This is a genomic window from Pseudomonas sp. Leaf59 (assembly GCF_920984685.1).
Lineage (GTDB): Bacteria > Pseudomonadota > Gammaproteobacteria > Pseudomonadales > Pseudomonadaceae > Aquipseudomonas.
Genome location: NZ_CAKLBR010000009.1, coordinates 165,351 through 208,542 on the forward strand (window position 1 = coordinate 165,351; position 43,192 = coordinate 208,542).

The window sequence follows — 43,192 nt, forward strand, 5'->3', positions numbered from 1 at the left end:
ATGACGCTCGTGCAAGCAGCACCCCGCTGATCGAAAAACGTTCGATCGACTACATCCCGGAAGCGGAAAGACACGGTCGTCTCTTGAGCCAGTTCACCCTGTGGCTCGGCGCCAACCTGCAGATCACCGCCATCGTCACCGGGGCCCTGGCCGTGGTGCTGGGCGGTGATGTGTTCTGGTCGTTGATCGGTCTGTTGATCGGCCAACTGATCGGCGGCGGCGTCATGGCCCTGCATGCGGCGCAAGGGCCCAAGCTCGGCCTGCCGCAGATGATCTCCAGCCGTGTGCAGTTCGGGGTGTACGGCGCGGCCATCCCGATTGTGCTGGTGTGCCTGATGTACCTGGGCTTCACCGCCACCGGCACCGTGCTGTCCGGCCAGGCGCTGGGCCAGCTGTTCGGCGTCAGTGACAGCACCGGTATCCTGATGTTCGCCAGTGTCATCGTGCTGGTCACGGTGCTTGGCTATCGGGTGATCCATTTCATCGGCCGCGTCGCCAGCGTCATTGGGATGGTGGCGTTTGTCTATCTGTTCAGCCGCCTGATGAGCCAGGCCGACGTTGGCGCGCTCCTGCAAATCCGTCACTTCAGCTGGAGCAGTTTCCTGCTGGCAGTGTCGCTCGCGGCCTCCTGGCAGATCGCGTTCGGCCCGTATGTGGCGGACTACTCACGCTACCTGCCGAGCCGTACGTCCTCACTGAAAACCTTCCTCGCCGCCGGTGCCGGTTCGGTGATCGGCGCGCAGGTGGCGATGATCCTCGGTGTGTTCGCCGCCGCGTTGTCCAACGGGCAATTCGCCGGTCACGAAGTGGCCTACATCGTCGGCCTGGGCGGCACGGGGGCTACCGCTGCGTTGCTGTATTTCAGCATCGCGTTCGGCAAGGTCACGATTTCCACCCTGAACTCCTACGGCAGCTTCATGTGCATCGCGACCATCATCAGCGGCTTTCGCGGTCGCCTCGAAGTCACGCGCTGGCAGCGTCTGGGGTTCGTGCTGGTCATCGTCGGCGCGGCAACCCTGATCGCGTTGCTCGGCCAGCACTCGTTCCTCGGTGCGTTCAAGTCGTTCATCCTGTTTCTGCTGGCGTTCTTCACGCCGTGGAGCGCGATCAACCTGGTCGACTATTACTGCATCACCCGCGAGCGCTATGACGTGCCGGCCCTGGCCGATCCGAACGGACGCTACGGACGTTGGAACCTGCTGGGCATCAGCGTCTATGTGTTTGGCGTGCTGGTGCAGTTGCCGTTCATTTCCACCCAGTTCTACACCGGCCCGCTGGTGGCCGCCCTCGGTGACGTGGATATCTCCTGGATCATCGGCCTGGTGCTGCCCGCCGGCCTGTATTACCTGTGCGCAAAAAAATGGCACAGCGCGGTACCTGACCACCTGATCCTGCCGCCAGAGCAGGGCGCTGCGCCAATAAAAACCAGGCCGGTTGCACAGGCCTGATGGGACGTGGACAGGGCAGGACGCCTACTGACTGCCGTAATCCATTTCAAGATTGGGAGCGTCACCACAATGAAAATACATAAGACCCTGCTGGCCACTCTGTTTCTGGCAAGCGCCGGCGCCCAGGCGGCCGGTTGGTGCGAATCCGGCAAGCCGGTGAAGTTCGCAGGCCTCAACTGGGAAAGCGGCATGCTGCTGACCGATATCCTGCAAACCGTGTTGGAAAAAGGCTACGACTGCAAAACCGACAGCCTGCCGGGCAACTCCATCACCATGGAAAACGCCCTGGGCAGTAACGACATTCAGGTGTTCGCCGAAGAGTGGGTGGGCCGCAGCGAAGTCTGGAACAAGGCCGAGAAGGCCGGCAAGGTCGTGGGCGTCGGCGCGCCTATCGTCGGTGCGATCGAGGGCTGGTACGTGCCGCGTTACGTGATTGAAGGCGACGCCAAGCGCAAGCTTGCCGCCAAGGCGCCGGACCTGAAGAACATCGCAGATCTGGCCAAGTACGCCCAGGTGTTCAAGGACCCGGAAGAACCGTCCAAGGGCCGCTTCTACAACTGCCCGGCCGGCTGGACCTGTGAGCTGGACAACAGCGAAATGCTGAAAAGCTACGGCCTGGAGAACACCTACACCAACTTCCGCCCGGGCACCGGCCCGGCGCTGGATGCGGCGGTGCTGTCGAGCTACAAGCGTGGCGAGCCGATCCTGTTCTACTACTGGTCGCCGACGCCGCTGATGGGTCAGGTCGACCTGGTCAAGCTGCAGGAAAAACCCGGCGTGGATAAAAGCGTGAGCATCAAGGTCGGCCTGTCCAAGGCATTCCATGAACAGGCGCCGGAACTGGTGGCCGTGCTGGAAAAGGTCAACCTGCCCATCGACCTGCTCAACCAGAACCTGGGCCGTATGGCCAAGGAGCGCATCGAATCGCCGAAACTGGCGAAAATACTCCTCAAGGAACATCCTGAGGTCTGGCACGCCTGGGTCAGCGACGAGGCCGCCAAAAAAATCGACGCGGCCTTGTAGGTCAAGCGCGTCCGGCTACCCTGAAGGGCTGGCCGGGCGCCTGGCCACACCCCATTGGATCGAGAGCACGCTATGTTTCCTGAGAGTTTTACGTTTTCCATCGCCGACTGGGTCAACGAGTGGGTGGACGCATTGGTCACCAACTACGGCGATGTGTTCCGGCACATCTCCGACACCCTGCTGTGGGCCATCGTCAACCTGGAAGGCCTGCTGCGCGCCGCGCCCTGGTGGCTGATGCTGGCGATTGTCGGCGCCATTGCCTGGCACGCCACGCGCAAGGTGGTGACCACCGCCGTGATCGTCGGTTTGCTGTTTCTGGTGGGCGCCGTGGGCCTGTGGGACAAGCTGATGCAAACCCTGGCGCTGATGATGGTCGCCACGGTGATCTCGGTGCTGATCGGCATTCCGCTGGGCATCCTGTCGGCGCGCAGCAATCGCCTGCGGTCGGTGCTGATGCCGCTGCTCGACATCATGCAGACCATGCCCAGCTTCGTGTACCTGATCCCGGTGCTGATGCTGTTCGGCCTGGGCAAGGTGCCGGCGATCTTCGCCACGGTGATCTACGCCGCGCCACCGCTGATTCGCCTCACTGACCTGGGTATTCGCCAGGTTGACGGCGAAGTCATGGAAGCCATCAACGCCTTCGGCGCCAACCGCTGGCAGCAACTGTTCGGCGTGCAATTGCCGCTGGCCCTGCCGAGCATCATGGCCGGCATCAACCAGACCACCATGATGGCGCTGTCGATGGTGGTGATCGCCTCGATGATCGGCGCCCGTGGCCTGGGTGAAGACGTACTGGTCGGCATCCAGACCCTCAACGTTGGCCGTGGCCTTGAAGCCGGCCTTGCGATTGTGATTCTCGCGGTGGTCATCGACCGCATTACCCAGGCCTATGGTCGTCCACGGCATGAGGCGAGCAAATGACGAGCGTCAGCAAAATCGAAGTGCGCAACGTATTCAAGATTTTCGGCAACCGCTCCAGGGAGGCCCTGGCGCTGATCGGCCAGGGCAAGACCAAGGACCAGGTGCTGGCCGAGACCGGCTGCGTGGTCGGGGTCAATGACCTGTCCCTGAGCATCGCCACTGGCGAGATCTTCGTGATCATGGGCCTGTCGGGTTCCGGTAAATCGACCCTGGTGCGCCATTTCAACCGTCTGATCGACCCCACCAGCGGCGCGATCCTGGTGGACGGCGAAGACATTCTGCAGCTGGACATGGAAGCGCTGCGCCAATTGCGTCGCCACAAGATCAGCATGGTGTTCCAGAGCTTCGGCCTGCTGCCGCACAAGAGTGTGCTCGACAACGTCGCCTATGGCCTCAAGGTGCGCGGCGAAAGCAAGCAGGTGTGCGCCGAACGTGCAGCGCACTGGGTCGACACCGTAGGCCTCAAGGGCTACGAAAACAAATACCCGCACCAGCTTTCCGGCGGCATGCGCCAGCGCGTCGGCCTGGCCCGCGCGTTGGCGGCCGACACCGACATCATCCTGATGGACGAAGCCTTCAGCGCCCTCGACCCGCTGATCCGCGCCGAGATGCAGGACCAGTTGCTCGAGCTGCAAAAGACCCTGCACAAGACCATCGTGTTCATCACCCACGATCTGGATGAGGCCGTGCGCATCGGCAACCGCATTGCGATCCTCAAGGACGGCAAGCTGATCCAGGTCGGCACGCCGCGCGAGATTCTGCACTCGCCGGCCGATGAGTATGTGGACCGGTTTGTTCAGCGGCGGGCGGCGGTGGTCTGATCAGGGTTTTGTGGTGAGCCGGCCGGCCCCATCGGGAGCAAGCCCCCTCTCACATTTGAAATGCGCTTCCCTGTGGGAGGGGGCTTGCTCCCGATAGGGCCGGCAACGCTGCACAAACATTGAAGAAGGTACAAAGATGCCCCAGCCAGCAACAATTCTGATCGCCGACGCTCCCCTGCGCTGGCAGGACGTGGTCGCCGTCGCCCGCCACGGCGCCGTGCTCGAACTGTCGGGCCAGGCCTGGGCGCGCATCGACAATGCCCAGGCCATCGTGCAGCGCATCGTCACCAGCGGCGAGCGCGCCTATGGCGTCAACACCGGGCTGGGGGCGCTGTGCAATGTCTCGCTTGAGGGCGAACAGCTCAGCCAGCTGTCGCGCAACACCCTGCTGAGCCACGCCTGCGGCGTCGGCCCGGCGCTGAGTGACGAGCAGACCCGCGCGATCATCTGCGCCGCCATCATCAACTACAGCCACGGCCATTCCGGCCTGCATCGGCAGGTGGTGCAAGCGCTGCTGGCGTTGCTCAACCACGGCATCACCCCGCAAGTGCCGTCCCAGGGATCGGTGGGTTACCTGACCCATATGGCCCATGTCGGCGTGGCCTTGCTGGGAATTGGCGACGTCAGCTATCGCGGCCGGATCGTCCCGGCGCAGGACGCACTGAAAGCAGAAGATTTGCAGCCCGTGATGCTCGGCGCCAAGGATGGTTTGTGCCTGGTCAACGGCACGCCGTGCATGACCGGCCTGAGCTGCCTGGCCCTGGCCGACGCGCATCACCTGCTGCAATGGGCCGACGTGATCGGCGCCATGAGCTTCGAAGCCCAGCGCGGCCAGCTCGATGCGTTTGACGAAGAGATCCTCGCCCTCAAGCGCCACCCCGGTATGCAGCGCGTCGGCAGCAACCTGCGCGCGCTGCTCGCCGGCAGTGAAGTGATCGCCGGCAGCAGGGCCATCCGCACCCAGGACGCCCTGAGCCTGCGCTCGATCCCGCAGATCCACGGCGCCTCGCGCGATCAGGTGGAGCACGCGACCCGCCAGATCGAAACCGAGCTCAACGGCGCCACCGACAACCCGCTGCTGCTTGGCACGCCGGACCATTACCGCGTGGTGTCCCAGGCCAACCCCCACGGTCAGTCCGTGGCCATGGCCGCCGACCTGCTCGCCATCGCCATGGCCGAAATCGGCGCGGTGGCCGAGCGTCGCCTGGACCGCCTGATCAACCCGCACGTCAGCGGCCTGCCGGCCTTTCTGGTGAGCAACCCCGGGGTGAACTCCGGGATGATGATCGTGCAATACGTCGCCGCGTCGCTGTGCGGCCAGAACCGCCAGCTGGCGCAACCGGCGGTGCTCGACAACTTCGTCACCTCGGGCCTGCAGGAAGACCACCTGAGCATGGGCACCAACGCCGCGCTCAAGCTGCACCAGCTGCTGGCCAACGTGACGCGGATTCTGGCCATCGAATACCTGCTGGCCGCCCAGGCGTTCGAGTTTCTCAAGGACCAGCGCTTCGGCGCAGGTACCGATCGCGCCTGGCGTCTGCTGCGCGAGGTGGTCCCCGCGTATGAGCAGGACCGCTGGCTGGCGCCGGACATTGAAGCCGCCGCCAGGGTGCTCACCGACACTGCATTACCGAATTTGCATTGAAATCAAAAAATAATTCACAAGGAGCATGAACGTGACTGCACTCAACCTGATTCCAGGCCAACTGAGCCTTGCCCAACTGCGCACCGTCTACCAGCAGTCGGTCACCCTCAGCCTGGATGACAGTGCATCGAACCAGATCGAAGCCAGCGTCGCCTGCGTGGAACAGATTCTCGCCGAGAACCGCACCGCCTACGGCATCAACACCGGGTTCGGCCTGCTGGCCTCGACCCGCATCGCCAGCGAAGACCTGGAAAACCTGCAGCGCTCGCTGGTGCTGTCCCACGCCGCCGGCGTCGGCGAACCCATCAGCGACGCGCTGGTGCGGCTGGTCATGGTGCTCAAGGTCAACAGCCTGAGCCGCGGGTTTTCCGGGATCCGTCGCCAGGTGATCGACGCGCTGATCGCGCTGATCAACGCCGAGGTCTACCCGCACATTCCGCTCAAGGGTTCGGTGGGTGCCTCCGGCGACCTCGCGCCCCTGGCGCACATGTCCCTGGTGCTGCTGGGCGAGGGCAAGGCGCGCTACAAAGGCGAATGGCTGACGGCCGTGGACGCGCTGAAAATCGCCGGCCTCACGCCGCTGACCCTCGCCGCCAAGGAAGGCCTGGCGCTGCTCAACGGCACCCAGGTGTCCACCGCCTACGCCTTGCGCGGGCTGTTCGAAGGCGAAGACCTGTTTGCCGGCGCGCTTGTCTGCGGCAGCCTCACGGTTGAAGCGGTACTGGGCTCGCGCTCACCGTTCGACGCGCGAATCCACGCCGCGCGCGGCCAGCGTGGGCAGATCGATGCGGCGGCGGCTTACCGAACGCTGCTCGGTGACAGCAGCCAGGTGTCGCAGTCGCACCAGAACTGCGACAAGGTGCAGGACCCTTATTCCCTGCGCTGCCAGCCGCAAGTGATGGGCGCCTGCCTGACCCAGTTGCGCCAGGCGGCCGAGGTGCTGGCGGTCGAAGCCAACGCGGTGTCGGACAACCCGCTGGTGTTCGCCGCCGAAGGTGATGTGATCTCCGGCGGCAACTTCCACGCCGAGCCGGTGGCGATGGCCGCCGACAACATGGCGCTGGCGCTGGCTGAGATCGGCGCGCTGAGCGAGCGGCGCATCTCGCTGATGATGGACAAGCACATGTCGCAATTGCCGCCGTTTCTGGTGGGCAATGGCGGGGTCAACTCAGGCTTTATGATCGCTCAGGTCACAGCCGCCGCGCTGGCCAGCGAGAACAAAGCCCTCGCTCATCCCCACAGTGTCGACAGCCTGCCCACCTCCGCCAACCAGGAAGATCACGTATCGATGGCCCCGGCCGCCGGCAAGCGTCTGTGGGAAATGGCCGAGAACACCCGAGGCATCCTCGCCGTGGAATGGCTGGCAGCCTGCCAGGGCCTGGACCTGCGCGAAGGCCTCAACACCTCGCCGGTACTTGAACAGGCCCGAGGCTTGCTGCGCGATAAAGTGGCGTTCTACGACAAGGACCGCTTCTTCGCCCCGGACATCATCGCCGCCAGCGAACTGCTTGCCGGTCGCTGCCTGAACGAGCTGGTGCCGGCGCGGTTGCTGCCGAGCCTGTAACGAGGAGGTTGGATGAAAACCCTTTGGCAACACTGTCACGTCGCAACCATGGCTGACGGCACCTACTCGATCATCGAGGATGCCGCCCTGGTCACCGCCGATTCGCTGATCGAATGGATCGGCCCGCGCAGCCAGTTGCCGGCGGCGGACTACGCTCAGGTGCATGACCTGCGAGGCGCCTGGGTCACCCCCGGGCTGATCGACTGCCATACCCACACCGTGTTCGGCGGCAACCGCAGCGGCGAATTCGAGCAGCGCCTTCAGGGCGTGAGCTATGCCGAGATCGCCGCCCAGGGCGGCGGCATTGCCAGCACCGTGCGCGCCACGCGTGCCGCCAGCGAAGACGAGTTGTTCGCCAGCGCCCACAAGCGCCTGCGCAGCCTGTTGAGAGACGGCGTGACCACGGTGGAGATCAAGTCCGGCTACGGCCTGGACCTGGCCAACGAACGCAAGATGCTGCGCGTGGCCCGTCGCCTCGGTGACGCGCTGCCGGTGAGCGTGCGCGCCACGTGCCTGGCCGCACACGCACTGCCGCCGGAGTACAAGGACCGTGCCGACGATTACATCGAGCACATCTGCAACGAGATGCTGCCGGCCCTGGCGGCAGAGGGGCTGGTGGATGCGGTCGACGCGTTCTGCGAGTACCTGGCGTTTTCCACCGAGCAGGTGGAGCGCGTGTTCAAGGTTGCCCGGCAGCTTGGCTTACCGGTGAAGCTGCACGCCGAGCAATTGTCGTCGCTGCACGGCTCCAGCCTGGCGGCACGCTACCACGCGCTGTCGGCCGATCATCTGGAGTTCATGACCGAGGAAGACGCCCTCGCCATGGCCGCCTCTGGCACTGTCGCGGTATTGCTGCCGGGCGCGTTCTACTTCCTGCGCGAAACCCAGCTGCCGCCGATGGACGCCCTGCGCAAACACGGCGTGAAAATCGCCATCGCCAGCGACCTCAACCCCGGGACCTCGCCGGCACTGTCGGTGCGCCTGATGCTGAATATGGCGTGCACCCTGTTCCGCATGACGCCCGAAGAAGCCCTGGCCGGCGCCACCCGGCATGCGGCCACCGCGCTGGGCATGGGCGACACCCATGGTTCACTGGAAGTGGGCAAGGTCGCCGATTTTGTCGCCTGGCAGATTGATCGCCCCGCCGACCTGGCCTACTGGCTGGGCGGCGACCTGGACAAACGCGTGGTGCGCCACGGCGTCGACGTCACTGTGTAAGGAGCATTTGCTGTGGATAAGGTTCTGAACTTCAAACAAGGCTGCACGCCGCTGCTGATCAGCATGCCCCACGCCGGCCTGCGTCTCACGCCCGCCGTCGAGGCGGGGCTGATTCCCGAGGCACAAAGCCTGCCGGACACCGACTGGCACATCCCCACGCTGTACGACTTTGCCGAGGCGTTGGGAGCCAGCACCCTCTCGGCGGAGTACTCGCGGTTTGTCATCGATCTGAACCGGCCGTCGGACGACAAGCCGCTCTATGCCGGCGCTACCACCGGCCTGTATCCGGCAACATTGTTCGATGGCGTGCCATTGTTCCGTGAAGGCCTGGAGCCGAGCGAGGCAGAGCGCGCCAGCTACCTGCAAAAGATCTGGGGGCCGTATCACCGCGCGCTGCAAGAGGAACTGGTACGACTCAAGGCCGAGTTCGGCTACGCGCTGCTGTTCGATGCGCACTCGATCCGCTCGGTGATCACGCACCTGTTCGACGGCAAACTCCCGGACTTCAACCTCGGCACCTTCAACGGCGCCGCCTGCGACCCCGAACTGGCCAGCCAGCTGGAAGCCATCTGCGCCAGGCATCCGCAGTACACCCATGTGCTCAACGGACGCTTCAAGGGTGGCCATATCACTCGGCATTACGGTAACCCGGCGCAGGATATCCACGCGGTGCAACTGGAGCTGTGCCAGAGCACCTACATGGAAGAGGTTGAACCGTTCCGCTATCGCCCTGACCTGGCGGAACCGACGCGGGTGGTGCTCAGGCAGTTGCTTGAGCAGATGCTGGCCTGGGGTCAGGCGCGCTATGCATAGACACAACACAGAACGCCTGTGGAAGGGAGAAAGCCCGCTAACGTTGACTTTCAGGTAACCACATCCCTGTGGCGAGCGGGCTTGTCCCGCGTTGGGCTGCGCAGCAGCCCTGAAACCATGCTCTGCGAAGGGTCAGGTACACCGCGTTTTCCTTGATAGGGGGCGCTTCGCACCCCAACGCGGGGCAAGCCCGCTCGCCACAGAGGCTCCAGTTTGCGCCGTGGCAGCGCTAAGTGCCCCAGATTGCAGGGTATTCACAGCGTTGCCTGCTCAAGGACATGCTCATTGCACAATTCGGGTTTATAGTGCCAGACGGCAAAATAAAAGACGTCCCCCCAGGGATGAACCCGACCCCCTACGGAGCGCGCAATGCAGACTTGGTACCCGCAGATCAAACCCTACGCCCGGCACGATCTGGCCGTCGATGACACCCATACCTTGTATGTCGATGAAAGTGGCTCCCCCGAAGGCTTGCCTGTGGTGTTCATTCACGGCGGCCCGGGCTCCGGTTGCGATGCGCAGAGCCGCTGCTATTTCGATCCGAACCTGTACCGCATCGTCACCTTCGACCAGCGCGGCTGCGGGCGCTCCACCCCCCGCGCGAGCCTGGAAAACAACACCACCTGGGACCTGGTCGCCGACCTTGAGCGCATCCGCGAGCACCTGGGCATCGACAAATGGGTGCTGTTCGGCGGTTCCTGGGGCTCGACGTTGTCGCTGGCCTACGCCCAGACCCACCCCGAGCGCGTGCATGGGCTGATCGTTCGCGGCATTTTCCTGGCGCGCCCGCAGGACATTCACTGGTTTTACCAGGAAGGCGCCAGCCGCCTGTTCCCCGACTACTGGCAGGACTACCTCGCGCCGATCCCGGCGGACGAGCGCCACGACATGATTGCGGCCTACCACAAGCGCCTTACCGGCAACGACCAGATCGCCCAGATGCACGCGGCCAAGGCCTGGTCCGGCTGGGAAGGGCGCATGCTCGGCCTGTGCCCGAGCCCACAACATGTGGAGCGGTTCTCCGAGCCGCAGCGGGCGCTGTCCATCGCGCGTATCGAATGTCACTATTTCACCAACAATTCCTTCCTGGAACCCAACCAGCTGATTCGCGACATGCACAAGATCGCCCATCTGCCTGGCGTCATCATTCACGGTCGCTACGACATGATCTGCCCGCTGGATAACGCCTGGGAGCTGCATCAGGCCTGGCCCAACAGCGAGCTGCAAGTGATCCGCGAAGCCGGGCATGCGGCCTCCGAGCCCGGCATCACCGATGCTCTGGTGCGCGCGACCGGCGAGATGGCACGGCGCCTGCTTGATCTGCCGCCAGAAGAAGCATGAAAGGGCTGCTGCAACGGGTGCGTGGCGCCCGGGTCGAAGTGGCCGGTGAAGTCGTAGGGGCCATTGACCAGGGTTTGCTGGTGCTGGTGGCGGTCGAGCCTTCAGATACGCCGCAAAGCGCCGACAAATTGCTGCACAAGCTGCTTAACTACAGGGTGTTCAGCGACGACGAGGGCAAGATGAACCTGTCGTTGAAGGACGTTGACGGCGGCTTGCTGCTGGTGTCGCAGTTCACCCTGGCGGCGGATACCAAAAGCGGGTTGCGGCCAAGCTTCACCACGGCGGCACCGCCTGCCCTGGGCGCGGCGCTTTTTGATCACTTGTTGTTACAAGCGCAACAATTGCATGGCAGGGTGGCTTCAGGGCGTTTCGGCGCCGATATGCAGGTGCATCTGGTCAATGATGGCCCTGTGACCTTCCTGTTACAGACGTGAATGTACTAAAAACGACTTCAAGGCCAAAAATCGTGGGGTTTCGCTATAAATACTTTGTTGTCCCTGATGCGTTGTCTCGCGGGCTACTAGATAATCGCGCGCTACGGGGATCAGCGTGGTTTGGTCCAATTTTGACTTAGGTAGAGACTTGTCTGACCACCAGCGGGGAATCATTTTGCCCCATGGGAGTCGGAACAATGCTCGCCAACCTGGCATTTAGATAGCTGGCCGTTGGTTTTTTGATCTGTTTTCGGCGAGGGTTGCTCGTGATTGTTAGTCCCTGTAATGCACCAAAATTGTCTGCCAAACGGTTACGAAACGCACTGGTAACGGGCTCTGCCCTGTTTTGCCTGTTCGGCGCGGGTCAACTGTGGGCATTCAGTCTGGACGATGTGTCGGCCAAGGCTAAAGAGCTGGCTGGGCAGAAATACGAAGCTCCGCGCAGCAATCTGCCGAACGAATTCCGTGAAATGAAATTTGCGGACTACCAGAAAATTCGTTTCCGCAACGAGAAAGCCGAATGGGCCGATCAGAACACCCCGTTCAAGCTGTCCTTCTATCACCAGGGTATGCACTTCGATACACCGGTGAAGATCAACGAAGTGACCGCCGACAGCGTTCAGGAAATCAAATACGACCCGACGCGCTTCGATTTCGGCGACGTCAAGTTTGATCCCAAGGCCACCGAACAACTGGGTTACGCCGGTTTCCGTGTGCTGTACCCGATCAACCAGAACGACAAGCAAGACGAAATCATGACCATGCTCGGCGCGAGCTATTTCCGCGTCGTCGGCAAGGGCCAGACCTACGGCCTGTCCGCGCGTGGCATGGCGATCGATACTGCCCTGCCGTCCGGCGAAGAGTTCCCGCGCTTCACCGAATTCTGGGTCGAACGCCCCAAGCCCGGTGAAAAACAACTGGTCATCTATGCGCTGCTCGACTCGCCACGCGCCACCGGCGCTTACCGCCTGACTCTGCGCCCTGGCAGCGACACCATTGTCGACGTCAAATCGCAGATGTTCCTGCGTGACAAGGTCAGCAAGCTCGGCGTTGCGCCGTTGACCAGCATGTTCCTGTTCGGCGCCAATCAGCCGTCCAAGGTGCTCAACTACCGCCGCGAGCTGCATGATTCCAGCGGCCTGTCGATCCATGCCGGCAACGGCGAGTGGATCTGGCGCCCGCTGAACAATCCAAAACACTTGTCGGTCAGCAACTTCGGCGTCGAGAACCCGCGTGGTTTCGGCCTGCTGCAACGTGGCCGCGACTTCAGCCACTATGAAGACCTCGACGACAACTATGACAAGCGCCCAAGCGCCTGGATCGAGCCTGAAGGCGACTGGGGCAAAGGCACCGTCGACCTGGTAGAGATCCCGACCGCTGACGAGACCAACGACAACATCGTTGCGTTCTGGAGCCCGGCCGAACTGCCGAAAGTCGGCGAGCCGCTGGACGTTTCCTATCGCCTGCACTGGACCATGGACGAAAAAGCCCTGCACCCGACCGACAGCGCCTGGGTCAAGCAGACCTTGCGTTCGACCGGCGACGTCAAGCAGTCCAACCTGATCCGTCAGCCGGATGGCACCGTGGCCTACCTGGTGGACTTCGAGGGTCCGTCCCTGAAGAACCTGCCGCCCGATGCTCCGGTGCGCAGCCAGGTGAGCGTTGGCGACAACGCCGAACTGGTTGAAAACAGCGTGCGCTACAACGAGCACACCAAAGGCTGGCGTTTGACCCTGCGCATGAAGATCAAGGACGCAGGCAAGCCGACCGAAATGCGTGCCGCACTGGTGCAGGATGTTGCCCCGCCTGCCCCCGAGCAGGACACCAGTCACGTGCTCAAGGCTGACAAAGTGCTGGCCAAGCAACACGAAAAACAGGCTAAAAAGGACGCCAAGGAAGCGAAAGACAAGGAAGCCAAGCAGCCGGACGCCGCCCCAGTCACACCAGAGCCGATCAAGACCGAACAAGTCCTGAGCGAGACCTGGAGCTACCAGTTGCCAGCCGATGAGTAATTCTCAAGCCAAGCCAGAGACGTTGTCCGAGTACCTGGCGCATCTGCCGATGACCGCTGAGCAACGGGCCGAACTGGCCGGTTGCTCATCCTTCAGCGAGCTGCACGAACGCCTGTCGTCCGCCACCTTCGACGCACCAGTCGACGCCGCCCAGGCGTCGGTTGGCCGGCGCCTGACGCTCAACAGCGCCGAAGAGCTGCAGGACGCGGAAATGCTCGCGCTCGATGCCAGCGGTCGCGTGTGCCTCAAGGCCACGCCGCCGATCCGGCGCACCAAGGTCGTGCCGGAGCCATGGCGCACCAATATCCTGGTGCGCGGCTGGCGCCGTATCACCGGGCGCTCCAACCCGCCCGCGCCACCCAAGGACGAGCGCGTATTGCCGGCCGCGCGCTGGCGTACCGTGGGTTCGATCCGCCGCTATATCCTGCTGGTGCTGATGCTCGGCCAGACCATCGTGGCCGGCTGGTACATGAAAGGCATCATGCCGTACCAGGGCTGGTCGCTGGTCGACTTCGACGAGATCCGCAACCAGACCCTGCTGCAAACCGCCACCCAGGTCCTGCCTTACGCCCTGCAAACCAGCATCCTGATCATGTTCGGGATTCTGTTCTGCTGGGTGTCGGCGGGTTTCTGGACCGCGTTGATGGGCTTCCTCGAATTGCTGACCGGCCACGACAAATACCGGATCTCCGGTAAAAGCGCCGGCGACGAGCCCATTCCGAAAGACGCGCGCACTGCGCTGGTGATGCCGATCTGCAACGAAGACGTGCCGCGCGTATTCGCGGGTTTGCGCGCCACGTTCGAATCGGTGGCCGCCACCGGTGACCTGGATCGCTTCGACTTCTTCGTGCTCAGCGACAGTAACGAAGCCGACATCTGCATCGCCGAACAGCAAGCCTGGCTCGACGTGTGCCGCGAAGCCGGCGGTTTCGGCAAGATTTTCTATCGCCGTCGTCGTCGTCGCGTCAAGCGCAAGAGCGGCAACCTCGACGACTTCTGCCGTCGCTGGGGCGGTGAATACAAGTACATGGTGGTGCTCGACGCCGACAGCGTGATGAGCGGCGAATGCCTGACCAGCCTGGTGCGCCTGATGGAAGCCACGCCGGATGCCGGGATTATCCAGACCGCGCCGCGTGCGTCGGGCATGGACACCCTGTATGCGCGCATGCAGCAGTTCGCTACCCGTGTTTATGGCCCGCTGTTCACCGCCGGCCTGCACTTCTGGCAGTTGGGTGAATCCCACTACTGGGGTCACAACGCGATCATCCGCATGAAGCCGTTTATCGAGCATTGCGCCCTGGCGCCATTGCCGGGCAAAGGCGCGTTCGCCGGTTCCATTCTGTCTCACGACTTCGTTGAAGCCGCGCTGATGCGCCGTGCCGGCTGGGGCGTGTGGATTGCCTACGACCTGCCGGGCAGCTACGAAGAACTGCCGCCGAACCTGCTCGACGAACTCAAGCGTGACCGTCGCTGGTGCCACGGCAACCTGATGAACTTCCGCCTGTTTCTGGTCAAGGGCATGCACCCGGTGCACCGTGCGGTATTCCTCACCGGCGTGATGTCTTACCTGTCGGCGCCGCTGTGGTTCCTGTTCCTGGTGCTGTCCACCGCGTTGCTGGCGGTAAACACGCTGATGGAGCCGCAATACTTCATGGCGCCGCGCCAGTTGTATCCGCTGTGGCCGCAATGGCATCCGGACAAGGCGGTGGCGCTGTTCTCCACCACCATCGTGCTGCTGTTCCTGCCTAAACTGCTGAGCATCATCCTGATCTGGGCCAAGGGCGCGAAAGAGTTCGGTGGCAAGTTCAAGGTGACCCTGTCGATGCTGCTGGAGATGCTGTTCTCCATGCTGCTGGCGCCGGTGCGCATGATCTTCCACACCCGCTTCGTGCTCGCCGCGTTCCTCGGCTGGGCTGCGACCTGGAATTCGCCGCAGCGTGACGACGACTCCACACCCTGGAGCGAAGCGGTCAAGCGCCACGGTCCGCAAACCGTGCTGGGCTTCCTGTGGGCACTGCTGGTGGTGTGGTTGAACCCAAGCTTCCTGTGGTGGCTGGTGCCGATTGTCGGGTCGCTGATGCTGTCGATTCCGGTGTCGGTGATCTCCAGCCGGGTCAACCTGGGTCTCAAATCCCGCGACGAGAGCCTGTTCCTCATCCCAGAGGAATACAACCCTCCGCAGGCGCTGCTGTCGACCGAGAAGTACACCCACGAAAACCGCTGGCACGCCCTCAATGACGGGTTCGTGCGTTCGGTGGTCGACCCGCAGCAGAACGCCCTGGCCTGTGCCCTGGCGACCTCGCGGCACCGTGAAGCGGAGCCGATCGAGTACCTGCGCGTCGAGCGTGTGCGCCATGCGTTGAAAGTCGGCCCTGCCGGCCTGACCAACGCCGAGCGTGTGGCCTTGCTCAGCGACCCGGTCGCCCTGGCTCGCCTGCATGAACAGGTATGGAGCGAAGGGCATGCCGAGTGGCTTGACGCCTGGCGTGCCTCGATCAAGGCTGATCCGCACGCGCCTTTGCTGCCACTGCAGCCACAAGTGTCGCGGGCCCAACCGGCCTGATTCAGACGCCCCCGAGGGTTCTCCTCGGGGGCGTTTCCAGCGCGGATCCTACAGCGTTTCCCGCTTCTTCCTTTAAGCGTTAACCCCTTGTTATTTCGAAACAAAAGACCTTTGTTCGAGACGTATTGCGGCGCCTGTGGCTGGGGTAGCATCGCCCCCCACATTCAATGCGCCACGGGGCACTCATGATCAAAAGGTTTTGTTCGGCACTGCTGATCGGCGCTGTCGCATTGACGCACGCCGGCGTGTCGGCGGCCGGTGCGCTGGACGACGCGGTGCGCCGTGGCGTGCTCAAAGTAGGCACCACGCCCACTTACACCCCTTTCGAAATGAAGGACAGGCAGGGACGCATTGTCGGTTTCGAGATCGACCTGCTGCGCACCATGAGCCGTGCCCTCGGTGTCGAGCTGGAGTTGGTCGTGGTGCCGTATACAGAGTTGGTGCCGGGGCTGATGGCGAAGAAATTCGACCTCATCGGCAGCGGCATGACCGTCACCCAGGAGCGCAACCTCACGCTCAACTTCAGCGACTCCTTTATCGTGGTGGGCCAGACCGTGCTGCTGCATCCGCGGCTGGCCGGTAAGGTGTCCAGCATCGAAGACCTCGACGAGGCGGGCTATCACATCGCTGTCAGTCAGGGCACCACCGGCGAGGCTGCCGCGCGACGTTTTCTGCGCACGCCCCGGTTCAGCAGTTTCGTCACCCCCGAGGAAGGTGTGCGGCAGGTGGTGGAGGGCAAGGCCGATGCGTTCATTCACGATGCGCCCTACAACCTGATTGCCATGGCGCGTCCGGAAAACGCCACGTTGCTGGCCCTGGAGCAGCCCTTCACCTTTGAGCCGCTGGCGTTCGGCCTCAAAAAGGGCGATTACGACAGCGTCAACTGGATCAACCACTTTCTCAATCAGGTGGCCCAGGACGGCACCTATGATCACCTGCACGACAAGTGGTTCAAGGACACTGACTGGATGGCGGACGTCGAGTGAAGGTCATGACGCCGACAAGATTTACCCGTGAAACCTTTGTGACAGGCAGCGAGTGAGTTAGGATCGCACCCCGAAATGGTGCAGCCCTTTTTGCGCGCCGACCTTACAAGAATGGTTCAGGGGACTTGATGATGAAAAAGTATCTGTCGATGCTGATGCTCGGCGTCACTGCGCTGGTAGCCGCCACGGCGGCCCAGGCCGGCGCCATCGATGATGCGGTCAAGCGCGGCACGCTCAAGGTCGGCATGGACCCGACCTACATGCCGTTCGAGATGACCGACAAGCGCGGTGAAATCATCGGTTTCGAAGTCGATATCCTCAAGGCCATGGCCAAGTCCATGGGCGTCAAGCTGGAGCTGGTGTCCACCGGCTACGACGGCATCATCCCGGCCTTCCTCACCGGCAAGTTCGACATGATCGGCAGCGGCATGACCCTGACCCAGGAGCGCAACCTGCGCCTGAACTTCAGCGAACCCTTCATCGTGGTCGGCCAGACGCTGCTGATTCGCAAGGAGCTGGAAGGCACCATCAAGTCCTACAAAGACCTCAACGACGAGAAGTACCGCCTGACCTCCAAGCTCGGCACCACCGGTGAGATGGTCGCCAAAAAGCTGATCGCCAAAGCCAAGTACCACGGCTACGACAACGAACAGGAAGGCGTGCTGGACGTGGTCAATGGCAAGGCCGACGCGTTCGTCTACGACGCACCGTACAACGTGGTCGCCGAGAAAAAGGTCGGCAACGGCAAGCTGGTGTTCCTCGACGAACCCTTCACTTTTGAACCCTTGGCGTTCGGCCTGAAGAAGGGCGACTACGACAGTCTCAACTACATCAACAATTTTCTGCACCAGATCCGCAACGACGGCACCTACGATCGCATCCATGACAAGTGGTTCAAGAGCGCCGAGTGGCTCAAGGACATGGAATAAGCCTGGCTGAGCACCGCGTCGCGGCCTTCGCGAGCAAGCCCGCTGCCACACTTGGAACGCACTCCAACGGTGGGAGCGGGCTTGCTCGCGAAGACGGCATCACAGGCGAAAAATCTTTCGGAAAGTGAAATGAAACAGAAAAAAGCCCAATGGCCCTGGCACCTGCTGACCGTAGTCGTGCTGGTCGGCCTGGCTGGCGCGTTGTATTACGCCACCTCGCTGATGGCCTACGAGTGGCGCTGGAACCGCGTGCCGCAGTACTTCGCCTATCAGGCCGAAGAAGCCCAGCGCGCTGCGGACATCTCCACCGTTATCGAACTGGTGCGCAAGGGCGACATCGCTGAAGTGACCCTGCGCAATGACGCCGGCGCCGAGCAACGCGTGAGCGTGGCAGACAACAGCCTGCAAGTGGCGCGCGGCGATGATGTGGCCGAAGGCGATGTGATTGGGGTGAACCGCCATTGGGCACTTGGCCCGCTGATGTGGGGCTTGTGGACAACCTTGTGGCTGTCGGTGGTCTCCGGGGTCCTCGGGTTGGCGATTGGCCTGGCGATCGGACTGTGCCGACTGTCCAGCAACCCCACCTTGCGCGACCTGTCGACGCTCTACGTCGAACTGGTGCGTGGCACGCCGCTGCTGGTGCAGATCTTCATCTTCTATTTCTTCATCGGCACGGTGCTCAACCTGTCCCGGGAGTTCGCCGGGATCGCCGCACTGTCGTTGTTCACCGGCGCCTATGTGGCGGAAATCGTGCGGGCCGGCGTGCAGTCCATCACCCGTGGCCAGGACGAGGCCGCGCGTTCCCTCGGCCTGAGTGCCAGCCAGTCGATGCGTCACGTGGTACTGCCGCAGGCCTTCAAGCGCGTACTGCCGCCTCTGGCCGGGCAATTTATCAGCCTGGTGAAAGACACGTCGCTGGTCTCGGTCATCGCCATCACCGAACTGCTCAAAAGCGGCCGTGAGGTGATCACCACCTCGTTTTCGCCGTTTGAAATCCTGTTCTGCGTCGCAGGCCTGTACCTGCTGATCAACCTGCCGCTGTCGAAAATGGCCAGCCGGCTTGAGCGGAGGCTCGCGCAAAGTGATTGAAGTCCGCGATCTGGTAAAAGTCTTTGATACCCGTGGGCAGGTGGTGCGTGCGGTCGATCACGTCACCACCCAGGTGGCCAGGGGCGAGGTGCTGGTAGTGATCGGTCCGTCCGGTTCCGGCAAGTCCACCTTCCTGCGCTGCCTTAACGGCCTGGAAGCCTTCGACTCGGGCTCGGTGAGCATCGACGGCCTGCAACTGGCCGACCCCAAGACCGATGTGAACGCCTACCGCCGCGAGGTCGGTATGGTGTTCCAGCACTTCAACCTGTTCCCCCACATGACCGTGCTGGAAAACCTCTGCCTGGCGCAAAAAGTGGTGCGCAAGCGCGGTAAAAAGGAGCGCGAAGCCAAGGCCCTGGCGCTGTTGGAAAAGGTCGGCATTGCGCAGAAAGCCAATGAGTTTCCCTCACGCCTCTCCGGCGGGCAGCAACAGCGGGTGGCGATTGCCCGCGCCCTGGCCATGGAGCCCAAGGTGATGCTGTTCGACGAGCCCACCTCGGCGCTGGACCCGGAAATGGTCGGCGAAGTGCTGGACGTGATGAAGACCCTGGCCCTGGAAGGCATGACCATGGTCTGCGTCACCCACGAAATGGGTTTTGCCCGTGAAGTGGCTGATCGGGTGCTGTTCTTCGACCACGGCAAGTTGCTCGAAGACGCGGCCCCGGCCGAATTCTTCGCCGCGCCCAGGGACCCGCGTGCCCAGGCGTTTCTGCGTCAGGTCCTGTAGCGGTCAGACCTTGAACTGCTCGACGCACTGCTGCAGGCTCACGCCCAGCCGTGCCAGTTCAACACTCGCCGCTGCCGTCTGTTCGGTGGCGGTGGCGGTCTGCTCCGAGGCGTCGCGCACTTTCAACACGCTGCGATTGATCTCTTCGGCCACCGCGCTCTGCTGTTCGGCCGCTGCCGCAATCTGCGGATTCATGTCCTGGATAACCGCGACGGTGCGGGCAATCTCCGTCAGCGCATCGCCAGCGTTGCGCGCCAGGCCGACGCTGCTGTCGGTGAGGGTGCGGCTGTGGTCCATGATGTCGGCCACTTGTTGCGTGCCACTGTGCAGGCCGCTGATCAGCCCTTCGATTTCCTCGGCGGACTGCTGGGTGCGCCGGGCCAGTGTGCGGACTTCGTCGGCCACCACCGCAAACCCCTGACCGGCTTGGCCGGCGCGTGCCGCTTCAATGGCGGCGTTGAGCGCCAGCAGGTTGGTCTGCTGCGAGACGGACTTGATCACGTCCAGCACGCTGCCGATTTTCTGGCTTTCCCGTTGCAGCGCCAGCATGGCCTGGCTTGAGCGCGCCATTTCATGGGCCAGGTGTTCGATTTGCGCCACGACATCGGTCACCACCTGATCGCCGATTTCGGTCTGTTGATTGGCTGCACTGGCAGCAATTGAAGCCTGTTCGGCATGCCGCGCGACCTCCTGGGCAGTCGCCAGCATCTGGTTCATGGCGGTCGCCACCTGCTCGGTTTCCGCGCGCTGATGGTTCACCCCGGCGCGTGTTTGTTCGGTGACCGTGGACAGCTCCTCGGCCGCGCTGGCGACTTGTCGTGCGTTGTCGCTGATGTTGCCAATCAGCCCGCGTAAATTCGCCGTCATCTGGTTCATGCTGCGTTGCAACTGCCCCAGCTCATCCTTGCGTCGGGTTTGCAGGTCGTCGCTGAGGTCGCCCTGGGCAATGCGGTTGGCCATCGACAGTGCCTTGCGCAACGGCTTGACGATTTGCCCGGCAATCAGCCACGCCGCCAGCGCGCCGAACAGCAAGGCGGCAGCGGTGATGAGCAAGGTATGGGTGCGCGCCTGCTCGGCCTCGCCGTCGCGGCGCTGGGTCTGGTCCTGGCTTAGCAGATCACTTTGCGCGAGCAATTGGTCCAGCAGCTGCTCCAACTGGTTTTGCCGGGCTTCGGTGCTCAGTTGCGTGTCCTTGAGCCGTGTGAGATGGGTGCGGATGCCCAGCACGGTGGTGTTCAACAGGTTGCTGTTGACCGGCAACTTCGCCACGGCGGCCTGAGCCTGTTCCAGGTCGCGTTCGGCATCGCTGACCGATTGCGCGTAGGTCTCCAGTGAGCTGGCGGCCCAGGCCGGGCTTTGCGCACGGTCGTCGGCCTGTTCGATGGCCTGACGCAGGTCTTCCACGGCATCCAGGGCTTTTTGATCGTCCTGATCGGGCAGGTCGCTGGCCAGTTGCGTCAGCACGTCGCCGGTCTGCGCGGAATTTTCCTTGAGCTTCGCGCGGGCGGTCTCGCGCTGCTCAACCAGTGCCGGCACCTCCTTGAGGCGGTTTTTGAAGGTGCCGGAAATACGGGTAATCTCCTGCTGGTACTCGGCCGCCTTGGGCGCCTTGAGTCGGCTGGGAAGCTGCCTCAGCAGGTCATCGACTTTCTGCATGCCGGTGCCCAACTTGTTGAGGCTGTCGGCATCGTTCAGGGTTCGGTAAACAATGCGGTCCGCGCGCAATTTTTCACCGGCCACCGCCAGTTGCGACAGCAGCGTTAGCGTCTGCGAGCGGTAGAGAGACGCCTCCAGGGCTTGCCAGCCCGTCGTGGCAATCACGAGGCTCAGGGCGAGTACCAGGGAAAACCCCAGGATCAGTTTGAAGGTGACACTCAGGTCACCCAGCAGATGAGTCATTCGACGAAGCATGATCGACCTCCAACGGGAACGTAACCGGCGTGGTTAAACGCTAGCCCCATTGATGGTCAGGCGGGCCTGATAAACGCGTAGGAAATTTCAGAGGTGGCCGGCGGCGACCGAGATCCGGTCGCCGCACAGGCAAGTGCGTCAGACCCGGAAGCGGCTGACCAATGCTTGCAGATGGGTGCCCAGGCGTGCCAGTTCGGTGCTCGAAGCGGCGGTTTCTTCGCTGGCCGCAGCGGTCTGCTCCGAGATGTCGCGCACGTTCAGCACGCTGCGGTTGATCTCTTCAGCCACGGCGCTTTGCTGCTCGGCGGCGGTGGCGATCTGCGAGTTCATCGCCTGGATGGTCGACACCGTCAGCGTGATGCTCGACAGCGCAGTGCCGGCGCGACGGGTCAGCTCGACGCTGCTGTCGGTCAGACCACGGCTGTTGTCCATGATGGTTGCCACCTGCTGGGTGCCGCTCTGCAGGCCGACGATCAGCTCGGCGATCTCCTCGGTGGACTTCTGGGTACGCTGCGCCAGGCTGCGCACTTCGTCGGCGACCACGGCAAAACCGCGTCCGGCCTCGCCCGCCCGCGCGGCCTCGATGGCGGCGTTGAGCGCGAGCAGGTTGGTCTGCTGGGCCACGGATTTGATCACGTCGAGCACGCTGCCGATCTTGTCGCTTTCGCGCTGCAGATGGCCCATGGCCTCGGTGGAACTGCCCACCTCGGCGGCCAGGCGTTCGATCTGGGCGATGGCTTGCGCTACCACCTTGTCGCCTTCACGGGCCTGTTGGTCGGCGGCCACTGCGGCTTCAGAAGCCTCTTCGGCGTTGCGCGCCACTTCCTGCACGGTGGCGGCCATTTCGTTCATGGCGGTGGCCACCTGGTCGGTCTCGACCTTCTGGCTGTTGACCCCTGCACTGGTCTGTTCGGTAACCGCCGACAACTGCTCGGCCGCGCTGGCGATCTGGGTCACGCCGTCGCTGATGCCGCCGATCAACTCACGCAGCCCCAGGGTCATGCTTTGCATGGCCCGTTGCAGTTGGCCCAGTTCGTCCTTGCGGCCGGACTCGAGGTTGTGGCTCAAATCGCCCGAGGCCACGCGCTCGGCGACCTGCAGGGTCTGGTTGAGCGGGATGATGATCTGGCGCGTGATCGCCCAGGCGGCGAACAGGCCCACGATCAATGCCAGCGCGGCGGCCAGTAGCAGCAGGTATTTGGCTTGCGCGGCATCGCGGTCGCGCACGGCGGTCTGTGAAACCGTGAGTTTTTCGCTGTGCCCCATCAGGATCTCGCCCTGGGCGTTGATGGTCTTCAGCGCAGCGGCGGCGGCCGTCTGGGAGTCACGGTACTGGCTGACGGCGGCACGGTAGGCCTGCAGCGACACGCCGGCCTGTTGCAGGTTGGTCAGGTACTGCGCCGGCAGTTGGCCTTCGAGTTCGCTGGCTTTCTTGAGCGCGTTGTCGATGGCGTCCAGCGCGGGCTGTTCGGCCTCGACCTTGCCGCTGTAGGTGTAGCCGCGTACCTGAAAGCGTGCCTGCTGAATCAGTTTGCTCAGGCTCACCACGCTGTTGAACTGGCTGACGCTGTCGCCTTGCAGCAGCGCGGCTTCGATCTCGTTGATTTTGGCCACGGCGTTGTCGGCAGTATCGCCCAGCTTGCTGCGCGCGCCTTCACGCTTGAGCCCTGCCTGGACCATGGCGGCGAAGGCCTTTTTGTACTGGCTCAAGGCTTCCTGCTGCTGTTCGACCAGGGCCTTGTCGTCGGGTTGCTCGATCAACTGCGCGGCTTTTTTCAGGCCGTCGTCCAATTGTGCGATCAGGCTGTCGACCGCGCCGGTGCCTTGCTCGCCGCGGCGCATTTCGAAGTCCAGGCGCGCCAGACGCAGGTCTTTGGTCACGCCGTTGAGGCTGGAGATGTAACCCAGCTTGTCACCCCGACCAATCACATCGCCCAGGCTGGTCCAGCCGGTGAAGGTGATCATTAATGTCAGCACCAATACCAGGCCAAAACCCACGGCCAGCTTGGTTTTGACGCTGACATTACCCAGCTTTTCGGCTAACTGACGATACATGTTGCAAACTCCCCTGGAACAAGGCTTGGACTTATTCAGGGGCTATCGGCAGGGGCTCGGGATTCTGTAGCCGTGCATACCCGCTGTCGCAGGGTTTTTTCAGAAAAGGCGGGCGAGCAGGGCGGTGACGGCGGTCTCGACGCGCAGGATGCGCGCGCCCAGTTGCACCGGTTGCAGGCCAGCCCTGGTCAGCAGGTCCACCTCGTAGGGGATCCAACCGCCTTCGGGGCCGATGGCCAGCGTGACGGGCTCGTCGAGGCCGCGTGGGCAGGGCGGGTAGTCGCCGGGGTGGCCGATCAGGCCGAGGGTGCCTTCGGTCATGGCCGGCAGGCGATCCTCGACGAACGGCTTGAAGCGCTTCTCGATGATGATCTGCGGCAGTACCGTGTCGCGGGACTGTTCCAGGCCGAGAATCAGCTGCTCACGTACCGCCTCTGGCTCCAGGAAAGGCGTCTGCCAAAAGCTTTTTTCCACCCGATAGCTGTTGAGCAGCACCACCCTCGGCACACCCATGGCCGCCACGGTTTGCAGCACGCGGCGCAGCATCTTCGGGCGGGGCAGGGCCAGCAGCAGGGTCAGCGGCAGTTTGGCCGGCGGCGGCTGGTCGAAGCTGACGTGCAGCTCTGCCTCGGCGGCTTCCAGGCGCAGCAGTTGCGCGTCGCCCATCAGCCCGCCGATGCGGCCAACGCGCAGGTTGTCGCCAACGGCGGCGCGGTGGACGTCCTGCATGTGCACCAGGCGCCGGTCGCGCAGCACCACGCGGTCGGCCGCGATGAAGTCGGCCTCCTCGAGCAGCAGCAAGTTCACGGCTGGGTCGCTGGCGGCTGTTCGTCGTCAGGCTGGTCTTCGGGGTGTTCGCCCCGCTTGCTGATCAAACCGCTGAACAGGATGCCGATCTCGAACAGCATCCACATTGGTACGGCCAGCAGGGTCTGGGAGAAAATGTCCGGCGGCGTGAGGATCATGCCCACCACAAAGCAGCCGATGATCACGTACGGGCGGATCTTCTTCAGGTACTTCACGTCGACCACGCCGATCCACACCAGCAGCACCACGGCCACCGGGATCTCGAAAGCCACGCCGAAGGCGAAGAACAGCGTCATTACAAAGTCGAGGTAGCTGGTGATGTCGGTCATCATTTCCACCCCGGCCGGAGTGGCGGCGGCGAAGAACTTGAAGATCAGCGGGAACACCAGAAAGTACGCAAACGCCATGCCGGTGTAGAACAGCAGGATGCTCGACACCAGCAACGGCACCGCAATGCGCTTCTCGTGCTTGTACAGGCCCGGCGCGATAAAGCCCCAGATCTGATGCAGGATGACCGGGATCGCGAGGAACAGCGAGACCATCATGGTCAGCTTCAACGGCGTGAGGAACGGCGACGACACATCGGTGGCGATCATCGTTGCGCCCACCGGCAGGTACTGGCGCAGAGGCGTGGAGACGAAGGTGTAGATCTGCTGGGTGAAGGCGAACAGCCCGGCAAAGATGATGAAGATCGCCGCCACGCAACGCAGCAGGCGGGTACGCAGCTCGGTGAGGTGCGAGACCAGCGGCATGTGCTGGTCGGTTTCCGGTTTATCAGCGCTCATGGGGCTCGCGGCGGCAATGTAGGGTCATGGGGAGCGGGCGCTGCAACAGGCGCCGGCGCGGGTTCTGTGGGAACGGTCGGCGGCGCGGGCGGGGTTTCAACCACCGGTGCGATGCTGTTGGCCGCAGGCTCCGCCGGTTTGGCGGGCTCCTGCACCGGCGTCAGAATCTTGCGCGCCTCCTGCTCCAGCGACAGGATGTGTTCGTTGTGCAACTGGCGGCGGATTTCATCAGCGCCGATTTCCCGCTCAACTTCCTGTTTGATCGCATTGAAACTGCGTTTCAGGCGACCGATCCACAGGCCCGCCGTGCGTGCTGCACCGGGCAGCCGTTCCGGCCCCAGCACCAGCAGGGCAACCAGGCCGACGAGGAGCAGTTCAGAGAAGCTGATACCAAACATTAGTCAGTACTCACAGGTCTTTGCGGGTCGGCTCTTCGACTTTCTCAGCCTGCACGTCGAAGGTGCGACGCTCGGTGATCGGCTGGGTGGCCTGCGGGTGCACGGGTTGGGCCGGCGGCACAGGATTGACCACAGGATCGGCGGGCTTTTCATCGTCGTTCATGGCCTTGCGAAAGCCCTTGATTGACTCGCCGACATCGGTGCCGAGGTTTTTGAGTTTTTTGGTACCGAATACCAACACCACCACCACAAGAATGACGATCCAGTGTTTCCAGTCAAAAATGCCCATGCTGCAAATCCTCCAGTCTTAGTTATTCAAGCGGACGGGCGCGAGGCCTTTTCGGCGTGCCCGGACAAGCCGAAGCGGCGGTCCAGTTCATCCAGCACGGCCTGTGGATGCTGCCCCAATTGGGCGAGCATGACCAGGCTATGGAACCACAGGTCTGCGGTTTCATAGATGACATCGCTGCAATCACCGCTGATCTGCGCATCCTTGGCGGCAATGATCGTCTCGACGGACTCTTCGCCGAGCTTCTCCAGAATCTTGTTCAGGCCTTTGTGGTAGAGGCTGGCAACATAGGAACTGTCGGCGTCCGCGCCTTTGCGCGCTTCCAGCACCTGGGCCACACGGTTGAGGGTATCGCTCATGTTCAGTGTCCTGCGGAGTAGATGGCGTGCGGGTCTTTGAGCACCGGCTCCACCACTTTCCACTCGCCGTTCTCGAACACGCGGTAGAAGCAGCTGTGACGCCCGGTGTGGCAGGCGATGCCGCCGATCTGCTCGACCTTGAGGATCACCACGTCGCCGTCGCAGTCCAGGCGCAGCTCGTGCAGGGTTTGCACATGCCCGGACTCTTCGCCCTTGCGCCACAGTTTGCCACGCGAGCGTGACCAGTAAATGGCGCGCTGCTCGGTGGCAGTCAGGCTCAGGGCCTCGCGGTTCATCCAGGCCATCATCAATACGCGCCCGGTCTTGTAGTCCTGGGCAATGGCCGGCACCAGGCCGTCACTGTCCCACTTGATCTCGTCCAGCCAGTCTTTCATGTTCGGCTCCGGCAATTTGCGACAGTGTATAACCGGATTGGCTATCGACGCACGATCAGATAGATACCCACGGCCACCATGACCCCGGCCGGCCAGAAGCCCAGCTCGTTCAACGGCCCGCCGATGGCGAGCATCACGCCCCCCACCAGGTGCGCGGCACCGAGCAGGCGCAGGAACCAGTCGTCCTTGCGCTTGCGCCATGGCGGCTCCGGGTCCTTGGCATGGGGCTGGGACATGCGCTCCAGCAGGTCACGGGTCATGTTGGCCAGATGGGGCAGTTGCTCCATCTGGCTGTACATGTTGCCGATCATGGTTTTCGGACTCATGCGCTCGCGCATCCAGCGTTCCAGGAACGGTTGGGCGGTGTTCCACAGGTCCAGGTCCGGGTAAAGCTGGCGGCCCAGGCCTTCGATGTTGAGCAGGGTTTTTTGCAGCAAGACCAACTGCGGCTGCACTTCCATATTGAAGCGCCGCGCGGTCTGGAACAGGCGCATCAGCACCTGACCGAAGGAAATATCTTTTAACGGTTTTTCAAAGATCGGCTCGCACACCGTGCGAATCGCCGCTTCGAATTCGTTGAGCTTGGTTTCCGCCGGCACCCAGCCCGAGTCGATGTGCAACTGCGCCACGCGGCGGTAGTCGCGCTTGAAGAAGGCGAACAGGTTGCGCGCCAGGTAGTCCTGGTCTTCCGGGGTGAGGCTGCCGACGATGCCGCAGTCGATCGCAATGTACTGCGGGCTCCATGGGGTGACGGTGCTGACGAAGATATTGCCGGGGTGCATGTCGGCATGGAAGAAACTGTCGCGAAATACCTGGGTGAAGAAGATCTCCACGCCGCGCTCGGCGAGCATTTTCATGTCGGTGCGCTGGTCGGCCAGGGCAGCGAGGTCGGTGACCTGCAGGCCGTAGATGCGCTCCATCACCAGCACCTTGGGGCGGCACCAGTCCCAATACACTTGCGGCACATACAGCAACTGTGAGCCTTCGAAATTGCGTCGCAGCTGGCTGGCGTTGGCCGCTTCGCGCAGCAGGTCGAGCTCGTCGTAGATGGTTTTTTCGTAGTCGGCAACCACATCCACCGGGTGCAGCAGGCGCGCATCGGCAGAGAAGCGTTCGGCGGCGCGGGCGAGAACGAACAGCCATGCCAGGTCCTGGCCGATGATCGGCTTGAGGCCCGGGCGAATCACTTTCACCACCACTTCTTCGCCGGTCTTGAGCTGCGCGGCGTGCACTTGCGCGACCGAGGCCGAGGCCAGCGGCTCGACGTCGAAACGCCGGAACACTTCGCTGATCTTCTTGCCCAGCTGGGCTTCGATCAGCGCCATCGACTGCTGTGAGTCGAACGGCGGTACGCGGTCCTGCAACAGCATCAGTTCGTCGGCGATGTCTTCGGGCAGCAGGTCGCGGCGGGTAGAGAGGATCTGCCCGAACTTGATGAAGATCGGTCCCAGGTCCTGCAATGCCAGACGCAGGCGCGCGCCACGGCTCAGCTCGAGCTTTTTGCGCGGCAGCCAGCGCCACGGCAGCACATAGCGCACCGCCAGCAACAACCAAGGCAGCGGCAAGGCGAACAGCAGGTCATCGAGGCGGTAGCGCATGACCACGCGCTGGATACGAAACAAACGGCGGACGGCGAGCAGCTTCATGCGTTATCGCTTGGATCAAGGGAACGGCTCAGGCGCTCGAAGCGGGCCTCAAGGCGTTCCAGGTCGATTTTGGCCTTGTCGAGTTCACGAAAGCGCGCCTGCGCTTCTCGCTCCCCGACCAGGGTGCGCGCTTCTTCGCTCAGGTATTCGGCGAGGTTCTGGTTGAGGCTGGCAAACCCCTGTTGATACCACTGCGCGCGGCTGCGCAGGTGCCCGCTGATCAATGGGGTGGCCACTGGACCAAGCCAGCGCGACAGCTCGTATTCCCAGTCCAGCTCCAGGTCCTGCAACACGGCGGCCAGGTCCATCAGCACCGCGCTTTCGCCTTCCAGGTGCACCTGCGGGCTGTGCAGGATGGCGGTCTTGTTGCGGCTCAGCGCCAGGTGCAACAGGCTGGAGGCCGGCGCGCGCAGGGTGCAATCGGCTTCGGCCGCCCATTGTGTGGCGAGCAGCAGGCCTTCATCGCTGGGCAGGATGAACAGCTGCAGGGCCGGGCGGGTGCAATCGACGGCAATCACCTTGCCGTTCAAGTGCCCCAGCCGCGCCAGGGCGGTACTGTCCAGGCGCAGTACACGGTTGAGGCCGTGTTCGACGCCGGCAAGAAGGCCCGCGAGCAGCATCAGGGTTTGATGCCGCGGTGCAGGGCGACAATGCCTGAGGTCATGTTGTGGTAGGTGACACGGTCGAAACCGGCTTCCACCATCATCGACTTGAGGGTTTCCTGATCGGGGTGCATGCGGATCGATTCGGCCAGGTAGCGATAGCTCTCGGCATCGTTGGTGATCAGCTTGCCCATCAGCGGCATGAAGGCGAACGAGTAGGTGTCGTAGACCTTGGACATCAGCGCGTTGGTCGGCTTGGAGAACTCCAGCACCAGCAGGCGACCGCCGGGCTTGAGCACGCGCAGCATCGAGCGGATCGCGTCTTCCTTGCGGGTCACGTTGCGCAGGCCGAAGGCGATGGTCACGCAGTCGAAATGGTTGTCCGGGAACGGCAGTTTTTCCGCGTCGGCCTGGACGAACTTGATGTTGTCGGCCACGCCCTTGTCCAGCAGGCGATCACGGCCGACCTTGAGCATCGAGCCGTTGATGTCCGCCAGCACCACCTGGCCGGTGGGGCCGACCAGCCTGGAAAACTTGGCCGCCAGATCGCCGGTGCCGCCGGCAATGTCCAGCACGCGGTTGCCGGTGCGTACGCCCGACAACTCGATGGTGAAGCGCTTCCACAGACGGTGCATGCCGCCCGACAGCACGTCGTTCATCAGGTCGTACTTGGCCGCCACGGAGTGGAACACCTCAGCGACCTTTTCCGCTTTCTGGCTTTGCGGGACGTTCTTGAAGCCGAAGTGAGTGGTGGGTTCGGCATCGCTGCCTTTGCGCTGATCAGTCATATCGCTGTCACCAAAAGAGAATGCGGCACATGATAATCCCCAAGGCCTGCTTTGTCTTGGCAAGGCTGCAGGTAAGATAGGTGCTTATCGAGACCTTTTGCCGCATTGAAGGTTTCTCAGCCCCTCTTGAAAGGAGTCATTGGCATGGCCCGTATAACCGTTGAGCGTGAGCATTCCCTGGGTAAGGAAGGGGCGCGGGCGAAGGCCGACACGCTGGCGCAGAAACTCCAGGACAAGTACGGCGTGGCGTCGGTCTGGTCTGGCGATACCTTGAACCTCAAACGCTCGGGGGTTAAGGGCACGGTTCGGGTGGATGAAGACTTGCTGCGTATTGACGTGGAACTGGGACTGTTGATGTCGGCCATGAGCGGCACGCTTAAAACCGAGATCGAAAAGGCACTGGACAAGGCGCTGGCCTGATCGATTGTACTTAGGGTGCCGATTCTAATTTTCCAGCCTACTTTGTGCTCAAGCCCTCAACTCCTGCGGGCCGATTCCCGCCCTGATTGATGTGAGGTGCACCATGGCCAACGTTATGCTGCGAAAAAAAATCGATGTTCAGCCGGCTGTCTTCAGTGACGTTAAACGCTACGCCCGCACGATCTGGCTGGCAGGTCTTGGTGTCTATGCCAAGGTCGGCGGCGAGGGCAGCGAGTACTTCAATGAACTCGTCAAGAGCGGTCAACATGTTGAAAGTAAAAGTAAAAAAGTTGCCGTTGAACAAGTGGCTGCGGCTAACAGTCAGATTGATCAAGTCAAGCGTCATCTCTCAAGCATCAAAGGCCTGGTTGAAGTTCAACTGGATAAAGTTGAACACGCTTTTGACTCGCGTGTTGCAAGTGCCTTGAATCGAATCGGCATTGCGTCTAAACATGATGTTGAGACACTCTCTGCTAAGCTCGAAGCGCTGACGGCATTGCTCGAACGTGTCGCGCGTAAACACTAAGGAGACACCGGAATGGCTGTTAAAAAGACTACTCAGAAAGAAAGCAGCTCGTGGGTCGGGGAAGTTGAAAAATATTCCCGCAAGATCTGGCTTGCTGGTTTAGGCGTGTATTCGAAGGTTAGCAGTGACGGCGGCAAATACTTCGAGACCCTGGTCAAGGACGGCGAAAAAGCCGAGAAGTTGACCAAGACCACAGTGGGTAAAAAAGTCGACGCGGCCAAGGCCAGCGCCGGCTCCGCCAAGTCGAGCATTTCCGACACGTGGAGCAAGTTGGAAGAGACTTTCGACAAGCGCCTTAACAGTGCCATTTCGCGTCTGGGCGTGCCGAGCAAGGCAGAACTCAAGACCCTGCACAGCAAGGTCGATACCTTGACCCGACAGATTGAAAAACTCACTGGCGCCAAGGCGGCTCCCGTGAAGACAGCGGCGGCCAAGCCTGCTGCCAAGCCGGCGACTGCTAAAACGGCCGCCGCCAAACCTGCTGCAAAAAGCGCGGCCAAGCCTGTCGCCAAGGCCCCGGCCAAGGTGGCTGCCAAGCCTGCTGCAAAAACCGCAGCAGCCAAGCCAGTAGCCAAGCCAGCGGCCAAACCGGTGGTGGCCAAAGCAGCGGCCAAGCCGGCAGCGAAGCCCGCGACGAAGGCCGCTGCAAAACCTGCTGCAAAAACCGCTGCTGCAAAACCTGCTGCCGCCAAACCTGCTGCGAAACCTGCCGCCAGGAAACCAGCCGCTGCGAAGAAACCCGCCGCTGCCAAGCCGGCAACCTCGGCATCAACCGCCTCCGCAGCCAACTCGGTCTCTGCACCGGCGGCAACCTCGACGGCGACGCCGGTCACCCCGACGCCAACCAGTCAGTCCTGATTTTTTTGGGGCACGCAAAAACGCCCGGCCTGCGAAGGTCGGGCGTTTTTTTGTGTTCGAAACACAGCGCTTGAATAAGTGCCCGTTAAACCGGGTCTTGCAGGTAACGCATTGCCAGCCGTTCGGTGGCCTGGCGTGCCGGCGGCAACAGGTGCGGCGCCACCAGCATCATGATCTGGTAGACCACCACCTGCACCTCACCGACTCGGCCGAGAACGCGCTGATAGTCCAGTGAAAACAGCAGGGTCAGGGTGATCTGCTCCACCAGTTGCCCCAGCGCCTGGGTATCGCTTACCAGTTGCCCGTCGGCCTTGAGCCGCGCCAGCAACGAAGCGAGGGTGCGCTTGAGGGCAGTGAGCAGGTGGCGAATGCCCTTGGCCAGCTTGGGCAGGCGTCCGGCCAGGTTGGACAGGTCCTGGAACAGAAACCGGTAATGCGCCATGCGCTCGACAATCAGGTGCAGGAACAGCCAGTAATCCTGGGGCTCCAGGTGCGCGCCGGCGGGCGGATCGAGCAGCGGCGCCAGTTCGGCCTGAAAACGCTCGAACAGCCCGAGCACCAGCGGCTCCTTGCCATGGAAGTGGTAGTAGAGGTTGCCGGGGCTGATCCCCATTTCATTGGCCACCTCCATGGTCGACACGTTGGGTTCGCCCTTGTGGTTGAACAACTGCAGGGCACATTCAAGGATACGGTCGCGGGTCTTCATCCGGTCTTCTTGGGTTGATCGTTGAGTAGAGCGCAGGCGCACACAGGTGGCCGGCAGTGCGTGCTTACACAGCAGGTCGCGGGTGAATCACGGCGCGCAGGCGCTCCTCCTGCAGAAATTTCATGATGATCGGCGCCACGGCCTCGGCCCGGGTGATCAGGAACAGATGGCCGTCATCGATGATGTGCAACTGCGCATTGGGAATGCGCCAGGCCAGCAGGCGCATGTTGATCAGCGGGATCAGCGGGTCGTCGTCGCCGGCCAGCACCAGGGTCGGCTGGCGGATCTTGTGCAGCCAGTGGATGCTGGTCCAGCCCAGCCCCGCGAACAGCTGCCAGTAATACCCCAGCTTGCCCGCCGAGCGCACTTTGCTCGCGTGCTCGGCAGCCAGTCTGGCATCGCGGCGGAACGAGCCGCCGTAGATCATCGGCGCAATACGCACCACGTGGGACGGCTGGATATAGCGGCGCGGGCTTGCCATCAGCCACAGCACCCTGGGTTTGCCCGGTACCATGACCGCACCCGCCGCCGTGGCCGCCAGGATCAGTTTCTTGCAGCGTTCCGGGTAGTCATGGGCGAACTGCTGCGCCAGCGCGCCGCCCCAGGACACGCCTACTGCGTTGACCTGGCCGTAGTCCAGATAATCGAGCATGCGCGCGGTGAGCCTGGCCAGGCCCGGGAAGCGGTAGGGCCGGTTGGGCGTCGAAGAGCCGCCGACGCCGGGCACATCGAAGGCAATCACTTCCAGGTCCGGGTCCAGGGCCTGCACGAACGGAAACACCAACTCCAGGTTGGCGCCGATGCCATTGAAGATCAGCAGCGGCGTCATGTGCGGCTTGCCCGGGCGCACCGCCGTGCGCAGGGTCTGGCCGCCCAGGTCGATGGTGCGGAAGATGAACGGTTGCGACATGCTCAAGCCCTGTGAAGTCTTACAGCCGGAGGGAGATCAGTGTGGGAGCGAGCAAGCCCGCTCCCACATTTGGATCTCATTTCAGTCTAAACAACCTGTGTGGCTTAGCGTTCATGAACGTAGGTACCCGGCGCCGCTTCGGCTGCGGCGTAGGCTTTATTGCCCAGTTTCGCGGGGGCTTTCTTCAGTTTTCCGGCGCGCTCTGCCTGCCACGCCTGCCAGTGCAGCCACCACGAATCGGTGTGCTTGGTCGCATTCTCCTGCCACTCCAGCGGCTTGCCCGCCAGGCCGTCGCTGGTCTGATAGCGCGCCTTGGGGTTGCCCGGCGGGTTGAGGATGCTCTGGATATGCCCGCTGCTCGACAGCACGAACTCCACCTTGCCGCCAAACAACTGCGCTGACTTGTAGCAGGACTGCCACGGCGTGATGTGGTCGTTGGTGCCGGCCAGGGAGTAGATATCGGCGGTGATCTGCTTGAGATCGATGGGCGTGCCGCACACTTCCAGGGCATTGGCGCGCACCAGAGGGTTGTTCTTGAACAGCTCGATCAGGTCGCCGTGGAATGCAGCCGGCAGGCGCGTGGTGTCGTTGTTCCAGAACAGGATATCGAACACCGGCGGCTCATTGCCCAGCAGGTAGTTGTTGACCCAGTAGTTCCAGATCAGGTCGTTGGGGCGCATCCACGCAAACACCTTGGCCATGTCGCGGCCTTCGAGCACGCCGGCCTGGTAGGAATGGCGCTTGGCCGCTTCCAGGGTCTGTTCGTCGACGAACAGCGCCACCTGGGTATCCAGGGTGGTGTCCAGCACGCTCACCAGCAGGGTCAGCGCGTTGACCTTGTTCTCGCCCAGCGCCGCGTAGTGGCCCAGCAGCGCAGTGCAGGTGATGCCGCCGGAGCAGGCGCCGAGCATGTTGATGTCCTTGCTGCCGGTGATCGCGCTGACCACGTCCACCGCTTCCTTGAGCGCTTCGATGTAGGTGGACAGGCCCCACTCGCGCTGGGCCTTGGTCGGGTTGCGCCAACTGACGATAAAGGTCTGCTGGTTATTGCGCAGGCAGAAGCGCGCGAGGCTTTTTTCCGGGCTCAGGTCGAATACGTAGAATTTATTGATCTGCGGCGGTACCACCAGCAGCGGGCGCTCGTGCACCTGTTCGGTGATCGGCTTGTACTGGATCAGCTCCAGCACGTCATTGCGAAACACCACCGCGCCTTCGGTGGTGCCCAGGGTCTTGCCCACTTCGAAGGCGCCCATGTTGACCTGGCTGGGCATGCCGCCGTTGTGCACCATGTCCTTGGCCAGGTGGGACAGGCCGTCGAGCAGGCTTTTGCCGCCGGTCTCGAAGAAACGTTTGACCGCCGCCGGGTTGGCCACGCTGTTGGTGGGGGCCATGGCTTCGGTCATCAGGTTGATCACGAAGTGACCGCGGCTGATGTCCTGGGGCGACAGGCTGCTGTCGTCGATCCAGTCGTGCAGTTCCTTGCGCCACGCCAGGTAGGTTTGAAGATAGCGTTTATAGAGCGGGTTCTGGCTCCAGGCCGGGTCGCTGAAGCGACGGTCGTCGTGCTCCGGCACCAGCGCGGATTGGCCGAACATCACGTTCTTCAACTCGAGCCCAAGGTGGGCGGCATGTTTGACGCTGTGCAGCGGTTGCCTGATGGCCTGGGTCAGCACCATCTTCGCCGAGGCGAGTAAGTCCTTTTTGCGTAACGCGATGATCGGGTTCAGCCCCAGGGTGTTTTCCGAGGCCTGGCGTTTCAAGTCATCGTTGTTCTTGTCACTCATCTACGACGCTCCATTGTCCGAAAGACGAGTACCAGTCATGCCCGAGCGTCCAGTTTCGATACACGGCACAAACCAGGTACTGCAACTTGGGTGACCGTTGATACCGCATCGTCAAATGCAGGGAACTTGCCAGTTCCATTGGTTACCCGAGTTTAATTTTTTCCGCAAGCGGGCCAATCATTGACCACGCAACAGAGCATTCAAGCAGATGAAATTAGAAAATGCCCTCTAAAGCGCAGGAAGCCTGAGCTAGAGCATCAGCCGCACGACCGACTCGCTTGGGTCGCGGGTTTTGCCGGCGGCCTTGAGTTCGGCCAGGTAGTCGGCCCACAGCTTTTCCTGACGCACGGCCAGTTGGTAGAGGTAATCCCAGGTGAACAGTCCGCTGTCATGGCCGTCGTCAAAGGTCAATTTCAGTGCGTACTGGCCGGCCGGTTCCACCTTGATCAACTTAACGTGGAGCTTGCCGAATTGCAGGATCGGTTTGCCGTGGCCCTGGACCTCGGCGGAAGGCGAGTGCACCCGCAGGAGTTCGGCGGGCAGCTGGTAGGTTTCATCCGGCCCATAGGTGAGGCCGAGAGTGTTGGAGGTTTTGTGCAGGTTTACAGCGGTAGGGAATTTAGACATTGGCGATATTCCAAAATGTGGGAGAGGGCTTGCTCCCGATAGCGGTGTGTCCGTCAGCTTATCGGATACTGACACACTGCTATCGGGAGCAAGCCCCCTCCCACACTTAGAGCTGGGCGGTTACAGGATGTAGCGCGACAAATCTTCGTTCTGCGCCAGTTCGCCCAAGTGACTGTTGACGTAATCCGGGTCGATCTTGATCACTTCGCCATTTTGCGCACCGGCCAGGTCGCCTGCACTGAACGAGACTTCCTCCAGCAAACGCTCAAGCAATGTGTGCAGGCGACGGGCTCCGATGTTCTCGGTCTTCTCGTTGACCTGCCAGGCAATTTCGGCCAGGCGCTTGATACCGTCCGGCTGAAACTCGATGCCCAGGCCCTCGGTTTTCAGCAGTTCACGGTACTGCTCGGTGAGCGAAGCGTGCGGTTCGCTGAGGATGCGCTCGAAGTCACTCGGCGTCAGCGCCTTGAGCTCCACGCGAATCGGCAGGCGACCTTGCAGCTCCGGCACCAGGTCGCTCGGTTTGCTCAGGTGGAACGCGCCGGAGGCGATAAACAGGATATGGTCGGTCTTGACCATGCCCAGCTTGGTGTTCACGGTGCAGCCTTCGATCAGCGGCAGCAGGTCGCGCTGCACGCCTTCGCGGGACACATCGACGCCACCGGAGTTGCCGCGCTTGGCCACCTTGTCGATCTCGTCGATGAACACAATGCCGTTCTGCTCGACCGCTTCCAGGGCCTTGGCCTTGAGTTCTTCCTCATTGACCAGGCGCCCGGCTTCTTCGTCGCGCACCAGTTTGAGCGCGTCCTTGACCTTGAGCTTGCGGCTTTTCTTCTTGCCCTTGCCCATGTTGGCGAACAGGTTCTGCAACTGGCTGGTCATTTCTTCCATGCCAGGCGGTGCGGAGATGTCGACGCCAGAAACTTCGGCGACTTCGATCTCGATTTCCTTGTCGTCCAGTTGCCCTTCACGCAGACGCTTGCGGAACAGCTGGCGCGTGTTGGAATCGGTCGACTGCGCCGAGTCTTCGTTGAAACCCATGCGTGCCGGAGGCAGCAGGGCGTCAAGGATGCGTTCTTCGGCGGCATCTGCGGCGCGATGGCTGACCTTGGTCACTTCCTGTTCGCGCAGCATCTTCAGGGCAGCGTCGGCCAGGTCACGGATGATCGACTCGACATCGCGGCCCACATAGCCCACCTCGGTGAACTTGGTCGCTTCGACCTTGATGAACGGTGCGTTGGCCAGCTTGGCCAGGCGCCGGGCGATTTCGGTTTTACCCACGCCGGTAGGCCCGATCATCAGGATGTTTTTGGGCGTTACTTCAGCGCGCAGTTCTTCGGGCAGTTGCATTCGGCGCCAGCGGTTACGCAGGGCGATGGCGACGGCGCGCTTGGCGTCGTCCTGGCCGATGATATGGCGGTTGAGTTCATGGACGATTTCGCGGGGAGTCATGGACATAGTGTTTGGCGGCCTCAAGCGCAAATAAGCCTACGGCTTACTCGGCGAGGTCCTGCTCCTCAATGGTGAAGTTGTGGTTGGTGAACACGCAGATATCGCCGGCGATACCCAGCGCGGTCTCGACGACTTCGCGGGCCGACAGGTCGGTCTTCTTCAGCAGTGCACTGGCCGCCGCCTGGGCGTAGCCACCGCCGGAACCCATGGCGATCAGGCCGTGTTCAGGCTCAACCACATCGCCGTTGCCGGTGATGATCAGGGACGCGTCCTTGTTGGCGACCGCCAGCATGGCTTCGAGGCGGCTGAGGGAGCGGTCGGTGCGCCATTCTTTGGCAAGCTCGACCGCAGCGCGCACGAGGTGGCCCTGGTGTTTTTCCAACTGGCCTTCGAAACGCTCGAAGAGGGTGAAGGCGTCGGCGGTGGCGCCGGCGAAACCGGCAAGCACCTGGCCGTGGTACAGGCGACGCACTTTCTTGGCGTTGCCTTTCATCACGGTATTACCCAGGGAAACCTGGCCATCGCCGCCCATGACGACTTTGCCGTGGCGACGTACTGAAACGATGGTGGTCAAGGGGAGAGTCTCCACGCAGCGGGGCGAAAATGCCCTGATGGAAACTGATATGGGGGTGGTGGTGGGGATTTCAACTATAAGGGCTTTGTGCGGACAAGCGGCAGTGTCGGACTCATTCTGAAGATCAATGAAAATCCAATGTGGGAGGGGCTTGCTCCCGATGGCGGTGCGTCAGTCACTGAATGCTTGACTGAAACACTGCTATCGGGAGCAAGCCTCCCACATTTTGATTAGCGTTACGTCTGGATCAGCGGCTCTGGCGTTGTTGTAACAGCAGGTTGCTAAAGCCCGCACCAGCCAGTTGCTTCTGCGCCACGGTCAGTTGCTCACGGTTGCTGAACGGCCCCACCAGCACGCGATACCAGGTCGCTTCCTTCACCGTGCCGGACTCCACCGAAACGGTCTGGCCCAACAGGATGATCTGCGCGCGAACGCGCTCCGCATCCGCCTGTTTCGGGAACGAGCCCGCCTGCAGGAAGAACTTGGTCACCGGTGCTGCCTTGGTTTCGGCAACTGGCGGTGCCGGCGGCGGAGTGATCCCTGCCAGCGCCGCCTGGGCGCGGGCGGTGTCGATTTTTGCAGCTTCCGCCGGGGTCACCGGGGTGGTCGGCACCTGCGGCGTCGGCAGGGTTTTTTCCGGCACGGCATCAGGCGGCACGATCACTTCCGACTCGGGCAGCAGCGTGTAGAAGTCGTATTTCGGCTTCACTGGTGCGGTCGGACTGGGCGCGGTCTTGTTGGCTTCGGCCATCTTGCTGGCCTTTTGCTGTTCCTGCTTGACGCGTTTGACGTCGTCGCCCTGGCCCGGGTCCAGCTTCATCAGGAACACTACAAACGCGCCGACCGTAAGGCCGATCGCCATCCACAGCCAGCCCGGAATCGGCTTCTTTGCCGGGGCCTGATAGCGGCTCGCGCCGCGCTTGGGTGCTGGTTTCTTCTTGGCAGCCAACTTACATACGCTCCAGGGTTTCCAGGCCTAACAGTTCCAGGCCTTGCTTGAGGGTCCGTCCAGCCAGTGCGGCGAGGCGCAGGCGACTGTGCTTCTGGGCGTCGTCGGCGGCGGTGAGGATCGGGCAGTTCTCGTAGAAGCTGGAGAACAACCCGGCCACTTCGTACAGATAGGTGCACAGGATGTGCGGCGTACCTTTTTCGCCGACGCTGTTCAGCACTTCGCCGAACTGCGCCAGTTTGGCCGCCAGTTCGTGTTCCTGGGGGGCCTGAAGATTGATCTGGCCCTGAACTTCGCTGAAATCCTTGCCCAGTTTGCGGAACACGCCGGCCACGCGGGTGTAGGCGTAGAGAAGGTAAGGCGCGGTGTTGCCTTCGAAGTTGAGCATCAGCTCGAAGTTGAAGCTGTAATCGCTGGTGCGGTGCTTGGACAGGTCGGCGTACTTCACCGCGCCAATGCCCACCACGCGGGCGATGTTGCGCAGGTCGGCCTCGGCCAGCTCCGGGTTCTTTTCCTTCACCAGGGTGTAGGCACGTTCCTGGGCTTCGGTCAGCAGGTCGATCAGCTTCACGGTGCCGCCGTCGCGGGTCTTGAACGGGCGGCCATCGGCGCCGTTCATGGTGCCAAAGCCCATGTGCTCCATGTGCATCGGGTGGGTGACGAAACCTGCACGGCGGGCCACTTCGAACACCTGCTGGAAGTGCAGGGCCTGGCGCTGGTCGACGAAGTACAAGGCGCGATCGGCCTTGAGCACGCCGCTGCGATAGCGCACGGCTGCGAGGTCGGTGGTGGCGTAGAGGTAGCCGCCGTCGGCCTTGACGATGATCACCGGCAGCGGCTCGCCGTCGGCGGTCTTGAATTCTTCGAGGAACACGCACTGCGCGCCGTTGCTCTCCACCAGGAGGCCGGCGGCCTTGAGGTCGTTGACCACGTTGATCAGGTCGTCGTTGTAGGCGCTTTCGCCCATTACGTCGGCCATGGTCAGTTTGACGTTGAGCAGCTCGTAGATGTCCTGGCAGTGGGACAGGGAAATTTCACGGAAACGGTTCCACAGTGCCAGGCATTCAGCGTCGCCGGCTTGCAGCTTGACCACCAGGCCACGGGCGCGGTCGGCAAACGCCTCGGACTCGTCGAAGCGTTTTTTGGCCGCGCGGTAGAAGTTCTCGAGGTCGGCCAGCTCGTTGCTGGTGATCGGGTTCTCTTGCAGGTAGGCCATCAGCATGCCGAACTGGGTGCCCCAGTCGCCTACGTGGTTCTGCCGGATCACGGTGTCGCCGAGAAACTCCAGCACCCGCGCCACGCCGTCGCCGATGATGGTCGAGCGCAGGTGCCCGACGTGCATCTCCTTGGCGAGGTTGGGCGCCGACAGGTCGACGACCACGCGCTGGCTGTCGCCCGCTTTGCGTGCACCAATGCGGGCGTCGGCCAGGGCTGCATCCAGGCGCGAGGCCAGGGCCTGGGTGTTCTGGAAGAAGTTGATAAAGCCCGGGCCGGCGATTTCGGCCTTGGTGACGCTGGCGTCGGCGGGCAGCGCGGCGATGATTTTTTCTGCCAGGTCGCGCGGCTTCATGCCGGCCGGCTTGGACAGCATCATCGCGATGTTGCTGGCGAAGTCGCCGTGGGTCTTGTCGCGGGTGTTTTCCACCTGGATCGCCGGCGACAGGCCTTCAGGCAACACACCTTCGTTGACGAGTTGGGTGAGGGCTTGCTGGATCAGCTGGCGAATGGTGTCTTTCATGGTGTTCTCTTTCAACCGCAAGCGGCGGCGCGCGATGCGCAGGTGGAAAAACTGGGCATTATCCGTGGCGAGGGCGAGCTTGCCAACCGTTCAGACCGTATGGCGGACCTGCGGGCCTCATCGCGGGCAAGCCCGTTCCTGTATTTAAAGGTATTCACATTTCAACTGTGGGCGCTGGCTTGGCTGCGATAGCGATCTGGCTATCAATACAAATCCACCGGATCCACATCCAGCGACCAGCGCACCTGCCGGCCGCCGGGCATTTGCTCCAGGGCCAGCAACCAGCTGCTCAACAGCCGGTGCAACGGTGCGCGGGAGGTCGCCTGCAACAGCAATTGGGCGCGATAACGCCCGGCGCGGCGCTCCATGGGGGCGGGCACCGGGCCGAGCAGCTCGATGCCGCTCAGACCCAGCTCTGTCAGCAAACGTTCAGCGGCGCTGCAGGCCTCATCGAGAAAGCTTTCGGCCTGCCCCGGTTTATGGGCTTCGGCGCGCAGCAGGGCGAGGTGGGCAAACGGCGGCAGGCCGGCGGAGCGGCGTTCGCTCAGGGCCTGTTCGGCGAAGGCGAAGTAGCCCTGTTCGGTCAGCTGGATCAGCAGCGGGTGGTCGGCCAGGTGTGTCTGGATAATCACCCGGCCCGGCTCTTCGGCGCGCCCGGCGCGGCCGGCGACCTGCACGATCAACTGCGCCATGCGCTCGCTGGCGCGAAAATCCCCGGAGAACAGGCCACCGTCCGCATCGAGGATCGACACCAGGGTGACCCGCGGGAAGTGATGCCCTTTGGCGAGCATCTGCGTGCCCACCAGAATGCACGGTTGGCCTTTCTGGATGGTAGCAAACAGCTGATTCATGGCGTCTTTGCGCGAGGTGCTGTCACGGTCGACCCGCAGCACCGGGTAATCCGGAAACAGGATGCCCAGGCGCTCTTCGGCGCGCTCGGTGCCCGCGCCGACGGGGCGCAGGTCGACCTTGCCACACTGCGGGCAGTGGCGCGGTACCCGCTCCACATGGCCGCAATGATGGCAGCGCAGCTCGCCGTGGCGCTGGTGCACGGTCATGCGCGCATCGCAACGCTCACATTCGGACATCCAGCCACAGTCGTGGCACAACAGCGTTGGTGCGAAGCCGCGTCGATTGAGAAACACCAGCACCTGCTGGCCGGCGGCGAGGGTCTGGCCGATGGCCTGTTGCATCGGCCCGGAAATGCCGCTGTCCAGCGGACGGCTTTTTACGTCCAGACGCAGGAAGCGTGGCTGTTTGGCGCCGCCGGCGCGCTCGTTCAGGCGCAGCAGGCCATAGCGGCCGGTGTAGGCGTTGTGCAGGCTCTCCAGGGATGGCGTGGCCGAACCCAGCACGATCGGAATGTCCTCTTGGCGCGCGCGCACCAGCGCGAGGTCGCGGGCGTGATAACGCAGGCCTTCCTGCTGTTTATAGGAGCCGTCGTGCTCCTCGTCGATGATGATCAGCCCGGGGTTTTTCATCGGCGTAAACAGCGCCGAACGGGTGCCGATAATAATGTCGGCCTCGCCGTCCCGCGCCGCCAGCCACGACTCCAGGCGCTCACGGTCGTTGACCGCCGAGTGCACCAGAGCGATGCGCGCATTGAAGCGCTGCTCGAAGCGCGCCAGGGTCTGCGGGCCCAGGTTGATCTCGGGGATCAGCACCAGCGCCTGTTTGCCGGCCTGCAGGGTCTCGCGGATCAACTGCAAGTAGACTTCGGTCTTGCCGCTGCCGGTGACGCCGGCCAGCAGGAACGCGTGAAAGCTGTCGAAGCCTGCGCGGATCGCTTCATAGGCGGCGCGTTGCTCGGGGTTCAGCGGCAGCTCCGGCTGGGCCAGCCAGTGTTCATGGCGTGGGTCGGGCGCATGTTTGCGGATTTCGACCTGCACCAGCCCTTTGGCGAGCAGCAGGTCGAGGCTGTCCTTGCTCAGCATCAGCTTGCTTAACAGCTGATGCGCCACGCCATGGGGGTGCTGCGCCAGGGTGGCAAGAGCCTCACGCTGGCGCGGGGCGCGGGCGATGCGCGGGTCGTCGAGGCGCGCGCCGGGCACCGTGGACCAAAAGCGTTCCTGGCGCGCTTCGGCCAGTTCGCCCTGGCGCAGCAGCACCGGCAGCGCCCAGCTCAACGTGTCGCCAAGGCTGTGCTGGTAATACTGGGCGGTCCACAGGCACAGCTTGAACAGCGCCGGTGGCAGTGGCGCGGTGGCGTCGATGATCGCCACTGCGGGCTTGAGCTTTTCGGCCGGGACTTCGCTGTGGTCGGCAATTTCTACCAGGATACCGATCATTTCCCGGCGACCGAACGGCACGCGCACGCGCATGCCCGGCTGCAACTGCGCCCGCAGCACACCGGCCGGCGCGCGGTAATCGAACAGGCGGCGCAGGGGTGAGGGCAGGGCTAGGCGCAAAATGGCGTCGGGCACGCGAGAGGTCTCATCTAAAGGCAGGCGGTGATGCAGGGGCGCGAGCCTAGCAGACAGGGGGAGGCTTGGGGTAGCCGACAGTTTTCTGATGAAAGGGCAGTTCTGGGTTGTCAGCGCCGCTTGCGCGATTTGAAAGGTCTGTTAGAATCCGCGGCCTAATTACGTGCGGTATTCGACAATAGTGTCGAGTGGCGGCACGCTAGCCCGAGGAAGTGCCATGAAAGCCGATATCCATCCAGCGTACGAAACTATCGAAGTCACCTGCAGCTGCGGCAACAAGTTCGAAACCCGTTCGAACCTGTGCAAGCCACTGGGTACTGACGTATGCAACGAGTGCCACCCGTTCTACACCGGTAAGCAGAAAACTCTGGACACCGGCGGCCGTGTACAGCGCTTCGCAGATCGCTTTGGTGCTTTCGGCAAGAAACCTGCTGCTGCCACTCCGGCAGAGTAAGGTTCAAAAGCCTTATGGGCTTTTGCCAGCTGTTGAAAAAGGCGTCCCTTGTGGGCGCCTTTTTTGTGCCCGGTGTCCCGTCCTGAATAAGGTTTACACCTTCTGACCTTTCTTCAGGAGGACTCAATGGATACGGGAAAAAGGCGCAGCCAACGCGATTACACGCTAGCTTTTAAATTGTCGGTCGTAGACCAAGTCG

At 62.6% G+C, this 43,192-nt stretch carries 40 protein-coding genes and 1 pseudogene (1 of these 41 running past the window's edge); 20 read left to right on the forward strand and 21 right to left on the reverse strand.

Translation table 11 applies throughout. The features are described 5' to 3' along the window. The 16 genes from LUB09_RS12490 to LUB09_RS12565 all read left to right on the forward strand — a co-directional run. Positions 1-1,448, forward strand: partial view of a purine-cytosine permease family protein gene (locus LUB09_RS12490; protein WP_209987493.1) — the 3' portion only. 10 nt of this gene lie to the left of the window's left edge; 1,448 of the gene's 1,458 nt are visible here — the last part of the coding sequence; its start codon lies off the left edge, out of view; it ends in the stop codon at positions 1,446-1,448. A 69-nt stretch (positions 1,449-1,517) separates the two neighbouring features. Continuing rightward, positions 1,518-2,471 (forward strand): ABC transporter substrate-binding protein, encoded by a 954-nt coding sequence (locus LUB09_RS12495; protein ID WP_231422705.1) that lies wholly within the window; start codon positions 1,518-1,520, stop codon positions 2,469-2,471. A gap of 72 nt (positions 2,472-2,543) precedes the next feature. After that, positions 2,544-3,395, forward strand: a complete 852-nt coding sequence (locus tag LUB09_RS12500) for an ABC transporter permease (protein ID WP_209987501.1) — start codon at positions 2,544-2,546, stop codon at positions 3,393-3,395. Continuing rightward, positions 3,392-4,216: a quaternary amine ABC transporter ATP-binding protein gene (locus LUB09_RS12505; protein ID WP_231422706.1), complete on the forward strand. Its 825-nt coding sequence runs from the start codon at positions 3,392-3,394 to the stop codon at positions 4,214-4,216. Before LUB09_RS12500 ends, LUB09_RS12505 begins: the two co-directional genes overlap by 4 nt. 136 nt (positions 4,217-4,352) lie before the next feature. Further along, positions 4,353-5,861 carry an HAL/PAL/TAL family ammonia-lyase gene (locus tag LUB09_RS12510; RefSeq protein ID WP_231422707.1) on the forward strand — a complete coding sequence of 503 codons (1,509 nt, stop codon included), beginning with the start codon at positions 4,353-4,355 and terminating at the stop codon, positions 5,859-5,861. A gap of 25 nt (positions 5,862-5,886) precedes the next feature. Then, on the forward strand, positions 5,887-7,425 hold the full coding sequence (gene hutH / locus LUB09_RS12515; protein ID WP_231422708.1) for a histidine ammonia-lyase: 1,539 nt from the start codon (positions 5,887-5,889) through the stop codon (positions 7,423-7,425). Between the two features lie 12 nt (positions 7,426-7,437). Next, on the forward strand, positions 7,438-8,643 hold the full coding sequence (gene hutI, locus LUB09_RS12520) for an imidazolonepropionase (protein ID WP_231422709.1): 1,206 nt from the start codon (positions 7,438-7,440) through the stop codon (positions 8,641-8,643). 12 nt (positions 8,644-8,655) lie between these two features. Further along, on the forward strand, positions 8,656-9,456 hold the full coding sequence (gene hutG, locus LUB09_RS12525; protein ID WP_231422710.1) for an N-formylglutamate deformylase: 801 nt from the start codon (positions 8,656-8,658) through the stop codon (positions 9,454-9,456). 369 nt (positions 9,457-9,825) lie between these two features. Beyond that, positions 9,826-10,797: a prolyl aminopeptidase gene (pip, locus tag LUB09_RS12530; RefSeq protein ID WP_003237417.1), complete on the forward strand. Its 972-nt coding sequence runs from the start codon at positions 9,826-9,828 to the stop codon at positions 10,795-10,797. After that, positions 10,794-11,231: a D-aminoacyl-tRNA deacylase gene (gene dtd / locus LUB09_RS12535; protein WP_209987520.1), complete on the forward strand. Its 438-nt coding sequence runs from the start codon at positions 10,794-10,796 to the stop codon at positions 11,229-11,231. The genes pip and dtd overlap by 4 nt, the downstream gene beginning before the upstream one ends. A 266-nt stretch (positions 11,232-11,497) precedes the next feature. After that, positions 11,498-13,243: a glucan biosynthesis protein G gene (locus tag LUB09_RS12540; protein ID WP_209987523.1), complete on the forward strand. Its 1,746-nt coding sequence runs from the start codon at positions 11,498-11,500 to the stop codon at positions 13,241-13,243. After that, positions 13,236-15,806: a glucans biosynthesis glucosyltransferase MdoH gene (mdoH, locus tag LUB09_RS12545; protein ID WP_209987525.1), complete on the forward strand. Its 2,571-nt coding sequence runs from the start codon at positions 13,236-13,238 to the stop codon at positions 15,804-15,806. Before LUB09_RS12540 ends, mdoH begins: the two co-directional genes overlap by 8 nt. A gap of 185 nt (positions 15,807-15,991) precedes the next feature. Beyond that, complete coding sequence (locus LUB09_RS12550) at positions 15,992-16,792, forward strand: transporter substrate-binding domain-containing protein (RefSeq protein ID WP_231422711.1); 801 nt, start codon at positions 15,992-15,994, stop codon at positions 16,790-16,792. Positions 16,793-16,923: 131 nt separating this feature from the next. Further along, positions 16,924-17,721: a transporter substrate-binding domain-containing protein gene (locus LUB09_RS12555; protein WP_209990623.1), complete on the forward strand. Its 798-nt coding sequence runs from the start codon at positions 16,924-16,926 to the stop codon at positions 17,719-17,721. A gap of 129 nt (positions 17,722-17,850) precedes the next feature. Then, complete coding sequence (locus LUB09_RS12560) at positions 17,851-18,810, forward strand: amino acid ABC transporter permease (RefSeq protein ID WP_231422712.1); 960 nt, start codon at positions 17,851-17,853, stop codon at positions 18,808-18,810. Next, entirely contained in the window at positions 18,803-19,537 is a 735-nt protein-coding gene (locus tag LUB09_RS12565) for an amino acid ABC transporter ATP-binding protein (protein ID WP_209987533.1), read from the forward strand. Before LUB09_RS12560 ends, LUB09_RS12565 begins: the two co-directional genes overlap by 8 nt. A 3-nt stretch (positions 19,538-19,540) precedes the next feature. On the opposite strand, the gene LUB09_RS12570 is transcribed toward LUB09_RS12565, so the two are convergent. The 12 genes and pseudogenes from LUB09_RS12570 to ubiE form a co-directional block, all read right to left on the reverse strand. After that, positions 19,541-21,448, reverse strand: a complete 1,908-nt coding sequence (locus tag LUB09_RS12570) for a methyl-accepting chemotaxis protein (protein ID WP_231422713.1) — start codon at positions 21,446-21,448, stop codon at positions 19,541-19,543. 138 nt (positions 21,449-21,586) lie between these two features. Continuing rightward, entirely contained in the window at positions 21,587-22,459 is an 873-nt protein-coding gene (locus LUB09_RS24065) for a methyl-accepting chemotaxis protein (RefSeq protein WP_373460636.1), read from the reverse strand. Between the two features lie 33 nt (positions 22,460-22,492). Then, positions 22,493-23,503 (reverse strand): annotated as a pseudogene (locus LUB09_RS24070) (methyl-accepting chemotaxis protein); the annotation flags it as partial. A 99-nt stretch (positions 23,504-23,602) separates the two neighbouring features. Beyond that, positions 23,603-24,310, reverse strand: coding sequence for a 16S rRNA (uracil(1498)-N(3))-methyltransferase (locus LUB09_RS12580; protein ID WP_231422715.1), 708 nt, complete (start codon positions 24,308-24,310; stop codon positions 23,603-23,605). Then, positions 24,307-25,095: a twin-arginine translocase subunit TatC gene (gene tatC, locus LUB09_RS12585; RefSeq protein ID WP_231422716.1), complete on the reverse strand. Its 789-nt coding sequence runs from the start codon at positions 25,093-25,095 to the stop codon at positions 24,307-24,309. Before tatC ends, LUB09_RS12580 begins: the two co-directional genes overlap by 4 nt. Further along, a complete protein-coding gene (gene tatB, locus LUB09_RS12590) occupies positions 25,092-25,493 on the reverse strand; it encodes a Sec-independent protein translocase protein TatB (RefSeq protein ID WP_057008529.1) in 402 nt (133 codons plus the stop codon). The genes tatC and tatB overlap by 4 nt, the downstream gene beginning before the upstream one ends. A 10-nt stretch (positions 25,494-25,503) precedes the next feature. After that, positions 25,504-25,782: a twin-arginine translocase TatA/TatE family subunit gene (locus LUB09_RS12595; RefSeq protein ID WP_003237389.1), complete on the reverse strand. Its 279-nt coding sequence runs from the start codon at positions 25,780-25,782 to the stop codon at positions 25,504-25,506. 26 nt (positions 25,783-25,808) lie between these two features. Beyond that, positions 25,809-26,141 carry a phosphoribosyl-ATP diphosphatase gene (locus tag LUB09_RS12600; protein ID WP_209987548.1) on the reverse strand — a complete coding sequence of 111 codons (333 nt, stop codon included), beginning with the start codon at positions 26,139-26,141 and terminating at the stop codon, positions 25,809-25,811. Positions 26,142-26,143: 2 nt separating this feature from the next. Then, on the reverse strand, positions 26,144-26,536 hold the full coding sequence (gene hisI, locus LUB09_RS12605; protein ID WP_231422717.1) for a phosphoribosyl-AMP cyclohydrolase: 393 nt from the start codon (positions 26,534-26,536) through the stop codon (positions 26,144-26,146). Positions 26,537-26,577: 41 nt separating this feature from the next. Further along, complete coding sequence (gene ubiB / locus LUB09_RS12610) at positions 26,578-28,182, reverse strand: ubiquinone biosynthesis regulatory protein kinase UbiB (RefSeq protein WP_209987551.1); 1,605 nt, start codon at positions 28,180-28,182, stop codon at positions 26,578-26,580. Beyond that, the gene (locus LUB09_RS12615) at positions 28,179-28,802 is read right to left on the reverse strand and encodes a ubiquinone biosynthesis accessory factor UbiJ (protein ID WP_231422718.1); all 624 of its coding nucleotides are present in this window, start codon (positions 28,800-28,802) and stop codon (positions 28,179-28,181) included. The genes ubiB and LUB09_RS12615 overlap by 4 nt, the downstream gene beginning before the upstream one ends. Beyond that, a complete protein-coding gene (ubiE, locus tag LUB09_RS12620) occupies positions 28,802-29,572 on the reverse strand; it encodes a bifunctional demethylmenaquinone methyltransferase/2-methoxy-6-polyprenyl-1,4-benzoquinol methylase UbiE (RefSeq protein WP_209987558.1) in 771 nt (256 codons plus the stop codon). The genes LUB09_RS12615 and ubiE overlap by 1 nt, the downstream gene beginning before the upstream one ends. Positions 29,573-29,716: 144 nt before the next feature. Between ubiE and LUB09_RS12625 the strand changes: the two genes are divergently transcribed. From LUB09_RS12625 to LUB09_RS12635, 3 genes are all read left to right on the forward strand, one after another. Next, positions 29,717-29,992 (forward strand): polyhydroxyalkanoic acid system family protein, encoded by a 276-nt coding sequence (locus tag LUB09_RS12625; protein ID WP_209987560.1) that lies wholly within the window; start codon positions 29,717-29,719, stop codon positions 29,990-29,992. A gap of 103 nt (positions 29,993-30,095) precedes the next feature. Further along, a complete protein-coding gene (locus LUB09_RS12630; protein ID WP_231422719.1) occupies positions 30,096-30,518 on the forward strand; it encodes a phasin family protein in 423 nt (140 codons plus the stop codon). 12 nt (positions 30,519-30,530) lie between these two features. Next, positions 30,531-31,376: a phasin family protein gene (locus tag LUB09_RS12635; protein ID WP_231422720.1), complete on the forward strand. Its 846-nt coding sequence runs from the start codon at positions 30,531-30,533 to the stop codon at positions 31,374-31,376. 85 nt (positions 31,377-31,461) lie between these two features. Here the strand turns inward: LUB09_RS12635 and LUB09_RS12640 are convergent, their stop codons facing one another. The 9 genes from LUB09_RS12640 to LUB09_RS12680 form a co-directional block, all read right to left on the reverse strand. Further along, entirely contained in the window at positions 31,462-32,082 is a 621-nt protein-coding gene (locus LUB09_RS12640; protein ID WP_231422721.1) for a TetR/AcrR family transcriptional regulator, read from the reverse strand. Positions 32,083-32,146: 64 nt separating this feature from the next. Then, positions 32,147-32,992 (reverse strand): poly(3-hydroxyalkanoate) depolymerase, encoded by an 846-nt coding sequence (gene phaZ, locus LUB09_RS12645; protein WP_209987571.1) that lies wholly within the window; start codon positions 32,990-32,992, stop codon positions 32,147-32,149. 104 nt (positions 32,993-33,096) lie between these two features. Further along, positions 33,097-34,776: a class II poly(R)-hydroxyalkanoic acid synthase gene (gene phaC / locus LUB09_RS12650; RefSeq protein ID WP_231422722.1), complete on the reverse strand. Its 1,680-nt coding sequence runs from the start codon at positions 34,774-34,776 to the stop codon at positions 33,097-33,099. 249 nt (positions 34,777-35,025) lie between these two features. Beyond that, positions 35,026-35,403 carry a gamma-butyrobetaine hydroxylase-like domain-containing protein gene (locus LUB09_RS12655; RefSeq protein ID WP_209987577.1) on the reverse strand — a complete coding sequence of 126 codons (378 nt, stop codon included), beginning with the start codon at positions 35,401-35,403 and terminating at the stop codon, positions 35,026-35,028. A gap of 120 nt (positions 35,404-35,523) precedes the next feature. Beyond that, positions 35,524-36,861 carry an ATP-dependent protease ATPase subunit HslU gene (gene hslU, locus LUB09_RS12660; RefSeq protein WP_209987579.1) on the reverse strand — a complete coding sequence of 446 codons (1,338 nt, stop codon included), beginning with the start codon at positions 36,859-36,861 and terminating at the stop codon, positions 35,524-35,526. 37 nt (positions 36,862-36,898) lie between these two features. Beyond that, positions 36,899-37,429 carry an ATP-dependent protease subunit HslV gene (gene hslV, locus LUB09_RS12665; protein WP_003237338.1) on the reverse strand — a complete coding sequence of 177 codons (531 nt, stop codon included), beginning with the start codon at positions 37,427-37,429 and terminating at the stop codon, positions 36,899-36,901. Positions 37,430-37,676: 247 nt separating this feature from the next. Further along, positions 37,677-38,378 carry an SPOR domain-containing protein gene (locus LUB09_RS12670; RefSeq protein ID WP_209987582.1) on the reverse strand — a complete coding sequence of 234 codons (702 nt, stop codon included), beginning with the start codon at positions 38,376-38,378 and terminating at the stop codon, positions 37,677-37,679. A gap of 1 nt (position 38,379) precedes the next feature. Further along, positions 38,380-40,116, reverse strand: a complete 1,737-nt coding sequence (argS, locus tag LUB09_RS12675) for an arginine--tRNA ligase (protein WP_209987585.1) — start codon at positions 40,114-40,116, stop codon at positions 38,380-38,382. Between the two features lie 203 nt (positions 40,117-40,319). Beyond that, positions 40,320-42,539, reverse strand: a complete 2,220-nt coding sequence (locus LUB09_RS12680; RefSeq protein ID WP_209987588.1) for a primosomal protein N' — start codon at positions 42,537-42,539, stop codon at positions 40,320-40,322. Positions 42,540-42,756: 217 nt separating this feature from the next. Here LUB09_RS12680 and rpmE point away from each other — a divergent pair, with 217 nt between their 5' ends. Further along, positions 42,757-42,993 carry a 50S ribosomal protein L31 gene (rpmE, locus tag LUB09_RS12685; protein WP_003237330.1) on the forward strand — a complete coding sequence of 79 codons (237 nt, stop codon included), beginning with the start codon at positions 42,757-42,759 and terminating at the stop codon, positions 42,991-42,993. Positions 42,994-43,192: the final 199 nt, after the last annotated feature.

Excerpts from the sequence above, each read along its gene's own strand:
- LUB09_RS12595 (WP_003237389.1), bottom strand. The coding sequence starts at position 25,782 with ATGGGCATTTTTGACTGGAAACACTGGATCGTCATTCTTGTGGTGGTG.
- LUB09_RS12495 (WP_231422705.1), top strand. The coding sequence starts at position 1,518 with ATGAAAATACATAAGACCCTGCTGGCCACTCTGTTTCTGGCAAGCGCC.
- LUB09_RS12570 (WP_231422713.1), bottom strand. The coding sequence starts at position 21,448 with ATGCTTCGTCGAATGACTCATCTGCTGGGTGACCTGAGTGTCACCTTC.
- hutH (WP_231422708.1), top strand. The coding sequence starts at position 5,887 with ATGAACGTGACTGCACTCAACCTGATTCCAGGCCAACTGAGCCTTGCC.
- tatC (WP_231422716.1), bottom strand. The coding sequence starts at position 25,095 with ATGAGCGCTGATAAACCGGAAACCGACCAGCACATGCCGCTGGTCTCG.
- LUB09_RS12500 (WP_209987501.1), top strand. The coding sequence starts at position 2,544 with ATGTTTCCTGAGAGTTTTACGTTTTCCATCGCCGACTGGGTCAACGAG.
- phaZ (WP_209987571.1), bottom strand. The coding sequence starts at position 32,992 with ATGTCGCAACCGTTCATCTTCCGCACCATCGACCTGGGCGGCCAGACC.
- LUB09_RS12625 (WP_209987560.1), top strand. The coding sequence starts at position 29,717 with ATGGCCCGTATAACCGTTGAGCGTGAGCATTCCCTGGGTAAGGAAGGG.
- LUB09_RS12555 (WP_209990623.1), top strand. The coding sequence starts at position 16,924 with ATGAAAAAGTATCTGTCGATGCTGATGCTCGGCGTCACTGCGCTGGTA.
- LUB09_RS12550 (WP_231422711.1), top strand. The coding sequence starts at position 15,992 with ATGATCAAAAGGTTTTGTTCGGCACTGCTGATCGGCGCTGTCGCATTG.
- LUB09_RS12615 (WP_231422718.1), bottom strand. The coding sequence starts at position 28,802 with ATGCTGCTCGCGGGCCTTCTTGCCGGCGTCGAACACGGCCTCAACCGT.
- LUB09_RS12560 (WP_231422712.1), top strand. The coding sequence starts at position 17,851 with ATGAAACAGAAAAAAGCCCAATGGCCCTGGCACCTGCTGACCGTAGTC.
- ubiB (WP_209987551.1), bottom strand. The coding sequence starts at position 28,182 with ATGAAGCTGCTCGCCGTCCGCCGTTTGTTTCGTATCCAGCGCGTGGTC.
- rpmE (WP_003237330.1), top strand. The coding sequence starts at position 42,757 with ATGAAAGCCGATATCCATCCAGCGTACGAAACTATCGAAGTCACCTGC.
- LUB09_RS12635 (WP_231422720.1), top strand. The coding sequence starts at position 30,531 with ATGGCTGTTAAAAAGACTACTCAGAAAGAAAGCAGCTCGTGGGTCGGG.
- argS (WP_209987585.1), bottom strand. The coding sequence starts at position 40,116 with ATGAAAGACACCATTCGCCAGCTGATCCAGCAAGCCCTCACCCAACTC.
- LUB09_RS12655 (WP_209987577.1), bottom strand. The coding sequence starts at position 35,403 with ATGTCTAAATTCCCTACCGCTGTAAACCTGCACAAAACCTCCAACACT.
- phaC (WP_231422722.1), bottom strand. The coding sequence starts at position 34,776 with ATGAGTGACAAGAACAACGATGACTTGAAACGCCAGGCCTCGGAAAAC.
- LUB09_RS12640 (WP_231422721.1), bottom strand. The coding sequence starts at position 32,082 with ATGAAGACCCGCGACCGTATCCTTGAATGTGCCCTGCAGTTGTTCAAC.
- tatB (WP_057008529.1), bottom strand. The coding sequence starts at position 25,493 with ATGTTTGGTATCAGCTTCTCTGAACTGCTCCTCGTCGGCCTGGTTGCC.
- mdoH (WP_209987525.1), top strand. The coding sequence starts at position 13,236 with ATGAGTAATTCTCAAGCCAAGCCAGAGACGTTGTCCGAGTACCTGGCG.
- LUB09_RS12505 (WP_231422706.1), top strand. The coding sequence starts at position 3,392 with ATGACGAGCGTCAGCAAAATCGAAGTGCGCAACGTATTCAAGATTTTC.
- hutI (WP_231422709.1), top strand. The coding sequence starts at position 7,438 with ATGAAAACCCTTTGGCAACACTGTCACGTCGCAACCATGGCTGACGGC.
- pip (WP_003237417.1), top strand. The coding sequence starts at position 9,826 with ATGCAGACTTGGTACCCGCAGATCAAACCCTACGCCCGGCACGATCTG.
- LUB09_RS12600 (WP_209987548.1), bottom strand. The coding sequence starts at position 26,141 with ATGAGCGATACCCTCAACCGTGTGGCCCAGGTGCTGGAAGCGCGCAAA.
- LUB09_RS12510 (WP_231422707.1), top strand. The coding sequence starts at position 4,353 with ATGCCCCAGCCAGCAACAATTCTGATCGCCGACGCTCCCCTGCGCTGG.
- dtd (WP_209987520.1), top strand. The coding sequence starts at position 10,794 with ATGAAAGGGCTGCTGCAACGGGTGCGTGGCGCCCGGGTCGAAGTGGCC.
- ubiE (WP_209987558.1), bottom strand. The coding sequence starts at position 29,572 with ATGACTGATCAGCGCAAAGGCAGCGATGCCGAACCCACCACTCACTTC.
- hslU (WP_209987579.1), bottom strand. The coding sequence starts at position 36,861 with ATGTCCATGACTCCCCGCGAAATCGTCCATGAACTCAACCGCCATATC.
- LUB09_RS12630 (WP_231422719.1), top strand. The coding sequence starts at position 30,096 with ATGGCCAACGTTATGCTGCGAAAAAAAATCGATGTTCAGCCGGCTGTC.
- LUB09_RS24065 (WP_373460636.1), bottom strand. The coding sequence starts at position 22,459 with ATGCAAAGCATGACCCTGGGGCTGCGTGAGTTGATCGGCGGCATCAGC.
- hisI (WP_231422717.1), bottom strand. The coding sequence starts at position 26,536 with ATGAAAGACTGGCTGGACGAGATCAAGTGGGACAGTGACGGCCTGGTG.